The following is a 57,671-nucleotide window of genomic DNA, read 5'->3' as shown; positions in this document are numbered from 1 at the left end:
ATCAGGAACATACACCGACCAACCACAATCCGTTATTTTCAAATATAAAAAAATAACAACGCCTGTTGAAGTCGCAAAAGATGTAACTGTAACGTATAAAGACACTAAAGGAAATCAACTTGCTGATCCAGTTATTTTAAAAGGTGACATCGGATCAACTTTCGAAACAGAAGCAAAATCTTTTAAAGGCTATAAATTAACTAAAACACCAAGTAACCACATTGGCTCATTTACGAGTGATAGTCAAGAAGTTGATTATGTATATAGTAAAGATAGCTCGATTATCACACCGCCAGTTGACCCAGTTGACCCAGATAAACCAATTGTAATTAATCCTGTAAAACCAGTCAATCCAGCCACACCAACTGTACCAAACAAAAACATTCCAAAAAAGAAAATCACTAAAACTGTAAACCAAACAGATAAAACAACTACAGCTTCCGAGTTACCAAAAACAGGTGACAGCGAAAATAATTTACCATTAATTATCGGTGTTAGTTTGTTAATCAGCGGAGTTTATATCTTCACTACAAGAAGAAAACGAGTGAAATAAGTTTTACTTAGCCTTAATCATGATTATGATTAAGGCTTTTGTAATTAAATAGTTTTGTTTTAAGCAATTCTTAGTAAGTATTGATAATAACTTTTTTGAAAGTGAGAGGAGGCAATGATTTTCCTCTTACTTAATCTTAAATTTTCTAGTTTACATAATATATATTATAGGAAGTAATACATATTATTGCAAACAACCAATAAACACTTATCCCAAGCATTCATTGGCTATTTATCAGCAATAACTCTTCAATTTCTTATAACTATCAATTACAAACAGCTCTTTATCATACACATTATCCAATAATTCTTTCGTTTGTTTTCCAGAACGCTTATTATACTTTAAAGCATACAGCAAAAATGATAAATTTAATTTTTCGTCACAGCCTTCAGTTACATCTGGTCGCGCATTCGTCATGTATTTAAATCTTCTTTTAACTATATTTGCTACACACAGAAACAATGGAATTTTTATCCAAATGACTAAATCTGCATGTTCGAGTCTTTTCTCCAAATTAAAGAAATAATCACCATCTATAATATACTTTTTTTCAGAACGCAGAATTCCGTTCACTTTATCCTCGAAATCCGCTTTTTCAACTGCATTCCAATTCTCCAGCCAAAAAAGCTTATCTAAATGACAGACTTCAAAATCATAACATTTTCCAAGTTTTGCAGCAAAAGTTGACTTACCAGCGCCGTTAGGACCAATTATTAATACTTTTTTCTTGTTAGATAATACAGATTGCAATTCATTTTGTTTATTCATTTACGCGCTCCTTATCTAAGTATGGCTAATCTAACGCATTTAAAGTTCGGTTTCAAGAGAATCATCCGCTACATACTCCAAAATATCACCTGGTTGGCAGTTTAAGACTCTACATATTTCATTTAGAGTAGAAAAACGAATGGCGCTTACTTTACCAGTTTTTATTTTGGATAAGTTTACATTTGCTACACCAACTTCTTGGGATAACTGGTTTAAAGACATTTTACGGTCGGCCATTACTCGATCTAGCCTCAATACAATTGCCATTGTTTTTTCGCTCCAATCATAAAGTTTCGTCGGATTCTTTTTGCAAAGATGCTCCATAACGAAATATTTCAGTTAAACAATAAAAAATAATTGCAAAGAAAAATGACATATTCAAACCAAAAGTAATGCTATAACCCGGTATGAGTACTGTATGTAAAACAGAATACATAATTTGCGGTGCTAGCGAATAGACAAGCAATATCCCTGCAATTCTCCGCAATCTGTTAACAGTAAGATCGCTAAAAGGCATAAACTCAGCAGCTAAATCTTTAAAAATCATACTTGCGGTCCATAGTAGCAATGCTATTAAAACACTAGAAAAAGCAGCTATAACTACTAAAATCCATTCCTCAATTTGATTATATTGTTGATTTTCCACACCAGAAAAAAATTCTGTTTGAAAATAAAATACAGTATCTGATTCTAATTTATTCATCATAATATTTTTACTACTAAAAAACTTCATTAAAACAACTATTATAGCCATTATTACCGAACTGATCGATAAAATTTTAAGTGCAATATGTAGAAAATAACTTACTTTTTGTAATCGTTTTAATTTCATAATAATCGCTCCCTTTTTTCTAGATTATACCTAAAAGAAAGATAAAATGTCAATAATTTTTAACGATAATCATTAAATAATTAACTTTTAGCATAAAAAAGACTGAGCCGGATTACTCAGTCTCTTTATTATTTTATTCACTTTCTATAGAAGTAGATTGTTGTAAGGTAAAATGTGATGGTTTTAGTTTAATAAATAGTAATCCCATGCCTGCCAAACAAATGACGCTCGCTACGATAAATGGCATTTTCATACCAAGCGCTTCGCTGAGTAACCCAGAACAAAGTGGCGCAAACGCAGCGCCTAACCAACGCACAAAATTATATGCTCCACTAGTCACACTTCTTGCATACGGTGAATGTTCCATAACAGTGGTTGTAAATAGTGCGTTATTGATTCCTAAAATCAAGCCAGAAATAACAATCAAACCTATATCTACAGCTATATTATCAATAAATCCAAGTAATGCTAAGATAACAGCACATGCCAGTAAAGATCCTTTTAAGATTTGTTTGCTATTAAAACGAAACTCCAACGCATGTGAAATTTTTGCCGAACCCAACGCCAAACATAATCCCCAAGCAAAAAATACAAAACCAATTTGAATTGCTGATAATCCAAGAATAAGTGGCGAATAAGCTAAAATTGTAAAGAAACAATAATAATAAAACATTCCACTAAAAGCGATTTGTAAAAATGGTCGATATTTGAATAAATGGAGCATTTGCTTGATAGCAACCTCATTTTTCTCTGTAGGTGCTGGTGCGACTTTCTTCGGTTCTTTTACTTTAAATAAAATAAGTAAAAATGCGATAAAAATTAGACAAGCTGTCGCAAAAAATGGATAGCGCCAAGAAATATTACCTAGAATACCTCCTAGTAGTGGTCCAAATGCCATCCCAAGGCCCATGGAAGCTTCGTAAATCCCAATTGCATGTCCTGGTGTCTCTGATAAAGCAATAAGCATTGTCATCGCAGTAGCCATGAACATAGAGTTACCAAAACCCCAACCAGCCCGAAAAATAGATAAAGCACCAATTGTATCAGATAAACCACATAATAATGCAAAAATAGTAACAATAAATAGTCCGATAACGATTAACTTTTTATCTCCAAGCTTTCCGGCAACAATACCAATCGGAATCATCATAATCGCCATAGTAAAAATATAAGCGGTGAATAACATTTCTACTTGCGAGTGAGATGCCCCAATACTTTCTGCAATAGAAGGTAAAAGTGGATCAACAACCCCTATTCCCATAAACGCAAGCAAACTAGCTGCTGCTGTTATCCATTTCCCCGTATTCATTTCCTTGTCTGTCATCATAATACAACTACACTTCCCTTTCTAAATAAAACTCAATTATTATATTACGCTTGATAAATACTAATGTCAATATTTACATATATAATTTATTACATATATAACCATTTTACTTATTAGTGTTTATCGCTTACAATAAGATTAAATAGAAATTTAGAGGTGCTATTGTATGATACCAAATGTCTTAGAATATACGTTATTACAAATGATTGCTCGTGAAGCATCTAGTGGTTATGAACTCGCAAACAGGCTTCGAATTATGCAAAATACACATCATAGCCAAATTTATCCTTCTTTATCTAAGTTAGAAAAAGCAGGTTTTTTAGTTGTCCATAAGCATTCCCAAGATAAAAAGCCTGATAAAAAAGTCTATACTATCACACAAACCGGCTTAGACTCCCTGCTTGAATGGTCTGAAACACCACTTAAAATCCCTGTCACACGAGATGAATTTACAACAAAAGTACAGCTTGACTGGCTAAACAATGCCAGAACCAAAGGGCTTATTCAAGAAAGAGAAAGCTATTTAAAAGAGCAATTAGGTTTAATTGAAGAAACACTGGATCATTTCGCTAAATTATTTGACCTAAAAACCAAACAAGACAAGCTAAAAAACATGTCTTATCAAGTCTATGCAAGACGATTAGATTTGATTCAAACCGAATTAAAATGGTGTGAGGAAATGTATAAAATACTATAAAAAACCGGCGAATACTAAGTTCGCCGGTTTTTACTATTTATAACTACTAGTTTCTAAGATTTTATTGGCAAGTGCTACCACTTCTTCTTCTGGCGCCTCGATTCCTTCTAACGGATAACGAATGCCCATTTCTTTCCATTTGTAAACACCCATTGTATGGTATGGAAGCACATCCACTTGTTTTACGTTTGGAAGAGTTTGAATGAATTCGTGGAGCTTTGTTAAATCTTCTGGATCATCTGTCTTGGTTGGAATTAGTACATGTCTAATCCAAATTGGTTGCTCTTTGTCACGTAAATAATGAGCAAAATCGATTATTGGTGCATTAGATTTCGTTGTCAGTTTTAAATGCTTTTCTGGGTTGATTTGCTTAATATCCAGTAAAATTAAATCCGTTACTTCCATCAAACGATCCAATTTCTCAATAAACTCCGGATCACGTGTGAAACAACCACCACAAGAATCAATAGTTGTGTGCACTCCTGCTGCTTTACATAGCGTGAAAAACTCGATTAGGAAATCTACTTGAAGCAACGGTTCACCGCCACTAACTGTCACGCCGCCACCTGATGCATCCCAAAACTCTTTATACTTAATTGCTTCGTCAAATACATCTTGGGCAGAACGTTCTGTGCCAGTACCAATTTTCCAAGTATCGGGATTATGACAAAATTGGCAACGAAGTAAACACCCCTGCATAAAAACAATAAAGCGGATACCTGGACCGTCTACTGTTCCCATTGTTTCTACTGAATGAACTCTTCCTAAAACCTCTGTCATAATTCTCCTCTTCCTTTCCTAAATAACAAGGATTGCTACGGTGAGCAATCCTTGCCAAAGCGTTCTCGCCTAATTATTACATGGATTCGTGCATTGTACGGTGAATAACATCTAATTGTTGTTCACGTGTTAATTTGATGAAGTTAACTGCATATCCAGATACACGGATAGTTAATTGCGGATACTCTTCTGGATGATCCATCGCATCAAGTAATGTATCACGATTGAATACGTTGATGTTTAAGTGATGTCCCATTTTTGTAGAATAACCATCTAGCATTGCAACTAAGTTATTGATTTGAGATTCGTCTTCGCGACCTAAAGCTTTTGGTACGATAGAGAATGTGTTAGAAATACCATCTTGACCATATTCGTAAGGAAGTTTAGCAACAGAAGATAGAGAAGCTAAAGCACCTTTTGTATCACGGCCATGCATTGGGTTCGCACCTGGTGCAAATGGTTCTCCTGCACGACGTCCGTCTGGAGTGTTACCAGTTTTCTTACCATAAACCACGTTAGAAGTGATTGTAAGAACAGAAGTTGTGTGAACTGCATCACGGTAAGTTTTATGTTTTCTAACTTTAGTCATGAATGTTTTTAGAAGTTCTACAGCAATTTCGTCTACACGGTCATCATTATTTCCGTATTTAGGATAGTCGCCTTCGATTTCATAATCAACCACGATGCCATCTTCGTCACGAATTGGACGAACAGTAGCATATTTAATAGCAGATAAGGAGTCAGCTGCAACAGAAAGTCCAGCGATACCAGTTGCCATAGTACGTAATACTTCTGTATCATGTAAAGCCATTTCGATACGTTCGTAAGCGTATTTATCATGCATATAGTGAATAACATTTAATGTATTAAGGTAAAGTTCTGCAATCCATTCCATCATTGCATCATATTTTTCCATTACTTCTTTGTAGTCTAATACGTCGCCTTCAACTGGACGATAAGCAGGTCCAACTTGTGCTTTAGATTTTTCATCGATACCACCATTGATTGCGTAAAGAAGTGTTTTAGCAAGGTTGGCACGAGCACCAAAGAATTGCATTTGTTTACCAACGCGCATTGCAGATACACAACATGCGATTGCATAGTCATCTCCCCATTTAGGGCGCATAACATCGTCATTTTCGTATTGAATAGCAGATGTTTTGATAGACATTTTAGCACAGAATTTCTTGAATCCTGATGGTAAATGAGTGGACCAAAGTACAGTTAAGTTTGGTTCTGGAGCAGGTCCTAAGTTATCTAAAGTGTGTAAGAAACGGAATGAGTTTTTCGTTACAAGTGGAACGCCTTCTTCTGTAATACCACCGATGGATTCAGTAACCCATGTTGGATCTCCAGAGAATAATTCATTGTAATCTGGTGTACGAGCAAATTTTACAAGGCGTAATTTCATGATGAAGTGGTCAACGATTTCTTGCGCTTCTTCTTCAGTAATTAAGCCGTTACGAAGATCACGTTCTACATAAATATCAAGGAATGTAGATGTACGTCCTAAGCTCATTGCAGCACCATTTTGTTCTTTAATTGCTGCTAAGTAACCAAGGTATAACCATTGGAAAGCTTCTTGTGCAGTTTTAGCTGGGCGACCAAGATCGAAACCATGTTTTTCGCCTAGTACTTTTAATTCGCCAAGAGCACGAATTTGTTCGTTAAGTTCTTCACGTTGACGGATAACGTCATCGCTCATTGTACGTAAACCTGTATTGTTTAAATCTTGTTTCTTTTGTTTAATTAAGAAGTCTACTCCGTAAAGTGCTACACGACGGTAGTCACCGATAATACGGCCACGGCCATAAGCATCTGGAAGACCAGTAATTACGCCTGATTTACGAGCTGCGCGCATTTCAGCAGTATAAGCATCAAATACACCTTGGTTATGCGTTTTACGGTATTCAGAAAAAATATGACTAATTTCTTCGTCTACTTTAAAGCCATAAGATTCAGCTGCAACTTCTGCCATACGGATTCCACCGAATGGTTGCAAAGCGCGTTTGAAAGGTACGTCAGTTTGAACACCGACAACTTTTTCTAAGTCTTTGTTTAAGTAACCTGGGTCATGTGAAGTGATGGTTGAAACGATTTTGGTATCCATATCCAGTACGCCACCGTTTTCACGTTCTTTTTTAGTTAAGTCCATTACTTGATCCCAAAGTTTTGTAGTTGCTTCGGTTGGGCCAACTAAGAATGTGTCGTCACCGTCATATAAGCGATAGTTTTTTAAGATAAAGTCACGTACATCTACTTCTTGTTGCCAGTTACCACCTGCGAATTCATACCATTGTTCAGTCATCATATAACCTCCATTTATTGTTCATTCTCGAGCGTGCTTTTTTGAGCAAACTAATTTATAAATAATCTACACTGTTATCATAACATATTCTCTGGAAAATGCTACAGTTTTGTGCAATATTTTTCAAACTTTTTTATGACTTTTTTGTGTCTTTTAAACTTAAAAAGCTTAAAATTACCTTTAAATAGCCATTTCCCTAATTTATTATGATTCTAATTTTGTTTTTATTTTAATTATTAATTTTTGCTGTACCACTCCAACTCCCCTTACCTGTTATGGTACAGTTTAAAGGTGGCTATTTTATATAGAACAGTTAGAAACCGCTTAAAACGTTGTCTAGCAATGTTCCACGGGTAAATATAGCGTTTTCATTGTTTTTCATAAGAACAGCTAAGTCGTTATTGCTACACGACTTAGCTGTTTATTTACCATAAATGTTTATTGGATGTTGTAACTGCGATGGCCCCGCTAGCTATTACTTGATTGACTTGTTCACTAGTTTCAATTAATCCTCCTGCAATTACAGGGATATGAAGTTTTTGAGTCATCTTTTGTACTTGCTCAGGAATAATACCTGGTAAAAGTTCAATACAATCAGGTTGGACTTTTTGTATCAATGCTACACCTTTGTTATAGGCGCTTGAATCAATCATGAAAAGACGTTGTATGGCTAGCATTTTGTGCTGTTTAGCTTTCATAATGGCATTTCCTCTAGTCGAAATAATACCATCAGGACAAATTTCTGTACATAAAAAGTCTATTGCGTAGTCGTCATTTTTCAGTCCATTGACTAAATCGGCATGTAATAAAACTTTTTTCCCGCCGGCTTGTGCGTATTTGACTAATGCTTTTAATTGAGCCACATGTGTTTCCAGCATCACCATATATGTCAAATCAAGCTCTAAAATTTTTTCCATATCTTTTTGATTATGTGCAGCTGGGATGATTGATTGATTGGAAAATGGTAACTCCAAATTATTTCCTCCTCTTTTACATCACACGTTTAAACATTTTTTCTAGTTCATATGTTGAGTATTGGATAATCACCGGACGTCCATGAGGACAAGTGAATGGATCGCTTGCTTCTCTCAGTGTATCGAGTAATGCTTCCATGTCTTGCGTTGTTAAATAGTGATTTGCTTTAATTGATTTTTTACAACTCATCATAATAGCTGTGTCTTCCCTTAATTTATGAATACTTATGCTTGGAGCGGATAACGCTTCATCAATAATTTCCCGAAGCATCTCCTCTTCTTGGTCTTTCGGGAACCAAGTTGGATGCGCACGAATGATAAAACTATTTTGCCCGAAGTTCTCTAGGAAAACGCCGACCTCTTCTAATTTAGCTTTTTGTTCTTCTAAACGAACATACTCATCCGCTGGAAATTCAAGCACAATAGGAACAAGTAATTCTTGCAACTCGCGACTAACTTCTCCAATTTTCTCACGATAAAATTCGTATTTAATCCGTTCCTGTGCTGCATGTTGATCAATGATATATAAGCCATTTTCATTTTGCGCAAAAATATAAGTTGCATGCATTTGACCAATTGGATACATTTTAGGAATACGTTCTTTCGTATGCTCTTCTTGCTCCGCTTGAGATTCTGGTTCATAGGACGGCATTGTTTCCAAAATAAAATCATCTTCTCGTGGAGCATCCTCATCTGAAGGGACATATTCCGGGATAGTTGGTTTTGAAAAAAGAGTTGGTGTTTCTTTTACGGGTTTATTTTCTTCAAAAGACATTTGGATTTGTTCCGATTTTTGGTCTTCTTTTTGTTTTTTAGAAATCTCTCCATCTGGAATTAGTTGCAATTTGTGGAAAGTCTCTTTAATCATTTGACTAATTAGTTGTCCTAATTCTTTTTCTTTACTTAAGCGGACTTCTAATTTAGCAGGATGAACGTTTACATCTACAATAATTGGGTCCATCTCGATTTGGAGAACGATAATCGGGAAACGGCCAATTGGTAAGAGCGTGTGATATCCTTCTTGAATAGCTTTTACTAATGCGAAATTTTTAATAAAACGACCGTTAATGATGGTCGAAATATAATTACGGTTAGAGCGGTTCACTTCTGGTAATACAGCATATCCAGAAATTTTAAAATCAAGTGACTCTGCTTTAACTGGTACTGATTTTTTTGCAATCGAAACACCGTAAATTGCTGCAATTACTTGGCGTAACTCCCCATTCCCATTGGTTTGTAATAAAGGTTTTCCGTTGTGTGAAAAGCGGAAACTGATATCTGGATGCGCCAAAGCTAAGCGATTTAGAATATCGGTTATGTTACCAAGTTCGGTTGGTAAACTTTTTAAATATTTTAGGCGTGCTGGCGTATTAAAGAACAACTGGGATACTTCGATTTGTGTTCCTTTTCTAGCATGCCCGCTTTTTTGTTCGATTATTTTCCCGCCTTCTAAAGAAATGGTCGTTCCTTTTGCTTCGCCAGTGGAAGTTTCCATCTCTAAATGGGACACAGAGGCAATACTTGGAAGTGCCTCACCGCGGAATCCTAGTGTATGCACACGGAATAAATCTGCTTCGTTTTTGATTTTGCTTGTGGCGTGACGTAAAAAAGCTGTTGCGACATCTTCTTCTTCAATGCCACTACCGTTATCAATAATGGTAATTTTATTTAATCCCGCTTCTTCCACTAAAATATCTATGACGGTGCTCCCTGCATCAATTGCATTTTCTACTAATTCTTTAACGACTGAAGCAGGGCGTTCTACTACTTCTCCGGCAGCAATTTTATTGGATAGAGCATCGGTTAATTCGACAATATGTTTAGCCATTTAAAACCCGCCTTTCTTTTTAATGGATTTTACTTTGAAGTTCGTATAATTTATTCATCGCGTCCATTGGTGTCATCTGCATAATGTTCATGGAGGCAATTTCTTTTAGTAGTTTTGTTTCTTTAGAAGATGCTTTCTTTTCTGGCTCCACTGGGAACATCGACAGTTGCACTTCTTCGTGAACTTCTTCTGGCTGCTTCACGCTAGCGATAATGATTTTCTTATCGTCATTTTCCAGTTGTTCTAAAATACGGCTCGCTCGTTCAATAAGTGATTTTGGTAATTCTGCTAGCTCAGCGACATGAATACCATAACTTTTGTCTGCTGGGCCTTCTTTAATTTTATGAAGGAAAACTACTTTGCCATTTTCTTCTACAGCACTAACGTGAATATTTTGTAACCCACTCAGTTCTTTCTCCAAATCAGTTAATTCATGATAATGGGTGGAGAAAAGTGTTTTAGCATGGACATTTTCATGGATATATTCAATGATTGCTTGAGCAAGCGCCATTCCGTCGTAAGTAGCTGTTCCACGACCAATTTCATCAAATAAAATTAAACTATCTTTCGTTGCGTGAACAATGGCATTTCTAGCTTCTAACATTTCTACCATAAATGTACTTTGACCGGCAATTAGATCATCTGCTGCGCCAATTCTCGTGAAAATTTGGTCAAAAATTGGTAATATCGCTTCTTCTGCAGGAACAAAACAACCAACTTGCGCGCAGATTGCTGTTAAGGCTACTTGGCGCATATAAGTGCTTTTACCTGACATATTAGGACCAGTTATAAGTAAAATTTCCCGATTTTCATCTAAATCACAGTCATTTGCTACATAGCTCTGGGCACCCATTACTTTTTCTACAACGGGATGACGACCTTGTTTTACGTGCAGGGAACCGTCTTCGCTTAATGTCGGACGAATGAAATGGTTTTTCTCGCTAATATCCGCAAAACTTTGCAGGCAATCGATTTCACTAACAGATTTGGCTAATTTTTGCAGACGTTCTATGTAGTCTTTTACCATTTCTCGTACTTCAGAAAATAATTGGTACTCTAATTCCATGCTTTTTTCTTCTGCATCTAAAATGAGTTTTTCTTTTTCTTTTAGTTCAGGCGTGATATAACGTTCGGCATTTGTTAGTGTCTGTTTGCGCTCATAGCGGCCTTCTGGGAGCAGATGCGTGTTTGCACGTGTAACTTCAATATAATAGCCGAATACTCGATTAAATCCTACCTTCATCGTTTTAATACCCGTTAGTTCACGTTCTTTACGTTCTAATTCTGCAATCCACGTTTTTCCATTGCGGCTTGCATCGCGGTACGTATCTAACTGGCTATTATAACCATCTTTAATAATCCCGCCTTCCCGAATGGAAATCGGTGCAGAATCCATGATTGCTTCTTCTAATTTTTCGGTTAGTTCTTCACATGGATCTAATTGGTTGGCAAGTTCGGTGAGACTCTCGCTACTCATTGACAACAGTGTCGCGCGAATACGAGGGATCTGATATAACGAATTACGCAATTGAATTAAGTCTCGTGCATTCACATTGCCGTATGCAACTCGACCAGCAAGGCGTTCTAAATCGTAGACGTTTTTCAAGTTTTCTACTAACTCTAGGCGTTCGAAAAAGTGTGCCATTAATTCGCTAACATCATTTTGTCGATCAATGATTTTTTTTCGATCTATTAACGGACGATCAATCCATTGTTTGAGCATTCTTCCGCCCATAGCAGTTTGGGTATTATCTAGAAGCCAAAGTAACGTACCTTGACGACCTTTACCACGAATCGACTCTGCTAATTCTAAATTACGTTTGGAATAGTAGTCCATCTTCATATAATTGCTCGTTTCGTAATGGACAGCTTGTTGTAAATGCCCTAAATCCCGCTTTTGCGTTTCTTTTAAATAATGGAGTAACTTACCAATGGCACGTTTTTCGGATAATGACATGTGGCGGGTTACTAATTTCTCGTTTTCGACAGGAATCGTATCTTCTTCGTGTACAGAAAAAGTTAAACCTAGTTGCTCCTTCATGACATCTGAAAGCACTTCTTTTTCCGAGGAAGAAACAATCAATTCTCTTGTTGAAAGTGTCGTTAGTTCATTAATCAAACGATCTTCGCTAGCTTCAATTACGGTTGATTTTAATTCACCTGTTGATAAATCAGAATAAGCAAAGCCGTACTCTTTGGCTTCATAGCAATAAAGGGAGGCGATATAGTTATTTTCTTTTGCTTTTAAGCCGCGTTCGTCCATAACGGTTCCTGGTGAAATTAACTGCACTACTTCTCGCTTTACCATGCCTTTGGTTGTTTTAGGATCCTCGACTTGCTCACATATCGCAACTTTATAGCCTTTTTCAATTAATGTATCAATATAGCCGCTCGCTGAATGGTATGGAACTCCGCACATTGGGATTTTCTCTTTTGTCCCACCTTCACGACCAGTTAATGTAATTTCTAAAATTTGAGAAGCGTTCAGTGCATCCTCAAAAAACATTTCATAAAAATCTCCTAAACGGAAAAATAAGAAAGCATCTTGATATTTGTCTTTGATTTCCAAGTACTGCTTAATCATTGGTGTATATTCTGTCATTATCTCATCATCCCTTACTTCTTTTTCATCCTCTCATTATAGCATAAAGTTTCATTTCCCTGCGACCGCAAAAGGAAAAAAACTGCCGATGTTTTGGCAGTTTTAAGTGGTTAATTTTCTTTTTCAAGCTCTGTAGTTACTTTTGTTGTGATTTCTGTTGTAATTGATTGTAAAAGATCATTGGCGTCTTCTTGGGCACGTCTAAATTCTGTTACAATCGGAAGTGAATCAATATCTGCGCGAACGTTATCAATTTGATTCTCCGTCTGTTTCATCGCTTCAAGTTTTTGATAATGCTCTAAATTTACTGCTTCTTTTTGAAGTAATTTTATTTTAGAAACCTTCGCTGCTACTTTGGAGTTCGCATTGATTCTTTCCTCGGCAAGGCGGTAAAACGATACTTCTTCCGTTTGTTGAAGCGCATCACGAAGTTCGGTAGCTTTTTTCATGATTTCGTCTTTTGAAACTGTCACAATTTCATCTCCATTCTTAATCAAAGGAAAATGGGTGGTCTTCATTGATGAGAATTCGGTCAATTTTTTGTGCTTTTCCAGTATTTTCGTCAAGTGTGATTAAACAGCCCGACAAGACTGCTCGACCAGTTTTAGGAACTTCGAACCTAGTTGGTAAAGCTGTTTTAAATCGACGGATAACAGCTTCCTTTTCCATACCAAGGATAGCATCGTATGGACCAGTCATACCAGTATCCGTCAGATAGGCTGTTCCTTCTGGAAGAATGCGGTTATCCGAAGTTTGCACATGAGTATGCGTGCCAACAACAGCCGTAACACGACCATCTAAATACCAACCCATTGCTTCTTTTTCACTAGTAGTTTCTGCATGAAAATCCACAAAAATAATATTAGTGCGTTTCTTTGCTTCTTCTATCAAAGTGTCCATTTTGCGGAATGGATCGTCTAAATCTGCTAGAAAAGTCCGACCTTGCATGTTGATAACGGCAATTTCATGCTGATTGCTTTTCACAAAAACCATTCCCGTACCAGGTGTAGTATCATCTGGAAAGTTTGCTGGGCGCACTAAATACTTAGCGTCATCGATAAATTCAAAAATATCACGATTATCCCATGTATGGTTCCCAAGTGTTACAGCATTGGCACCAAGCTCCAGAAAATCTTTATAAATTTTCTCTGTAATCCCACGGCCACTTGCTGCATTTTCACCGTTAATCACCGTGATAGTAGGTTTATATTTTTTCTTTAATTGTGGTAAATATTCTGTTATGGCATCGCGGCCGATAGAACCGACAACATCACCGATAAATAGTATTTTCATTTTGTTTATTCTCCGTTTCTATTACTTCTACGTTCTAATAGTGCAACATCCCGAAAAACGCCATTCATTTCGCCTAATTTTTCGTGGACGCATAAAGTTTGGAATCCATATGTATGATGAAGCGCAATGCTAGCTTTATTTTCTGGAAAAATCAAAGATTGCAATGTCCAAAAACCATTCTGCTCGCTTGTCTGGATAATTTCATGCATAAGTGCTTTTCCAATGCCTTTTCCACGGGCACTTTTTGCTATATAAATACTTAATTCAGCTACTCCTCGATAAGCATGCATGCTAGAAAATGGTAACAGCGCTGCCCAGCCAATCACTTTGCCGTTCATAAGGACAACCAATCGACAAGTGTTTAAGTACTTTTCATCAAACGCTTCTATAGATAGTGTCTTCTCTTGAAAAGTAGCGTTTCCTGTTTCAATGCCCTCTTGATGGACTGCAGCTACTCCCGGATAGTGCTCTTCTATCATAGGCAAAATTTTCCACTCACTCAAAAACTCCGCCTCCCTTTTTCGTTTATCCATTAATTATACCGTTCTTACTCGACCTAGGCAACCGATTAAAAAAAGATACACCGCAAAATAAATTTGCGATGTATCTTTTAATTATTATTTAGCGTATTCAACTGCTCTTGTTTCACGAATGACAGTCACTTTAATGTGACCAGGATAATCTAATTCCTCTTCAATTCGTTTTCTTATGTCGCGAGCAAGGCGGTAAGAAGAAAGATCATCAATTGTATCTGGTTCAACGATGATACGTACTTCACGTCCTGCTTGGATAGCATAAGATTTTTCTACACCATCGTAAGACTCAGAAATTTCTTCTAATTTTTCTAAACGACGGATGTAATTTTCAAGCGTTTCACTACGAGCTCCCGGTCTTGCAGCAGAAAGTGCATCTGCCGCTGCGACCAATACTGCGATAACAGAAGTAGCTTCTGTATCTCCGTGATGGGAAGCAATACTATTGATTACCACATCATTTTCTTTGTATTTGGTAGCAAGTTCCACGCCGATTTCAACATGACTGCCTTCAATTTCATGGTCAATTGCTTTCCCGATGTCATGAAGTAGTCCGGCCCGTTTAGCAAGCGTAACGTCTTCGCCAAGCTCTCCTGCAAGAATTCCTGCAAGTTTTGAAACTTCGAGTGAGTGGTTAAGAACGTTTTGTCCGTAACTAGTACGGTAACGCAAGCGGCCAAGAATTTTTATCAAATCAGGATGGATGGAATGAATTCCAACTTCAAATGTTGCTTGTTCCCCGACTTCGCGAATGTGTTCGTCCACCTCTTTACGGGCTTTGTCCACCATTTCTTCAATTCGAGCTGGATGGATTCTTCCATCTTGAACAAGTTTTTCTAAGGCGATTCTAGCGATTTCACGTCGAATTGGATCAAATCCGGAAAGAATTACTGCTTCCGGTGTATCATCAATTATCAAATCAATCCCCGTTAACGTCTCAAGCGTGCGGATATTACGGCCTTCACGTCCGATAATCCGACCTTTCATCTCATCATTTGGTAAGGTAACAACAGATACCGTTGTTTCTGCCACATGATCAGCTGCACAACGCTGGATAGCTAGTGAGAGAATATTCTTTGCTTTTTTATCCGACTCTTCCTTGGCCCGGTTTTCTGATTCTTTGACCATGATTGCTGTATCATGTGTTAATTCCTCTTCTACCTGGTTAAGGATGATAGATTTCGCTTCCTCTTTGCTGAGCGCAGAAATTCTTTCGAGTTCTGTCTGCTCCGCTTGAATCATCTCAGCTAGTTTGCTTTCTTTCTCTTCAATTTGTTGTTGACGTTTACTGATACTCTCCTCTTTTCTTTCAAGTGTAGCTTCTCGTTTACTTAAAGAAGTATCTTTACGGTCGAGGTTTTCCTCCCTTTGCAATAAGCGATTTTCTGCTTTCTGTGTCTCTGTTCTTCGCCCACGAAGTTCATTTTCGATTTCAGTACGTAACCTATGATTCTCTTCCTTCGCTTCAAGCAATGCTTCTTTTTTTGTAGTTTCTGCTTCTTTCTTCGCATCCTCTACAATTAATTCCGCAGTCCCCCTTGCAGCAGCCAGTTTTTTCTCTGTACTAGATTTAAAAATTAGAGAACCAACAACTAGACCGACGATTAAGAAAAGCAAACTGGAGATGATCGTGATTGCGATTGTCATCCTTACACCTCCTTTGCTATTCAATTTTCGTTATTGTTATGTCGGTGGCCAGAATTCTGGCACATGCGTATTTTTCATCAACAACCGAGTGCTAATCTCCCCATTCAGTTGAAGCCGATTTTCAAAGGAAAAAACTTCCCCCTTGTCTCCCAGCAATATAAAATATACAACTTAATTTTATAGGTCAAAGCATACAATGTCAAGAAAAGGAATGAAATGTACGGTTATTTTCCTTAGTTTTTTTTAAATAGTAAAAAATACGTGACAGGAAGTAAATTCCTATCACGTATTTAGTATTATTTATTCATCATCTAGTAAACTTAATGTTTCTTCGCCTTCATCTAAAGGTTCTTTATTGCTTCCGTCGATTTCGTACTCTTCACGAACACGTTTTGAAATCTCATCACGAATATCTGTATGTTCTTTTAGATATTGTTTTGCGTTTTCACGACCTTGGCCGATACGTTCTTCTTTGTAAGAATACCATGAACCACTCTTATTGATTACATCCACTTCAGCGGCCATATCAACAAGCTCGCCTTCACGTGAAATACCTTCACCGTACATGATATCCACTTCAGCAATACGGAATGGAGGAGCTACTTTGTTTTTTACAACTTTAATTTTTGTTTTGTTACCCATTACATCTGTACCTTGCTTAAGTTGTTCTGCACGTCTTACTTCTAAACGTACAGTCGAATAGAATTTAAGCGCACGACCACCAGGTGTAATCTCTGGGTTACCAAACATAACACCAACTTTTTCACGAATTTGGTTAATGAAAATAGCAATGGTTTTTGATTTATTAATAACACCGGAAAGTTTACGCAATGCTTGGGACATTAAACGTGCTTGTAGCCCAACGTGTGCATCACCCATCTCCCCTTCGATTTCAGCACGTGGTACAAGTGCTGCAACGGAGTCAATTACTAGCATATCTACAGCACCACTTCTAACTAATGCTTCTGCAATTTCTAATGCTTGCTCTCCTGTATCAGGTTGAGATAGTAATAATTCATCAATATTTACACCTAGGTTTTTAGCATAAGCTGGATCTAGTGCGTGTTCTGCATCGATAAATGCAGCTGTTCCGCCTTGTGCTTGTACTTCCGCAATAGCATGAAGTGCAACAGTTGTTTTACCGGAACTCTCTGGCCCGTATACTTCAATAATACGTCCACGTGGATATCCGCCGACTCCTAAAGCAATATCTAATGCTAATGAGCCACTAGAAATAGTAGATATATTTTGGTCTGAATGTTCCCCTAATTTCATAATGGAACCTTTACCGAATTGTTTTTCAATTTGTTTTAAAGCTTGGTCTAATGCCGCTTGACGATCATTCACATTGTTGCCTCCTTCAATAAATATCCTAATAGCTGTTTTTCTACTTCTTCTCTCTCAAAAAACAGTCAGAATGTTTTCCTAAAATTACTATAACGCATTTTAGAGCGAGAAGCAAGCAAAAAGCGAACATTTATTCGTATTTTTTATTTTGTGTAAGCACCGGTTGCTTTCTTCCTCATTATAACGGGATTTTCAGCTTTCGTCTAACACTTTTTTATTGCTCATTTCCGTTTTTTCTGCAGATTTTTTTCCTTTTCTTCTAAAAAAAAAGACTAATTTGCGTCTAAAAATTGTTTAATTAACTGAAATCCTTGTTTTACTGCACGGCGGCGATTATGGTTTCGATCTCTTCCATAGACAAACTGAAAAGCCTCTGTTTCATAACCTTTAACGCTTAGTCCAATCCAAATAGTGCCAGCAGGATGACCTTCTAAACTATCTGGACCTGCAACACCTGTAAAACTGATTCCAATATCCGTCTTACAAAGGCGGCTTACATTTTCAGCCATTTCCTTCGCACATTCCGCACTAACAACGCCTTTTTCTTTTATTACTTGGGGAGATACTTGTAATATAGATTGTTTTGTTTCTTCACTGTATGTCACCATACCACCTTTGAAAATTTTCGAAATGCCAGGAAAGCGGGCAATTTCTGCTTGGAACAAACCAGCAGTGAAACTTTCTGCGGCAGAGATGGTAAGTTCTTTTTCAAGTAACATCGCCGTTACTAATTCAGACAATGACACCTCTCCATATCCATATAAAAAGGTACCTTCTCGGCGCAATATTTCTTCCTCGGTTTCCTTCACAAGTCTGCTTGCTTCTTCTTTTGTTTTAGCTGTCGCTGTGATACGGACCACAACTTCATTATCACCAGCATATGTCGCAATCGTCGGGTTGACTTGCGTGACAATCAAATCATTTAAATCAGCAGCTAATTGTGACTCTCCAATTCCAAAAAAGCGCATAATTTTGGATTCTAAAATGTTTTGATCGCCACTTTCGCTTAAAAGTAATGGGTTAGCATAGCTTGTAAACATTGGTTTCATTTCAGATGGTGGACCTGGTAGCAAAACGTAAGTATGATTGTTTTCTCTTAAGTACATTCCAGCCGCAAAGCCAAAATCATTATTTAATACGATGGAATCTTCAATAATAACCGCTTGTAATTTATTATTTTCGGTCATAGTCCTATTCCTAGAAGTGAAATACTCATTAATTTTATTCATATGGTATTCATCTTCCACTAATTGCTTTTGTAGATGAGCAGCCAAGATTTGTTTTGTAATATCATCCTCAGTCGGTCCAAGTCCGCCGGTAAAGATTAAAATGTCACTTCGGTTTTCAGCGATTTCGATTACTTCTTTTAAACGTGTTGGGTTATCTCCAACTACCGTATGATGATATACATATATTCCGTCAGCAGCTAATTCTTGTGAAATAAACGCAGCATTAGAATTAACAATTTGCCCTAGTAATAGTTCTGTTCCTACTGCAATGATTTCTGCACTTGCCATCTTGCCCCATCTCCAATTCGATTTTTTGTATAGAAAAAAGCACACAATGGTATGCTTTTTTCATTTATTACATAGACCCTTTGAAAACACCACGATTTTTGTAGAAATAATCGATACCTGACCATACTGCAAAGAATGCACATACATACAAGAACACTAAATCCACACGAATACCTGTCCAAGCAAATGGAAAATTATTTAATAACATAAGCGGAATAGCAATCATTTGTGTGAATGTTTTAATTTTACCAAGTTGACCAGCTGCAAGTACTTCTCCGCCTTCAACTAAAAGTAAGCGAAGACCAGTAACAGCTAGTTCACGACTAATAATAAGAATAACTACCCAAGATGGAGCGATATGCATTTCTACAAGAATAATAAATGCAGCTGCTACAAGTAGTTTATCAGCCATCGGATCAGCAAATTTACCGAAGTTAGTAATCAAATTATACTTGCGAGCTAAATGTCCATCAAACCAGTCTGTAAGAGCCGCTACAATGAAAATAATAGTTGCTACTAAACTAGTTACCGGAATAGTGGAATCAAGCCAAGTAACGCTTCCCCAGTCGAATGGCACTACACAAAGAATGACAAAAATTGGTATCATAAAAATTCGGATAACCGTCAATTTATTAGGTAAATTCATCTTTTTCTCTCCTTTTTTACATTTGAAAAGTATGTAATTATAAAAAATGTTGGCGAAATCTAATGAGTAGATTTCGCCATATAAAACAAATTATTCAGCATCTGAGCTAGTATCACTTGCTTCTAAATTAATTGTTAATACTTGTTTAACAAGATCAGGTGCAAGTTCTAGCTGTTTACCATTGATTTTTACAGTTGTAACAGGAGAATTTCCGATAACGATAGAAACCGTCTTGTTATCACCTAAATCAATTTCTGCAGAAGGATTTTGGGTTGATAGTGTTTCGTTTTGGATTGTACTACCATTCGCATCGGAAACGCCTATCCAAGAATCACCAGTGGCGCTAAGTGACAGAGTCATTTTGTCCGTATTTTTCACTGTGTACGTAGTGGCATTACCAGACGTCTCTCCTTTAGTCACTTCAACTTCTTTGGTTGTATCTTCTTTTTTATCCTTTGTTTCTGTAGATTTATCTTTGTTTGTTGTCGTATCTTTTTTCTCAGTGTCTTTACTTGTATCCTTGCTTTTTGTCGAATCTTCTACTTTTACTGTAGGATTATTTGTATCTGTTTTCACTTTTTCCGTGGAATTGTCTTGTTTATTAAGCAAGAAAAACCAAACAATGAAAAGAATAAACACAATAAATAAAGCAATAAGGATTTTTGGTAAGATATCAAAAAAACGATTACGAGTATTCGCTTGATTACCTACAGATTGTGCAGGCATCGGATTTCTTTTACTTTGTACCCGTGTTGGCTCATTATTTACTACTTCTTGTTGCGGTGTTTCCGGAACTTCGCTTTCAAACTCGTCGAAAAGTGTTGCGCTATCTAGCCCAACTGCTTCTGCGTATTGTTTAATAAATGCCCTTGCATAAAATTTGCCAGGCATTACAGCATAATTTCCTTCTTCAATCGCTACCAAATAACGTTTTTGAATTTTCGTTACTTGTTGCAAGTCGTCTAAACTGAGTCCTTTTTCACGTCTAGCTTGTTTCAGTTTATCACCGAGTTCTGTCAAAATTAAACACCTACCATTACTAATTTCAAATTTCCATTTTTTTACTAAAATTACATAAGCCAACCGCCATTTAAGCGCAAAACTTCTCCAGTGATATAGCTTGCTTTTTTACTTGTCAAAAATGCTACAATTTCTGCAATTTCTTCTGGTTGGGCAAAACGATTTAAAGGGATTTCTTGACGAAGAATTTCTTTCTCCTCGTCCGAAAACTGATCCATCATTTTTGTTTCTACAACCCCTGGCGTAACTGCATTAACTGTTATTCCAGAAAGTCCCACCTCTTGACTTAGCGCACGGCAAAAGGCTATTTGCGCACCTTTTACAGTTGAATACGCTACTTCCATTGATGCACCAACTTCTCCCCATATAGAACTAATGAAAATAATTCTTCCTTGGCTACTTTTCATTAATTTGGGCATAAAAGTGCGAATTAATCGCATTGGCATATACATATGCACATTCCATAATTCAGTAATATTTATATCTGTAGTATCCTGGAATAAACCATAATGGGCGTGCCCTGCTGCATGAATAAAGGCATCTAACTGAAAAACTTGCTTCTCCATCTCTGTTAAACTTGTTAAATCATCAAAATCAGCTTGAATCAGTATAACATCTACATCTTCTGCTAGTAATTGTGGCAGTAATTTTTCCACTGCTTGTTTATTTTGATAATAGTGAAGATACAAGTTCCAACCAGCTTTCGCAAGTGACAAACAAATTGCTTGACCTATTTCCCCGCTAGCCCCTGTTACAAAAGCATATTTTATCTCTTTATCCAAAAAAAGGCAACCCTTTCCAGTCTATTTCTTTTATGATAGCATGACTCAGCAATTTATGCTATTTTTTCTACTAAAAAAAGACATAATTTGTTTATTGTTCTGGAAGTAATTGGAAACTTGTTGTTCGCTCTTCTTGATCCAAATTTTTAACAAATGCATTTACTTCTTCTAGGGTAACTTCCTCCATTAAAGGTAAAATATCGAATAAAGAAGCTGATTTCATAACGTATTGGCTAAATTGGTTCGCAATAAACTCCGGAGAATTCAGCGAACGCAAAAATTGACCAATTCGTTTGCGTTTTACTAATGCTAAATCAGATTCATTTAAGCCGTTTTTGGCAGCTTCTTTCATTGCTTCTTTGATTTTTTCGGTTTGTTTATCTGGATCTTTGGCATCTCCACCAACTAATACGAACGAGAAGCTATCTTGTAAGGTGTAATCATAGCCAAATGTGTCGTCAATGATTCCTTCGTTGTATAACTTCAAGTAAGTGTCAGAGGTTGTGCCAAAGAGCACTTCCAAGGCTACATCTCCAATAATTTCTTGTTTTAAAGCAGCTTGGCCTTCTAAAGAGCCAATATCTTCTTTAATCCCTACAAGGTTCTTAGCAATTTGAACAGGGAAATGAATTTTACGCTCTTTCACTGCAACTGTTTTTGGTTCTTCAGGGAAATGACGTTTGATCGGTGCAGCTTCAGCGAATTCTTTTTTCGCTTGATTGGCGCGAATCAGGTCCATCATTTGTTCTGGTTCTAAATTCCCTACAACAAAAAGGACCATGTTGCTAGGGTGATAGAATGTGTTATAGCAAAGATACAGTAAATCTTTGTTAATTTCGGCAATCGATTCAACGGTTCCAGCAATATCGATTTTTACTGGATGATTATGATACATATTTTCGATTACGCCAAAATAAGCGCGAAAATCAGGATCATCATCATACATTCTGATTTCTTGGCCGATAATACCTTTCTCTTTTTCAACAGTTTCTTCTGTGAAATACGGCTCTTGTACAAAGTCAATCAGCGTTTCCAAGTTTTCTTCCACTCGAGAAGTACTCGAGAAAAGATAAGCTGTTTTTGTGAAAGAGGTAAATGCATTCGTAAACGCGCCTTTTTCGCCAAATTTGAAGAATACATCGCCGTCTTCTTTTTCAAACATTTTATGTTCTAAGAAATGGGCAATACCATCTGGTACTTTCGTGAACTCTGTTTCACCAATTGGGACGAAGTTATTATCGATTGCACCGTAATTTGTTGTGAATACAGCATAAGTCTTACTAAAACCTTGTTTTGGAAGAAGATACACTTGTAAGCCATTTGCCATTTTTTCATGAAAGACTGCTTCTTTTACTTGCTCAAATGTGATTTTTTCCATGAAGTTCTTCTCCTCCCTTACTTAAGAAATAAATGGTATCTGGTTTAATTTTATTGATAGCAGCAACTACTTCTTCTTTGGTTGCTTGTTTGATTTTCGCAATCCAATTTTCTAAGTCTAAGTTTGCTTTACGTAGAACATTATTGTAAACCAGTTCTATCAAACCTTGCGCCTGATCATTTGTTTCAAGCAATTGGTTAATGAGCATTTCTTTTGTTTGGTTTAATTCATCTTCTGTAAAATTGCCTTGTTTCATTGCTACTACTTGTTCTTCAATAATTTTTAAGGCTTGTTCGTAATTTACTTCATCAATTCCAGCTGAAATAATCATATAACCTTTGAAAGAATCAATTCGGCTTGAAGCATAATAAGCCAGACTCGCTTTTTCGCGAACGTTGATAAAGATTTTCGAATTAGCAAATCCGCCAAGAAGCCCATTTGCAAGTTGAAGTGCAACGAAATCATCATCTCCAAATAAGGTTTCTGTTTGATAACCAAGTACAAGTTTCCCTTGATTAATCGCTTGTTGCTCATGAATAGTACGCACTACTTTTGGAGCTTCTTTTGTATAAAAAACACCTTTTCGTTCAGCACGTGGCGCAAAAGCCATTTTTTCGATAAGAGGCAATACTTCTTCTTTTGTTACATCTCCACAAATAAATATTTCGATAGCATCTTCTGCAATAAATTGTAAGTAGTATTCATATAAATCTTTCGCTGTGATAGCATCAATGTCTTCTAAAACGCCAGCTGAGCCAAAACGAAACTCATCATCGCGGAACATTTCTTCTACTAGTCGTTTAGAAGCAAAACGAATTTTGTCATCGTAAATACCTTCTAAACTACTTTTCAAGTTCTCTTTTTCGCGAGCAAGTGTTTCATCATTGAAAGCGCCGTTTGTCACATTTGGATGGAATAATGCTTGTTCTATAAAAGCAAAAGCATCTTCCAAAATATGAATTCCGTCCGATACATATTGCCCATCAATCATATCGAAAATAACAGTTAATACGTGTTCATTACCTTTTTTAGCTGTTGTTGTATAAAAATTAGCACCGTAAAGATTCGCTAATTGCTTTCTGAAAGCTGTTTGAGTTGGGTATTTTTCACTATTTGTTTCTAATAATATTGAAAGTAAAGCCCGTTTAGTTACTGTTTCTCTTTCTAATGGAGCGCGAAATTTGAAAACAATTTTATTGGATTTATATTTTTGGGTTGGAACAATTGTTAGTGCAACCGGACCAACTTTTTCTTGAAATATTTTGTCTGTCATTATAATGCTCCTTTCAAGCAATGATCTCACTTTCCTATTGTATCTTAAGTTGTTGCCACGCACAATTTTCTAGCATAAAAAACAGCCAAGAATTTAATCTAGGCTGTTTACTCGTATTATTTACCTTTAATGTAGTTCACACCATCTGCTTTTGGTGCTTCGGATTTACCGATAAAGCCAACAAGCGCTAAGATAGTTAATACATAAGGCGCAATTTGTAAGTAAACGTCTGGAATGTCTTTGAAGAATGGTAGCGATCCGCCGGTAATTGCCAAACATTGCGCAAATCCGAAGAAAATAGCTGCCCCCATTGCTCCAAGTGGGTTCCATTTACCAAAAATCATCGCTGCAAGGGCCATATAACCTTGACCGGAAATAGTTGCGTGTCCGAAATCAAGTGTAAAGGATTGGGCGTAAACCGCGCCACCTAGACCGCCAAGGATACCAGAAATGATAACCCCTTGGTATCTCATCCAGCGAACTTTGATTCCCATCGTATCTGCTGCAAGAGGATGTTCCCCTACAGAACGAAGACGAAGACCAAAACGCGTTTTATAAATAATAAACCAAGATGCGATTGCAAATAGAATCGCCACATAACTCATTACCGGAATGTTTTTGAAGAAAATATCACCAATAACTGGAATATCACTTAAAACAGGAATATCCGGTTTACCAAAGTAGTACTTAATTTGATCTGTTTGGCCTTTATCATAAATTACTTTTACAAGGAATAAAGATAGACCGGTTGCTAAAAAGTTAATCGCTACACCACTGATTACGTGGTCAGCGCGGAAGTTAATAGTTGCAACAGCATGTACAAGAGAGAATAATCCCCCAACGACCATCGCCGCAATAAGTGAAATCCAAGGAGTTAAATTGCCGAAAGTGTCTTGGAAAGTAAGGTTAAAGACGATAGCAGAGAATGCTCCCATAACCATCATACCTTCTAGTCCAATATTAACCACACCGCCTCGTTCTGAATAAACGCCCCCGAGAGCAGTAAAAATTAGTGGGCCTGCCATAAGCAGTGTACTAGAAACAATTGTCGCTAAAATGGCTGTCATTCTGCTTTCGCCCCCTTCTTAAATTTTGCCATCGCCCAGCGGATAATGTAGCTGGATGCCACAAAGAAGATAATCAGAGCGATAATTACGTTGACTAATTCGTTTGGAACGCCTGCAACTGCTGGCATGTTTAGTGCTCCTACTTTTAGAGCGCCGAACAAGATGGCAGAGAAGACAATCCCAATTGGAGAACTTCCTCCGAGTAATGCAACGGCGATACCGTCAAAACCAATCCCTGGAGAAGAAGTTAAAACATAAGCCGTTCCGTATGTTCCAAGACCTTCCATTACGCCACCAAGACCAGCAAGCGCTCCGGCAATAACCATGGAAAAGATAATTGTTTTCTTTACACTCATACCGGCATATTGCGATGCATTTTCGTTAAATCCAACTGCTTCGATTTCGTAACCAAAAGTAGTTTTGTTTAACATTAACCAAATAATAAGTGCAAAACCTAGGGCTATTAAAATCCCCCAATGTAGAGACGAATAATCTGTAAGTGATTGTAATAATTCAGATTGTAAGGAAGCGGACGCATGAATTTCTTGCGTTTTGTCCAAACCATCTGTAAGTAAATTTTGTACGACATAGTTGAAAATATAAAGTGCCGTGTAATTAAGCATGATTGTTACGATAACTTCATTCACACGTAAAGTTGCTTTTAATATACCTGGGATGAATGCCCAAAGTGCACCAAAAACCATACCAGTAATAATCGCAAGTGGTAAATGAATCCATTTAGTTAAACCGTCAAAGTTTACAGCGATGATAATGGAACCTAACCATCCCATCAGCATTTGACCTTCCGCACCAATATTGAAAAGTCCGGCTTTAAATGCAACTGCAACAGATAGACCAACTAAAATGTACGGTGTAGCTTGGCGGATTGTTTCACCAATATAGAAATTTTCTCCGATAACACCTTGAATCAGAGCCGAATAACCAGCAATTGGGTCATATCCAAAAATAAGCATGATAATCGCACCGCAGATAAGTCCAAGGATAACGGCTGTAACTGGGATAACTAATGCTTGTAGTCGTTTAGACATGCTCTTTCTCCCCCATTTCCGCTTCCTGTTTGGATGAACCAGCCATCATCAGACCAAGTTCTTGCTCCGTTGTTTCTTTCGGATCAACAATAGCAACGATTTTCCCTTCGTATATAACCGCAATACGGTCACTTACATTCATGATTTCATCTAATTCGAACGACATAAGTAAAACAGCTTTTCCATTATCTCGTTGTTCAATCAAGCGTCTATGAATGAATTCAATTGCTCCAACATCTAGTCCACGTGTTGGCTGAGCCGCAATTAAGAAATCTGGATTACGGTGTATCTCCCTTGCAATAATTGCTTTTTGTTGGTTACCACCAGAAAGCGATTTTGCTGCTACGTATTCGCTACTTGCACGAACATCGTATTCTTCAATTAACTCACGCGCAAAGTCGTACATTGCTTTATGATTTAAGAAGCCTTTGCTAGAAATAGGTTTTTTATAATATGTTTGTAAAGCAATATTTTCTCCTAGAGACATTTCGAGTACTAAACCATGTTTATGACGGTCTTCTGGAATATGTCCTAAACCAGCTTCCGTAATTTTACGAGGTTTTTTGTTTTCGATATGCTCGCCATTAAGAAGAATACTACCACTAGTTACTTTAGAAAGACCTGCAATCGCTGAAATAAGTTCACTCTGACCATTACCATCGACTCCAGCTATTCCGACGATTTCGCCAGCTCTGACAGTCAAATTAAGTCCACGAACACTTTCAACTCCGCGGCTTTCTTTCACAACTAAATCTTTTACTTCTAAAACATCTTTGCCAGGTTTGGCATCTATTTTCTCTGTTGTAAAGACCACTTCACGACCAACCATTAAATTAGCCAAATCTTGTGGTGTTGTTTCCGGAACATTAACAGTACCCATACCTTTACCACGGCGAATAACAGTTACACGGTCACAAACATCCATGATTTCTTTTAGTTTATGTGTGATTAAAATGATGGATTTGCCTTCTTTAATAAGGGAACGCATAATTTGGATTAATTCTTTGATTTCTTGGGGTGTCAAAACAGCTGTTGGTTCATCAAAAATCAAGATATCTGCACCACGGTAAAGCGTTTTTAGAATTTCCACACGTTGTTGCATACCGATTGAAATATCTCGTACAACTGCATTTGGATCAACGCGTAAGCCGTAACGATCAGAAATTTCTTTAATTTCTTCAATCGCTTTTTTCTTTTCGATAACACCGAGTTTGCTTGGCTCTTTACCAAGGATGATGTTTTCTGCAACCGTGAATTTATCCACTAACATGAAATGTTGATGGACCATTCCGATTCCAAGCTCATTTGCTTTGTTCGGGCTATTGATATTTTCTTTCGTACCACGAACACGAATTTCGCCACCATCTGGTTCATATAAACCAAACAAGACATTCATTAGCGTAGATTTACCTGCGCCATTCTCACCTAACAAAGCATGAATTTCTCCCTGCTTTAACTGTAAGGTAATGTTATCATTTGCTACAAATCCAGAGAATTCCTTCCTGATTCCTAACATTTCAATAACAAAGTCCACTTCTTCACTCCCCTTGTCGTCTGGTTCAAACTGGAAAAACAGCCACACGCGCGATTCTCTCGAAGGACGCCGCCTCTCCCCGTACTTCCTCCCGAAGAAGGTTCCGAGTTTTTTATCCGTTTGTTGTTCAATGACTTTTCAGCTTAAATACTTTGGTATGTTGTAAAATGCGATTTATAATACCATCTATGTACGAAAGTTTACCTTGCATTTTTAAGCTATTAAAAAAGCCATCTCCTTATTTTATTTCTAAATGGCATTCATTGCAATCATAAATTCCAATATACCGATTATTTTCTTTTAGTAAAAGGGTTTACCTATCAAATTAAAACGCTTACAAATTATTTTTTTATGAAAGCCGGTACGTTTGATACCGACTTTCATAAAAGGTTTTACTTCGTTCATATTACTCATTTTTTATAACTATAAAATCAAGGTTTTTCTGGAACTTTAATGTCCCCATCAACGATTTTTTGTTTGTACTCTTCTACTTTAGCAAGAACGTCTTTAGAAATATTATCTTGATGTTCAGAAAGCCCTACAGCATCTTTATCAAGACCGTATTCAATTTTAGTTCCGCCTGGGAAATCTCCAGCTTTAGCACGAGTTGCAAGGTCTTCTACAGCGATATCAACACGTTTGATTTCAGATGTAAGAGTTACATTGTAATCTTTGCCATCGTTTGCTGTAACTTTTCCTTCGTCCCATTGGTCACGGTCAACACCGATTACCCAAACAGCACGGCTAGGATCTTTTTTCTTCAGGTTTTTAGCTTCTGCAAAGACACCGTTACCAGTACCACCAGCAGCATGGAAAATTACGTCAACTCCACTTGAATACATGGAAGAAGCGATTTGTTGTCCTTTGTCTGCTTTAGCGAAATCGTTTGCATATTGTACATCAATTTGTGCGTTAGGATTAACAGCTTTTACACCAGCAGTGAAACCAGCTTCAAAACGGTCGATAACAGTTCCTTTTACTCCACCAACAAATCCAACTTTATTTGTTTTTGTTGTTAAGCCAGCTACTACACCAACTAGATAAGAACCATCGTTATCTTTAAATCCAATACTTACTACATTATCACGGTCATCAATTGTGTCATCAACAATAGCGAATTGATTTTTAGGTTTTTGTTTAGAAACTTCTTCAATTGCATCTTTCAGTTTGTAACCAATTCCATAAATTAAATCATAATCGCTACGAACAGCAGTGTTTAAGTTTGTTTTGTAGTCTGCTTCAGAAGCTGATTGCAAGTAGTTGTAACCATCTGTACCTTTTTCCATGTCGTTAGCTTTACCAAATTTTTGTAAGCCTTCCCATGCTGATTGGTTAAACGAACGGTCATCAACGCCACCAGTATCTGTAACCATTGCTACTGTAAAATCTTTACTGCTCTTATCATCGCTACTTTTTTTATCGTCGCTACTCGAACCACAAGCACCTAGGATAACGCCAGAAGCAATAATCATTGATAGTGCTAAAGCAAATGTACGCTTTTTCACCTTAAAACCCCTCCCGAGAGATATAATGTTAGTCAGAGCTTTCTGTCAAAACAAACATTCAGGCGCGTATTAAAAAATTATGTATGGTCCCTTTTTCGGAAAACGCACAAAAACATTTAACGTCTTCTCTAACTGTTCTTAATATAACATGGAAAATAAAATAAATAAATAACCAACTTCATAAATTTTTAATGCAAATGAATTCAGAAAATTTAATTCTGTCGGAATCATTCGTTTTTTTGTCAATCCTTAGGCACAAGCGCATTAACGTGAAAAAGTAAACAATCAAGTTTAGTTGCAATCCTCTTTTATTCCCTTCATAATAAAATGAATAATGAAAGGCGGGATGGAAATGGCAAAAATAGGTTTTATTGGTTTTGGAAGTATGGCATCGTTAATTGCGACTAAAATAATTGAAACTGAGGTTGCAACTCCCGAAGAACTCATCCTTTATTCCAATTCAAAAAACGAACATTTCAACCAATTTTATAATAAATATCCAACTGCTAAGCTAGCTGATAACGAAGCCGAAATTTTCACAAAAGCAGATCATAGCTTCGTTTGTAAGTTACCTCTCGCAGTTTTACCACTTATGAAAGATTGTGCTGCGGTATTGACACCTGATCGTCATGTGATTTCTATTGCAGCTGGTGTGAGTACTTCAGATATTATTGAAATCACTCCGGGTTTACAGGTAAGTAAATTAATCCCTTCTCTCACAACTGCTGTTAATGTTGGAACTACTTTGATTGCGCACGCTGACACAGTGAATCAAGCTAACACTTCTTGGTTAGAAACGACATTTGAGCATTTTGGACATGTAATGACTATCCGAGAGGAAAATATGGATATCGCTAGCGATTTAACTAGCTCTTCTCCTGGAATAATTGCTGCTATTTTCGAGCAATTTGTAGAAGCTGCTCTTAGAAGATCTTCATTATCTGATGCGGAAGTATTTCAAATGATTAATTTTGCTTTAGCTGGGACTTCTAAATTATTAGTAGAAGAAGATTACACGTTTAGTGGCTTAATTGAACGCGTTGCTACAAAGGGCGGGATCACTGCTGAAGGCATTGAACTCAGTGAGGAGCAGTTACCCCAATTTTTTGACGAACTCCTTGACCGAACTCAAACAAAATATGCTTCTAGTAAAAAAGAAATTCAAGCACAAAAGCAAGATTTACTTTTATAAAAAAGGGTTGCGACTACAAATCGCAACCTTTTTTTATTCATGCTCTGGATTAATTTCCACATTTACTCTTCTTGGTTTACTTCCTTCGTGAGGTCCAACTACACCTCTTTGTTCCATTTCATCAATCAACCTAGCTGCACGATTATAGCCAATACGGAATTTTCTTTGTAACATCGAAACGGAAGCTGTCTGCATTTCTACAACAAGCTCCACTGCTTCGTGATACAATTCATCCGTTACTTCTCCTTCGACTTCTGGAATATCATCAGGAATCATTTCTTCGCTATATTGTGCTTTTTGTTGCGAAATAACGTAATTAACTACATCTTCTACTTCTGCATCCGATAAAAAAGCGCCTTGAATTCGGGTAGGTTTACTAGAGCCAACTGGAAGTAACAGCATATCGCCTCGTCCAAGTAACTTCTCTGCTCCACCCATATCAAGAATCGTTCTTGAATCAATGGAACTTGAAACGGCAAAAGCAATTCGAGACGGGATATTCGCTTTAATTACGCCGGTTATAACATCTACTGATGGACGCTGTGTCGCGATAATTAAATGTATTCCCGCAGCACGTGCCATTTGAGCAAGGCGAGTAATCGCATCTTCTACGTCATTGGAAGCTACCATCATCAAGTCAGCTAACTCATCTACAATTACAACAATAAAAGGCAATTCAGGTTGTTTTTCTTCGTTCAGCTCATTATGTTTTTTTACATAATCATTGTAGCCTTGCATATTACGAGTACCTGTATGCGAAAATAAATCATAGCGCCGTTCCATTTCCGCAACGACTTTTTGCAATGCTTGGGCTGCTTTTTTAGGATTGGTAACAACTGGTGCGAGCAAGTGTGGAATGCCATTATAGACATTTAGCTCAACCATTTTTGGATCAATCATCATCATTTTGACTTCATGTGGTTTGGCACGGAGTAAAATGCTCGTAATAATACCATTAATACACACAGATTTCCCACTACCAGTTGCTCCTGCGACGAGTAAATGAGGCATCTTATCGAGACTTGCCATCATTGCTTCTCCAGAAATATCACGACCAAGTGCTATTTGAAGCTTCTCGTCTGGATTGTTTTTAGGGTTGTTTTCTAACACTTCACGTAAAGAAACCATGGCTACATTTTGGTTCGCTACTTCGATTCCAATAGCAGATTTCCCCGGAATTGGCGCTTCAATTCGAATATCTTTTGCTGCTAGAGCAAGTGCTATATCATCACTGAGTGAAACAATCTTGCTCACTTTAACACCGACAGATGGTTGTACTTCATATTTTGTCACTGCAGGGCCAAGATGAACTTGGGTGATTTTTGCTTTCACTCCGAAGCTTTCAAAGGTATCTTCTAATTTTTTTGCGTTTACTTTAATTTGGTCATATTCTTTACTTTGATCCGTTACTTTAGCCGGTGCTAAAATATCAACGGGGGGCAATTGATAAATCTCATTTTCGAACGATTCTTGCTGAAACATTTCTAAATCTTGCTCTTGTTTGGTTGTTTTTTCTTCGACTGGTGCTTTTTCTTGTTCTACTTTGGAGCTAAAGTTAGAGATGATTGGTGGCGCTTTTTCTTCTTGCGCGGGTTCTACTACATCTAGTACTTCATCGGGCTCAACCTCAACTATTTTCTCTGCTTTCTTTTTATCACGTTTCGCTTTCACTTCTTTGCCTTTTTCGGTCGCAACTTTGCCTTTTGCAAATAAGTAACGAACAAATTCGGCAATTTTAGAGAAAAATTGGCGGATGGAAATACCTGATACAAGGGAAAAACCATAGATAATTAGTAGCGCAGCAATCAAGTTTGTTCCGAGACGATCTAATAAGAAATACGTAACGGAGGTAATTGCAGCCCCAATCATTCCCCCACCAACAAAACCAACTTGATTTGGTCTAAATAAATTTTCTAGAACTAATTTCCATGTACTAGAAACTACGGACGCATTTACCCCTAAGTTATGGATAATAAAATACATATGTATATATGTCAAAAAGCCTAAAACAATAAGATAAATACCGACTAGTCTTTTGCTAAATAAGTGAGGCATTTTTCTTCTAATCACCATGTACCCACCAAGTATCACGCTACCCGCAAGTAATACATAGCTTAAAAGACCAACAAACATTTCAGCCAGAGCAAAAAAACCGCGACCGACAAAGCCTAATTGTAAAAGTCCGATAACTCCTATTGCTATTAAAATAACCCCTGTTATTTCTAAACGAAAAGAGGCTGATTGTTTCTTTTTTGAGCGTGTTGACGATTTTTTACGTCCGCTCGTTTTTTTCTTTTGTGTCGCCATTTCAAGTCCCACCCATTCCTTTTTTGCTTGTTTTATTATAGCACATCTATCCGTTCTGTCGCTCATACTATAGCCCTATTATACAAACAAATGTTTCCTTTCGTCAAAAACCATATATCCCAAGTAGGAGATATATGGTTTCTGTTTTGTTATAGGTGCGGTGTTTTCGTGTTCATCAGCTTTCCACCGCGGACTTCCGACATACTTCCTCCGACAGCTAAGAAGGCATCTGGATCTATTTCATCCAGAATGGCTTTCACTTTTACTTCTTCAAATCTTGAGACGATAACGAAAACTACTTTTCTTACATCACCGGAATACCCGCCAGTTGCATCTAAGTATGTAACACCTTTTCCAAGTTGCTCCATAATTTCTGCTCCAATTTCCTCGTAATAGCGGCTGATAATAAAAGCACTTTTCGACTCGTCTACACCTTGAATAACAATATCAATTACTTTGTACGCTAGAAAATACGTAATTAAGGAATACATCGCTCGATCCCAGTTGAACACAAGTCCAGCAACGATAAAAATAACAATATTAATAAACATAATAATTTGTCCTGTTGAAAATGGCGTCCGACCGTTAATAATGATTGAAATGATTTCTGTTCCATCAAGCGCCCCTCCGTTACGAATAACAAGACCCACCCCAAGACCAAGCGTCATTCCGCCAAAAACAGTCGCAAGTAGTAAATCATCTGTCACTGGATCCATATCGTGTAAAACGAGCGTTACAATCGACATGACTGCAATTCCGTACAATGTAAACAGCGCAAATACTTTTCCGATTTTTCGGTAACCTATGATGAAAAACGGAATATTAAGTACAAAAGTTAAAACCCCTAGTGGCAGCGGCGTTAGTTGCGAAATAATAATCGAAATACCAACGACTCCACCATCTAAAATTCGGTTGTTTACAAGGAAAAGTTCCAGCCCAACCCCCATCAAAATTGCGCCAAAGGTAATCATTAAAAACTTATAAACAAACCACTTCAACCTTTTCCTGCGTTCTTGTTTTACTTTTTTTAAAGCTAGTTCTTCCATAAACGATTCATTTATTTGCACATAGCTCACGCCCAATCCTTACTTCATTCTTTATTTTAGGCAATGAAAACAGGATTTGCTTTCATCAACAAAATTTTCGCTTCATATTTAATAAGTATACCATAGCTGTTTTGTACTTGTACATATAGTTAACTATAAGAAGCATTTTTTTACGGTTCGGTTACTTGCCAGTCTGAATTTGCTATAGTATAGTATTAATGCGCAAACTTGTGGAGAATTTTTCTTACACATGAAATATATTTTGAAGGGTGATAAGATTATGAGTGACTATCAAGTGTTGTTATATTACAAATACACAACGATTGATGATCCAGAAACTTTTGCAAAAGAGCATCTTGCTGCTTGCAAAGAAATGGAATTAAAAGGCCGAATTTTGGTGGCTACTGAGGGGATTAATGGCACCGTTTCGGGTACAGTAGAAGCAACAAACAAATATATGGATTATATGGCAAACGATGCTCGCTTCGCTGATATGGTATTTAAAATTGACGCGGCTGATGCTCATGCTTTTAAGAAAATGCATGTACGGCCTCGTGCTGAAATTGTTAGTTTAAGTTTAGAAGAAGATGTTAATCCTTTAGAAGTTACAGGGACTTATTTAGAGCCTTCTGAGTTTCGTGAAGCATTGTTGGATGAAGATACGGTTATTTTAGACGCTAGAAATGATTATGAATTTGATATCGGTCATTTCCGCGGCGCTGTTCGTCCAGATATTCAAAATTTCCGTGAGTTACCAGGATGGATTGAAGATAATCGCGAGCAACTTGCTGATAAAAAAATCGTCACTTACTGTACTGGTGGTATTCGTTGTGAGAAATTTTCCGGTTGGTTAAAAACAGCGGGTTTTGATGATGTAAGTCAACTTCACGGCGGGATTGCGACTTACGGTAAAAACGAAGAAACCAAAGGGGAACTTTGGGACGGCCAAATGTACGTTTTTGATGAAAGAATCGCGGTTCCGATTAACCAAGTAAACCCTACTATCGTTGGGAAAGATTACTTTGACGGCACGCCTTGCGAACGTTACATCAATTGTGCTAACCCGTATTGCAATAAGCAAATCCTAGCTTCTATCGAAAATGAGAAAAAATATTTGCGTAGTTGTTCGCATGATTGCCGCGTTCATCCCGCAAATCTTTATACGAAAAATTTATCTAAAGAAGAATTCACTGAACGTCTTCAAGCAATCGATGAAACTTTACCAGAAATGGTTCAATAAATAAAAAACCAGCTTTGCTAAATGAATAGCAGCTGGTTTTTATTTTCTATTAGCTAGTTTGACTAAATCGATTTCTCGTAATGCGCCCCATTTAGCAAGTTCACCACTTATGATTAATGGCGTTGTTTTTAATTCTGAGATGTTTTTCGCATTTGCAAGAACAAATAAGCCACGTAGTTGTTCTTTCCATAGCTCCAGTTTTTCAATGGTTTTGGTGACGCCCTCTTTTTTTAGTGAATAAATAATTTGTCCTGCCATACCTACACTATCTGCTCCGAGCGCTAATGCTTTAACGATATCTAACGGGTTCCTAATACCACCTGACGCTAAATAAGCAATCTTTGGCGCATCTTGGTGTTGCATGTCTATTAAAGCCTGTCCGGTGGAAATACCCCAATCAAGTAAGAAATCATATGCTTGATCACGGCGGCGGTCATTTTCAATTTGGGCAAAGTTTGTTCCGCCTTTTCCAGCTAAATCTACGGTTTGAACGCCGATATCAGCTAGCGTTTTTACTGTTTCACGCGTCATTCCAAAGCCAACTTCTTTTACAACTACTGGAACTGGCGAAAGCTTGACGTACTCTTCTATTCTAGTTAGCCAATGACTAAAAGAACGGTCGCCTTCTTGCATAACTAATTCTTGTGCCGGGTTAATATGAATTTGAAGTGCATTTGCCTCTAACATTTCGATCGCCCGAAGTCCCTCTTGAAGGGCTACTTCTGGACTAATATTTGCTAAAATCATCCCATTCGGATTGATTTCTCTGACAATTTTATAGGTATCTATTAGCGAACTATTTTTTAGAGCTGCAGACTGGGAACCAACAGCCATTGGGATAGCTACTTCGCGTGCTATTTCAGCAAGTTCGGCATTAATTTTTTTCGTATGCCGACTTCCACCTGTCATCGCATTAATATACAATGGGAAAGGCACATTGGTCCCCACAATAGTTGTGGTTAAATCGATATCTTTCACATTATAGCGCGGGATAGAAGTTCCAATCAGTTGAATATCTTCTAAACTCGATGGCGCTAACTGCTCATTCTGTTTTACTCCAAGAGCCACGTGTTCGTCTTTTCGACGTTCTCTTAATAAGTCATCGTTCTTCTGCATGTGTTAATCCTCCAAATTTCTTTTCGCCTCAAGCAAAGGTTAAAACAGGTTTAAAAATCGTCTCTTTTTCTTCGGGAGTTGGTTGATACACTTCCCCATCAGAAAATAAAATAAGCCCGTGAAATGTTTGAATATCATCTTCACAGTCCTCGCAGTACTCAACTTCTTCTTCATTCCAAGCTGCTAACAAACAATCTTTTTTTGTTTGATGATTAGGATAATTCCGTAGTAACTCGTCTGCTAACTCTTGATACTTCAGAAAGGCAGCTTCCTTATCTGAAAAAGCAAAGTCGGCTTGAATGGAAGTTTCCCATTCCTCGAAAAACCACCAAGGCTCGTATTCTCCTTTAGTTAGATAGACATTCCATTTTGTCATATCAAAAACTCCCAACAGTAAATATAATACACTTATTATAGCATAAGCTTTCTGGAAATACTGGAATGCAAATTTTTGAAAGTAATGCTAAAAAAAGATACACTAGTAATAAGGAAAAATAAAAGGAGTTGGTTTCGTTATGGCTAGAGATACAGCGATTTTGAGAGTGACTGGATTTGTGCAAGGTGTTGGATTTCGTTACACAACCAAACACGTTGCTTACAAATATGACATTAGTGGAACAGTGAAAAATTTAGATGACGGTTCCGTTGAAATTCATGCAATTGCTGAAGAAGAAAACTTAAATAAATTCATTGATGCTATCAAAAAAGGCCCATCGCCCGGTTGTCGTATCGAACACGTTTATATTTACAAAGGTGCCCCTGTAGAAGAACGAAAAACATTTGATATCGTTTACTAAAATTCCAAAAATAGTAGTTGTGCTATAGCTCTTTTTGCATTATAGTTAATGAGTACTAAAACCTTGAAAGGAGCGACTGCGTGGCATGATTTCCATTTTACAAATTTTACTTGAACCAGAATTCATTTCACTCACAGTAACGTTTTTATTAATGTTGACGATTTTCAGTTATTGGTCGGCCATTACATTATTAAAACCGAAAATGGTGCTACCCGCTGACGCTATCTGCTTAAAGCTAGTAAAAATTTCACTTCGAGCTCAAATTTATATAACTACGCCTAATTTTGTTATTAATTGGCTGGCTATAACCAGGAAATGTAGCGCCATTACTGATGATGAAGACAGTTTTTCATTTTCCAACGTATGAATTGATTATTTTACTATTTAGGAGGAAAATGAAACATTGAAAAAGAAAAATATTATTTTAATTAGCGTTTTACTTGGTGCTTTACTATTACTTACAGGTTGTAGTATGGACCCTTCACAAAATACAGATGGTTTTTTCAGCACTTATTTAATCCAACCATTTACTAGTTTTATTATGTTCGTTGCAAAGTTTGTTGGGGGTAATTACGGAATTGCGATTATTATTACAACGTTACTTATCCGTGCACTAATTATGCCACTAAACTTGCGTACTGCTAAAGCTCAAATGGGAATGCAATCCAAAATGGCCGTTGCCAAACCAGAAATTGATGAAATTCAAGCTCGACTAAAACGTGCAACATCGAAAGAAGAACAAGCCACTATTCAAAAAGAAATGATGGCCGTCTATTCCAAGTATAATATCAATCCAATGCAAATGGGTTGTTTACCATTACTTATTCAAATGCCAATATTGATGGCTTTCTATTATGCTATTCGCGGATCTTCCGAAATTGCTAGCCACACATTCTTATGGTTTAACTTAGGTTCACCGGATATGGTGCTGGCAATTATCGCCGGGCTTGTCTACTTAGCACAATACTTTGTTTCCATGATTGGTTATTCACCAGAACAAAAGAAACAAATGAAAATTATCGGTTTAATGTCTCCTATTATGATTTTATTCGTTTCCTTCACAGCTCCCTCTGCACTAGCGTTATACTGGGCTGTCGGCGGACTCTTCTTAGCAGGTCAAACATTACTAACGAAAAAACTTTACATGAATAAACACCCAGAAATTAAAGTAATGGAGCAAGAAGAAAAAGAATTCGAGCAAATCGTGGAAGAACAAAAGAAAGAAAAATAAAAAAAACCGCAACCTCGTCATAAGGTTGCGGTTTTTTTATTTAGATTTTGGTTCAATGTAAGGAAGTGTAATTTTTATCGTTGTACCTTTATCTGGCTCACTAACCGCATTAATCGTTCCTAAATATCCTTCGACTAATTGTTTAGCAATCGCAAGTCCGAGGCCATTACCACCTTTTTCGCGGCTTCTGGCTTTATCTACACGGTAGAAGCGATTGAATATTTTATCAATCTCTTCTTGTGAGATGCCTTCCCCGTAATCGCGCACATCAATATGGATTTGCTTTTGTTCTTTATAGACATGCATATCCACTTCGGTGCCGTCACCTGAATACTTCACAGCATTATCCATAATAATAATTAAAATCTGCTCTAAATGATTATGTTGAATAAGTGCTCGTAAATCAGTATCATCTTCTTTTAAAGTAAACGTGAAATTTTCATACATCACTTCAAAATTACGTCTTACTTGTTCTACTGTTGCATTTACATCGGTAATTTGTAATTCTTTTGTTTGTGAAATTTGTTCCGCTCTTGATAAATCAAGCATTTCTTGTACTAATTTTTTCATACGTTCTAATTCCGTTAACGAAGCGTTTAATGATTCATCAAGTACAGCCGGATCATCTTTTCCCCAACGAGTGAGTAATTTTAAATGGCCTTCCATAATTTGCACTGGGGTACGTAATTCATGAGAAGCATCCTCTACGAATTGCTTTTGCTGTTCAAAACTAGTTTCAATTCGTGTCATCATATCATTAAAAACAACGGTCAATTCGCCAATTTCATCGCGGGAATTGGTTTTCGTTTCGATTCGTTTTTGGAAACCATTTTTTCGAATATCATTCATTGTTCGAGCTAGACGAGTCAGTGGGTTTAAGAAATTTTGTGCTAGCAAGTAGCCGAGCATTCCACTAATAAAGAGCGCCACTGCCCCAAGTAAAATCATCGTAACGAGAAGCCGGTCCATCATCCGATTATAGGAAGTGAGCGGATTTACCACCTGCGCGTAACCAATCACGGTCGTATTGTCGTCCGCTACAATGGGCATTTGCGCCGTCATCATCTTCTGTCCGTCAATCGTTGGTTTATTCATAATAAACTTGTCCGTACCACTAACAAAATACTGCGAAAAATCAATGCTAGTAATATCTTGACTTCTTGAAAAATAATACTTATTAATAAAATGGCCGTCTTTATCATACAGATTAATTACTTGATCTTGTAATTTTCGATTCACCGTTTTATCGTTATTAAATAAATACTTAATTTCCTCATTATCGGTCAAATCTTGATTCGTTAAAGTGCTCGTTGTTGCTAGAAGCAGTTCTTTTACTTCTGGTTCTTCTTCATTTAACAACATTTGCCCAATTCCTTGGTAAATGGCATAGGAAAATAAGAAAAAAGTTAGAAAAATAGCTGCACTAGCTCCAAAAGTCCATTTGAATTTCAAAGAACGACTTTTTAAGGAAAATGGGCTAGTCGTCATGTACGCATCACATACCCTGTCCCGCGAACTGTTTGGATATAACTTTCTTCGTCAGGATGATCAATTTTATTTCGTAAGTAACGAACGTACACATCCACTACATTTGTTTCTACTTCTGTTTCATAACCCCATACTTTATTGAGTAACACTTCCCGCGTAAGAACGATATTAACATTTTCCATTAACGTAAGTAAAAGTTCATACTCTCGTTTTGTTAAGTCAATGATTTCTTCGTCGCGTTTGACAATGCGATTTTCCTTTTCAACAATTAGATTACGATACTGTAGCGTTGTTTGTTTAGCAGATTGTTCTGCATTTTCCACCCGACGCAATAGCGAGCGAAGGCGCGCAAGTAATTCTTCAATAGCGAAGGGTTTGACGATGTAATCATCTGCTCCGTGATCCAGTCCGGATACACGGTCGATAACAGAGTCACGTGCGGTTATCATAATAATGGGTGTTTGTTTCACTTGGCGTACACGGCGACAAACTTCTACACCGTTTAAATGCGGCAACATTAGATCGAGTAAAATAGCATCCCATTCTTCATTAAGTGCGAGTTCTAGTCCAGCACGTCCATCATTAGCAACCGCTGTTTCATAATTTTCATGTTGTAATTCGAGTTCGATAAAGCGTGCTAAGTTTTTTTCATCTTCTACGATTAATATTCTATTCATTTGGCCTAACCCTCTCTTTCGGTCATTACACTATATTCCTATTACTATTGTAACGAACTTTAGCTCAAAAACAACTAATAACAGCGCATAAATAGATATTTTCACTATTTTTTAGCACTTTACCATGATTTACTAATTCAAATCTCATAAAAAAGGCACCCACTCGTTAAAGTGGATGCCTTATCTTCCATCAATCTTCTACTTGTGGCCATTCTGTATGGAATACGCCAGGTTTGTCGACTCTTTCATACGTATGAGCGCCAAAGTAGTCGCGTTGTGCTTGGATTAGATTTGCAGATAATACTTCTGAACGATAGCTATCGTAGTAGCTAATTGCTGCAGTGAATGTTGGAACTGGAATTCCAGCTTTTACTGCTTCTGCAACAACTGTACGAAGGTCGCCTTGGTAGTTATGTGCAATATCTTTGAAATATGGATCTAATAATAAGTTTTTAAGATTTTTATCTTTATTATAAGCATCAGTAATTTTTTGTAAGAAACGAGCACGGATAATACAACCAGCGCGGAAAATTTTCGCAATTTCGCCGTATTGTAAGTCCCAATCGTTTTCTTCACTAGCTGCTCTCATTTGTGCAAAACCTTGTGCATAAGATGCGATTTTGCTGAAATAAAGCGCACGACGAACAGATTCAACAAATGCTTTTTTGTCGCCTTCAAAACGATAATTAGATGGGCCAGATAAAACAGTACTTGCATAAACGCGTTCATCTTTAAGTGCAGAGATGTAACGAGCAAATACAGATTCTGTAATTAAGGAAAGTGGAACACCTAAGTCGAGTGCGCTTTGGCTAGTCCATTTACCAGTTCCTTTTTGACCTGCTTTATCAAGGATAACATCGACAATAGGTTTGCCAGTTTCTTCGTCTTTTACTTTTAGGATGTTTTTAGTGATCTCGATTAAATAGCTATCAAGTTCCCCGTTGTTCCATTCTTCAAATACGTCAGCAAGTTCATCATGGCTTAATCCACCGATTTCTTTCAAAATAGTGTAAGCTTCTGCGATTAATTGCATATCGCCGTATTCGATACCATTATGCACCATTTTAACGTAATGTCCGGCACCGTCTGGACCAATATAAGTCACACAAGGTTCTCCGTCTGCTACTGCAGCAATTTCACGTAAAATAGGTGCTACAAGGTCATATGCCTTGCGTTGACCACCTGGCATGATAGAAGGACCTTTTAGTGCACCTTCTTCTCCGCCTGATACACCAGTTCCGATGAAGTTAAATCCTTCTTCACTTAGTTCTTTATTACGACGAATCGTATCTTTGAAGAAAGCATTACCGCCATCAATTAAAATATCGCCTTCGTTTAAGAAAGGTTTAACTGCTTCAATCATCATATCTGTAGCATCGCCAGCTTTTACCATAATAAGGATACGGCGAGGCACTTCAAGAGATTCGACAAATTCCTCTAAACTATAAGTTGGTACTAATTTTTTGTCCGCATTTTCTTCCATAACTGCTTTCGTTTTTTCAGTCGAGCGGTTAAAGATAGATACTGTATGACCGCGGCTTTCAATGTTTAGAGCCAAGTTACGACCCATAACGCCCATTCCTATAACGCCAATTTCTTGTTTTGCCATTTTGCACTTCTTCCTTTCCGGTTTATTAAGGCAGAAAAATCTGTCTTACTTCAACATGACACATAAAAGTATCAACATCATTTACTATATCAAAGAATTGCTTCTTGGACAATGAATCAATCCGAATTATTTGACTTTTTTTCACTAATTTAGTTTTCTGAGAAGAATTTTCTCGTTTTTTGCGGATTCTGCTAAGTCAATGACGAGTTGAGTAAGTTTTTCTAACTGCTCAACAGATACTGTTTCTTCTTCTGTGTGCGCATTTTCGTATCCAGCTGATAAGAGCATGGTCGGAATACCTTTTTCATTCAACACATTTGCATCTGTTCCGCCTTCTAAAAATATTTCTCTTGTTTCCAAAGATTGTTTTTTTGCGGCTTTTTGAAAAATATTCATTAGTGGATGCTTAGAGCGAATTCGGTACCCTTCATAAATTAATTTTGTATCATGCGTCAAAAGAGCACCATATTTCTCGCAAGTTTGCGCAAATCGTTCTCTAATGGTCTGGATATGCAAAAGCGCCTTACGAAAACTTGCTGCTGATGTAAAAAGAACTTCTAATTGGGCATCTTGTTGATTTTCATCATTTATTCCACCAGAAAACGACTGAATTTCCCATTTGTTTTCTCGGTCAATTCTGCCTGGCCGCGTGGCATGTAACGCCATTCTCGCTATAGAAATCGGTGACATTTGGGCAGCTTCAGAACTTGCAATAGTAAATTCTAATGCGACTAACGTATTTGCTTGTAATTGATAATTTCCGACTTCACCTGGTGCATCTAAACAGTATCCGTAAGCTGCCGTAATTTTTTCTTCCGGAAATAAACGCATTCCAATCATGCCGAGTTCTTCTTTCGTCGTGAAAATAAATTCAATCTCCCCATGAGCTGTTCGTTCTGCACAAAAATAATCAATAGCCGCTAACATAGCTGCTACTGCTGCTTTATCATCCGCACCTAAAGAAGTGCCTTCCTCTACCGTAAATACATCTTGCTCCATTTGGAAAACTGGCGTTGCCGCATTTGGATGCGTATCCACATGACTACAGAAAAAAATCGTTGGAAATTTCTCTTTAGTAGCGGGGATTCGTGCAATTAAGCCATAATTTTCATCCATACTATATTCGATTTTTAATTTCGTTAGATGTTTTTTTATGTAAGTTAAAATGGCTGTTTCCTTTCCAGAAACAGACGGAATTTGGATTAATTCGGTAAAATATCTTTTTACATTGGACATCATTTTTTTCACCTACGTTCTTCCTATTTTTCCTAAAAAATCCATAAAGGACTTGAAATTTGTTTTAATTATAAGTAAGATGTATATATCTGAAATGCTTTATGAGAGGAGTTTTCTTCCGCATGACTAATAAAAAAGTAGTTCGCGTTGTCGTTATTTTAATGCTAATCGCGATTGTATTATCCAGTGTTTTAACCGGGGTATTAATGTTTTTATAAATATCCGACGTCTGAGCCAATTTGGTTCAGGCTTTTTTATTTTTTCTCAAAAAAAAAGAGCAGCACCCGAAAGTACTACCCAAGACATCTAGGGAGTTTAGGGGTATGGATCTAGATGTACTAAACAATACCCGCTAAACCTAGATTAAAACATTTTTAATACAATGCTGTATTTTCTTTGGAAATCTTTTCGACATTGGCTTTAATTGCTTGTAAGAATTTACCTGCTAGTAAGCCATCTAAAATACGATGATCGATGGATAGACATAGGTTCACCATATCTCGCACGGCAATCATATCGTCAATAATGACAGGACGTTTAACAATCGATTCCACTTGAAGAATAGCGGCCTGAGGGTGGTTAATAATCCCCATTGATTGAACAGAGCCAAATGAACCAGTACTATTTACAGTGAAAGTCCCACCTTCCATATCGGCTTGGCTTAGTTTACCATTACGCGCTTTTCCAGCAAGTTCGCTAATTTCGCGAGCAATGCCTTTAATAGATTTTTCGTCCGCATTTTTAATAACTGGAACGTACAATAAATCACCAGCTGCAATCGCAATCGAAATATTGATATTCGCGTGCTCGATAATTTTATCGCCTGCCCATGTGCTGTTAAGTTGCGGGAATTCTTTCAATGCTTGTGCAACGGCTTTGATGAAAAAGGCGAAATAAGTTAATGAATAACCTTCTTCTTTTTTAAAGCTGTCTTTAACTGCATTACGATAGCGAACAAGACCAGTAGCATCCACTTCCACCATCATCCAAGCATGCGGAATTTCTTGTTTACTCACGCTCATATGTTTAGCAATGGCTTTTCTTACGCCATTGATTGGTATTTCTTTATCACCAGCTGCAGAACGAACAGGAGGAGTTGGCATTGCTGCTTTTTCTTGTGGAGCAGACTTCATTTCCTCGCGTTTCGCTACTGGACCATTTTCAATGACTTGAAGTAAATCTTTTCTTGTAATTCGGCCACCTTTACCAGTGCCTTCTACAGTTGATAAATCAATATTGTTTTCACCTGCAATACGCAGTACAGCTGGAGAAAATCTTCCACTAGCTGGTGCATCTGCTAGTTTCACTTGTTTTGTTTCTTGTTTTTCTGGCGCTTTTGTTTCTGTTTCTTCTACTTCAGCTACAGGTTCCGAACTTCCTGCATCTGCTGTTTCAATTGTACAAATAACTTCGCCTACTTCTAGAGTTTCATCTTCCTCGGCTAAAATTTCTTTGATAGTGCCACTAAAGGATGATGGAATTTCAGCTGTTACTTTATCTGTTAAAACTTCCGCGATAGCATCATATTTTTCGACGGTATCGCCTGGTTTAACTAACCATGAACTAATCGTACCTTCTGTAACACTTTCCCCTAATTTGGGCATGGTGATTTTTTCAACTGCCACAGGTCTTCACTCCTTTATTTTAAAACGGGTCTAAAATTCCGCTAATTCTTTCATTGCATCTGCCACTTTATCTGGATTGATCATAAAGTGTTTTTCCATCGTAGGAGCAAAAGGCATTGCTGGCGTATCTGGTCCTGCGAGTCTTGCAATCGGAGCGTCTAAATCGAATAGACAATGTTCCGAAATAATTGCTGCCACTTCACTAATAATACTTCCTTGCTTATTATCTTCTGTTACAAGAAGTACTTTACCTGTTTTTTTCGTTGCTTCAATAATTGCTTCTTGGTCTAGTGGATAGATTGTCCGTAAATCAAGAATGTGGGCTTCCACACCCTCAGCTGCTAAACGTTCTGCTGCTTGTTGGGCAAATTGAACCGCAAGTCCGTAAGTAATTACTGTAATATCATCACCCTCACGAACGACATTTGCTTCGCCGATTGGTACGATATAATCTGTTTCTGGTACTTCGCCTTTCAGCAAACGATAGGCACGTTTATGCTCAAAGAAAAGTACTGGATCGTTATCACGAATCGCTGCTTTTAAAAGTCCCTTCGCATCATATGGCGAGGATGGAACAACAATTTTCAAACCTGGTTGTCCAAAGAATACTTTTTCAACAGATTGTGAATGGTAAAGTGCTCCGTGTACCCCACCGCCAAAAGGTGCGCGAATAACTATCGGACAAGACCAATCGTTATTAGAACGGTAGCGAATTCTGGAAGCTTCTGAAATAATTTGGTTGACAGCAGGCATAATAAAGTCCGCAAATTGCATTTCTGCAACTGGACGATAGCCATACATCGCCGCTCCAATTCCTACTCCGGCAATAGCCGATTCAGCAAGTGGTGTATCGAGTACTCGGTCTTCACCAAATTCGTCATATAGGCCAGCAGTCGCTTTAAATACGCCACCTTTTTTCCCAACATCTTCTCCTAAAATAAATACTTTATCATCGCGCTCCATTTCTTCTTTAAGCGCCATGGTTATTGCATCAATATATGAAATGACTGGCATTCAAATTCCCTCCTAATCAGCTATTCGCTTCTTCATCATATACATATAGTAAAGATGATTCTGGTTCAGCGTATGCTGCACTTTCCGCGTAATCAGTTGCTTCGTTAACTTCTTTCGCAATACTTTTTTCGATTTCAGCGATTTTTTCTTCTGTTAAGTAACCTTCTTCGAGTAATTCTGCTTGGAAAATTTTCAGTGGATCTTTTCCTTTTGCTTCATCTACTTCTTCTCTGGAACGATAACTACTATCGTCATCATCGGAGGAGTGTGGTGTGAAGCGATAAGAGACTGTCTCAATTAAAGTAGGTCCCTCGCCGTTTCTTGCACGATCTGCTGCACGTTTAAATGCCGCATATACTTCTCCCATATTCGTTCCATCCACACGTTCACCAGGGATGCCGTAACCAATTGCTCGGTCAGATAGTTTTTCTGCGGCATATTGTTTCGATGCTGGAACGGAAATAGCATATTGGTTATTATGAATCACGAAAACAACTGGCAACTTATGTACAGATGCAAAGTTGATTCCTTCGTGGAAATCGCCTTGGTTAGAAGATCCTTCCCCAGTTGATGCATAAATCGCAATTTCGTCACCAGCCATTTTTGCTGCAAGACCAATTCCTGCTGCGTGCGGGAACTGGGTTGTTACGGGTGAACTTTGTGTAACGATTCGGTTTGATTTTTGGCCAAAATGAGCTGGCATTTGACGTCCGCCAGAGTTTGGATCTTCCGCTTTAGCGAACGCGGATAACATAATATCTTTCGCTGTCATCCCGAATGCTAACACCACTGCTAAATCACGGTAATATGGTAATGCATAATCTTTATCTAAATCAAAGGCAAACGCAGCGCCAATTTGTGCCGTTTCTTGTCCTTGTCCAGAAATGGTAAAAGGAATTTTCCCAGAACGGTTCAGCAACCACATACGTTCATCCAGTCTTCTTGCCATTAGCATCGTTTTATACATTTTAATTAATTTATCTTCTGTTAAACCTGCTTCTTTTAAAGTCATTTTTGTTCCTCCTTTAAAGCTGTATTAACCGTGAATTGCATTGCCATCCACAGCAAGGGCAGCTTCTCTAAAACTTTCTGATAAAGTTGGGTGCGGGTGAATGGTGTTACCCACTTCCCACGGCGTTGCATTTAAAACTTGTGCTAAAGCGGCTTCGCTAATCATGTCCGTTACGTGCGGTCCAATCATGCTAACGCCTAGGATATCGTCTGTTTTTTTATCTGCAATAATTTTAATGAAGCCATCTGACTCTCCGTAAACGAGTGCTTTCCCGATACCACGGAAGAAAAATTTGCCTTTTTTCACTTCATAACCACGTTCTTTTGCTTGTTCTTCTGTGATACCGACACTTGCGATTTCTGTAGAAGTATAAATACAGCGAGGAACTAAGTCGTAGTCAAGTTTTTCAGCCACTTTTCCGGCAATATGGTTGGCTGCAATCGTTCCTTCTTCCATCGCAACGTGCGCAAGTTGGATTGTTGGAATGCAATCACCAATCGCGTAGATATGGCTTTCTTTTGTTTGATAAAAATCATTTACTTGGATAAAGCCGTTTTCGGTCGCGATATCCGTGTTTTGCAAACCGATATTTTCTGTATTAGCTGAACGACCGACAGAAACGAGAATTTTGTCTGCTGCGAAAGTTTGCTCTTCGCCTTTAATAATTGCTTTAATTTCCACACCAGTATCCGTTTTTTTATAACTAGCTGCTTGAACTTCAGCAGATGTATGCATGATTAATTTTTTCTTTTTATAAAGTCTTGCTAATTCTTTAGCTACTTCTTTATCTTCTGTTGGCAAAATTCGATCTGCATATTCTAGCACGGTAACTTCTACGCCAAAATCATGCATCATCGAAGCCCATTCCATCCCGATAACTCCACCGCCAACGATAATAATTGATTTTGGTAAAGTTTCTAGGTTTAGCGCACCGTCAGATGATAAAACATTTTCTTCATCAATGCTTAAACCATTTAATGTGCGCGGTTTGGAGCCTGTCGCGATAATTAAATTTTTAGGAATGAGCATTTCATTTTCAGAGCCATCTTCAAATTCGACTGAAACTGTTCCAGCTGTTGGTGAAAAAATAGATGGTCCTAAAATAGTTCCCGTTCCAACAAACAAGTCAATTTTCCCTTGTTTAAATAATTGGTGAATACCTTTTTCTAATTGATCTACGATTGCTTGTTTTCTTTCTTGTGCTTGTAAAAAATTGATTCCGGCAGTTCCTTCTACAGAAATACCAAATTCACTTGCTTTTTTTACTGTTTGCAGAACTTCCGCTGAACGTAATAACGCTTTCGTTGGAATACATCCACGATGAAGACACGTTCCACCAACTTTCCCTTTTTCAACGACGGCTACTTTCTGGCCATTCTTAGCTGCTTGAATTGCTGCGACGTAACCGCCAGTTCCTCCGCCAAGAATAACGACATCATATTCTGTTGCCACATTATCTCCTCCTTTTAGTACTCTTTTTCTTTCTCAAGACCAGCGAGCACACGTTGCACACCGCTATTTAATGCTTCTAATTCGTCTTCTCCGGGTTCTATAATCACACTGGTTATCCAGTTTGTTTGCTCAATAATTTTGTTTGTAAAAAGTTCACTTCTAGCAAGGCCACCAGTTAAAATTATGGCGTCAACTTTACCTTGCAATACAACGGAACATGCGCCAATTTCTTTGCTAACTTGATAAGCCATTGCATCAAAAGCTTCGATAGCTTTCACGTCACCTGCTTGTACTTTAGCTTCCACCTCGAGCATGCTGTTAGTTCCTAAATATGAAATCATCCCACCACGACCAACAATCAGTTCATGCAATTCGCGTTTTGTCCATTTACCGCTAAAACATGCTTCTAGAAAATCATTCATCGGTAAAGAACCAGAACGTTCCGGACTAAAAGGTCCGTCCCCATCTAAGGCATTATTCACATCCACCGCTTTTCCTTGTCGATGAGCGGCAACTGAAATTCCACCGCCAAGATGCGCGATAACAAAATTCATTTTTTCATAATCTTTTCCTAGCTCTTTGGCTATTTTCCGACCTGCTGCTTTATGATTTAATGCATGAAAAATACTTTTTCTAGCAATGAAGGCATTGCCAGATATCCTTGCAATTTCCTGCATTTCATCCACGACAACCGGATCCACAATAAAACTAGGTATTGTCAGTTCATCTGCTAATTTTTTTGCAAGCAGTGCCCCTAAATTTGAGGCATGCTCTCCGTATTTATTTTCTTTTAAATCATCTATCATTTTTTCTGTAACCATATATGTACCGCCGGCAACTGGTCGAAGTAAGCCCCCTCTTCCAACTACCGCTTGTAATTTCTTTACATCATAACCATGTGCATCCATCACTCGACGTAGAACTTGCCACCTAAAATCAAATTGTTCCTGTACGTTATTAAAGTCGGCTAGTTCTTGCATTGTATGTCTGACAGTTTCTTCAAAAAGTACTTTATCGCCTTGGTAAACAGCGAGTTTGGTAGACGTGGAACCAGGATTTATGGTTAAAACATCAAAAGACATTTGCTTTCCTCCAAATTTAATTGTGAAAAATGCGGTAGGTTATCATTTTCCCATGGACTATTGTAACACGTAGGCTGTAATCAAATAAAAGCCTTTGCATTCAGATTGTTAAAGTCCGTCTATTCACATTATTTCATCATTTCTCAACTAGTCTTACAGTTAGTATGAATGAAGCTAATTTGTTTTCCGGTGAATCATTTCTTGAGGAAATGACAATAGGTACTTTTGCCCCGACCACTGCACTACCTACTTTAGCTCCAGCAAAGTAGACTAATGATTTATAAAGTGCATTTCCTGTTTCAATATTAGGAGCAATTAATATGTCTGCTTCTCCCGCTGAACTATCCGTAATTCCTTTATGGAGAGCCGCTTCTTTGGAAATAGCTACATCGAGAGCTAGCGGACCCGAGACGGCTATTGTGTTATCAAAATGCTGCACTACTTCCTGTGCTTCTACTGTGGATGGCATTTTTGCTGTCACTTCTTCCACCGCACTAAGTAACGCAATTTTAGGATTAGCGATGCCGATTTGATGCGCTACGGCTATGGCATTTTCTGTGATAGCAATTTTATCTTTTGTTTTTGGCGCTACGTTCATCGCACAATCAGTTATCAATAATGGTTTGTGATACGTTGGAATATCGAAAATGGCAATTTGACTCAATAATTGATCTGTACGAAGGCCATTTTCTTTTTTTAATACGTGATGCATCAATGTGGCGGTTGGAATGAATCCTTTTACTAAAATATCTGCTTCTTTATTTTTTACCGCTAAAATGGCGCCTTGTGCTGCGGCTTCAGCGGTATCTGTTTGAATCCATGTAACGTTTTCATTCGCGGTTAACGTTTTGTCTTCCTTCTTGCCAAATAAAAGAAATTTACCTAAATTTTGGTTTAATGCAAGACGAATCGTTTCGAGCACAACTTCATCATCTGCTCCTGCTACGGCGAAAACAAATGAACTTGTTTCTATTACATCTGAAAAAAATCTACTTTTTGTCATAAAAATAACTCCTTTATCGCACAAAAAAGCCGCATTTCGAATTAGTAGTTGTTTTTATGACCAGGTAATAATTTTCTACCTTATTCATTTTAAGCAAAAACTATTCGATATGCAAGCAATTTCGTTTTTTTAATACGTTTGTTTTACTTTTTCCGCTTGTTCAATCATTTCTTTTGCATGTTGTTTGGTTAATTCGGTGACTTCTATTCCAGCAATCATTCGACTGATTTCTTCTACTTTCTCTTCCCCTTTAAGCACTGTAACGGAAGTTGTTGTCCGTTTGTTTTGGACTTTTTTCGTAATGTAGTAGTGATGGTTCGCCATTGCTGCAACTTGAGGTAAGTGACTAATGCATAGTACTTGCGAGCCAACTGAAACAGCATAAATTTTTTCTGCAATCGCTTGACCAACGCGACCACTTACACCAGTATCTACTTCATCGAAAATAATCGAGGTGATACCTTGGTGCCTAGAAAAAATGGTTTTTAATGCTAACATCATTCTAGATAACTCTCCACCAGAAGCGATTTTTGCTAATGGTTTTAAAGGTTCACCCGGGTTTGTTGACATATAGAAAACGACGCTATCTTGCCCTGAATCTGTTAGTTCCATTTTGTTTGCTTCGAAGCGTACACTAAAAATGGCTTTCTCCATATATAAGTGATTTAATTCTTGTTTGATTTGTTTTTCTAATGTAACAGCCGCTTTTTTACGGATTTCCGTTAGTGTATTTGCTTGTTTTGTTAGTTCTGCTTTAAGTGTTGCTAATTTGGTCTCTAAATGCCCGACATGTGATTCACTATCTGTCAGTTTTTCCATTTCGCTGCTTATTTCTTGTTCGTATTGAATGATATCTTCAATTGTTTTACCATATTTGCGTTTTAATTGGTTTAAATCATTCAAACGTGATTCAATTTGATTCAGTTCTTCTGGTTGGAATTCGAGCTGATCTAGTGATTGCCTAATTTGGCTCATGCTATCTTCTAACATATAGTAACTAGAAGAAATGGCCTCACTAACCGCTTTATAATCCGTATGAATACTCGCCGCTGCCTCCATTTGACGCATTGCTTCTCCAACAAATTCCAGCCCACCAGGCTCACCTTGAATCGCGGCATAAGCTCCTTGTAAATTTTCGTTAAGTTTTTCAAAATTGGCTAAGATATTTTTTTGTTCTAACAAGCGATCTTCTTCACCAGCTTGCAAATTGGCATTTTCAATTTCCTGTTGTTGAAAACGGAGCATATCCAGACGTTGCGCTAATTCCCGCTCATTTTTCGTCCAATTTTGCCACTCTTTCTCGATTGTTTGATATTCTTTGAAATTAGTTTGGTACTTGGTTAGTGCTGGCTTGATTTTGTCAGAAGCGAAACGATCAAGTAATGACAAATGAAACTCCTCATTCATCAATTCCTGATGTTCATGCTGACTATGGATATCTATTAATTTCGAGCCAATTTGACGCAAGAGAACGGTAGTTACAAGTTTGCCATTAATTCGGCAACTATTTTTCCCCGAGCGAAACAGGCTGCGTTCTAGTACAACCATATCATCCGAAGCATCTATCCCATTTTCAATTAACGCATTTCGGCAAGCAAGGTTATCCTCTGCTAGCGCAAAAAGCCCTTGAAGTTCTAAACGTTCTTCTCCATGACGGATAAAATCAGCTGACCCGCGTCCGCCAACAAGAAGACCAAGCGCATCAATAATAATTGATTTACCAGCGCCGGTCTCCCCCGTAAGTACCGTCATCCCTTCTTGAAAAGTTAAAGAAAGCGATTCGATGATAGCAAAGTTTTTAATTGTCATTTCTTGAAGCAAAATCTTTCACCTCCAACAAATTTTAAAGCATATCTATAAAACGATCTGTTAATGTTTTCGCATTTTCTTCCGAGCGACAAATAATTAAACAAGTGTCATCTCCACAAATAGTTCCGGCTTTTTCCGGCCAGTCCAAGTTATCGATTAATGCACCAACCGAGTTTCCATTTCCTGGCATTACTTTTAAAATAATCATAAATTGCACGTTATCAATGCCAATAAAGCAATCAATCAAAGCGCGTTTTAATTTTTGATGTGGGTTAAAACTATTATCGGCAGGTAGACTGTATTTGTAACCACCTGTTTGTGTTGGAACTTTGACAAGATGAAGTTCTTTAATATCACGGGAAACAGTTGCCTGGGTGACTTTAACATCGCGTTCTAACAGAAGTTCTACTAAATCTTCTTGCGTGTCAATCTCATTGGATGTAATCAATTCTCGAATAATAATATGACGATGACCTTTATTCATTCCTTCTTCACCTCACGATAATTTTCTACTTACATCTTATCCGAAAAAACGCATAAAGTCACGGATTTAGTGCAAATTTATGCAAGAAAAGTTTCTTTAATACTTTATACATAGGTAATACATTGCAAAATGAGCCAAAACAGCATGATAAAAGCAAAAACCGGAAAACATCACTGCTTTCCGGTATACATTATTTATCTAATTTTGTATGCGCTTTTGTGATAAGTTTCGCAATCGCATTTGGTTCCAAATGATTAGTTCCAGTTTCCCCACCAGTCCATTTAAGATGCGCGATAAATTCGATGTTTCCTTCTCCACCTGTAATAGGTGAAAAATCAAGTCCCATCAAATCATAACCATTATCGAGCGCAAATTGAACAATATGTTCAACTACCGATTCATGTACTGCTGGATCACGAATAATCCCTTTTTTACCGACTTGCTCTCGACCTGCTTCAAATTGTGGTTTGATAAGTGTCATCACATCGCCACCGGTTACAAGCACAGTTCTAAGTACTGGTAAAATTAGTTTGAGTGAAATAAAGGATACATCAATCGTTGCAAAATCTGCTAAACCTTCGGAAAAATCAGCTGGCGTTACATGACGGAAATTAGTTCTTTCCATCACAGTGACGCGATCATCGTTGCGCAGTTTCCATGCAAGCTGATTATAGCCAACATCGAGCGCATAAGAGTGTCTTGCCCCATTTTGTAAAGCGCAGTCTGTAAAACCACCAGTTGATGCTCCGATATCCAGCATAAGTTTATCTTTCACTTCGAAATCAAATACTTGCAATGCTTTTTCTAGCTTTAATCCACCGCGACTAACATAAGGCATTTGCTTTCCTTTTACTTGAAGTTCGCTATCAATAGGGATTTTTTCTCCAGGTTTATCTACACGTTCTTCTTTCCGATAAACAATTCCCGCCATAATTGCACGTTTTGCCTTTTCTCTTGTTTCAAATAGTCCTTGTTCTACTAGCAGAATATCTGCGCGTTCTTTTTTTATTGTCATAGTCTCTTCGCCCTTAACTTCCCGCTTTGTGCGAGCATTTCTTTTATTTTTAATACTATTCCAGTTGTTGATATGCCAAATGATTCCAAAATTATGGATACAGAACCATGGCTAATAAATTCGTCTGGTAAACCGATTCGATGCATTACAACATCGCTATAATTACTCGCTTCTATAAATTCTAACACACTCGCACCAAATCCACCTTTTAATAGTGATTCTTCTACTGTTAAAATGGGAATTTTTTGCTTTAAGATTTGGTGTAAAAGTGCTTCGTCTAACGGTTTAATATAGCGCGCATTAATTACTCCAACGTGGTATCCTTCTAACTCTAATTGTTCAGCTGCTTTTAGCGCTAGCCGGATGGTAGGGCCAAAGGTTAAAATAACAGCATCAATCGGCTGAATGATTGTTTCCCACTTTCCGATTGGTATAAGCGTATTAGACTCAGCTACCTGCGCACCAGGAGCTTCGCCGCGTGGATAGCGGATCGCAAAGGGCCCATCATTATACGAAAACGCAGTATCCATTAATTGTCTAGCTTCCACTTCATCTTTCGGCATGCTAATAGTCATGTTTGGAATACTATTTAAAAATGAAATATCAAAGATACCTTGATGTGTTTCGCCATCAGCGCCAACAAGCCCGGCCCGGTCAATCCCAATGACCACATTCAACTTTTGCCGGCAAACATCATGAACTAACTGATCATAGGCTCTTTGTAAAAAAGTGGAATAAATAGTAAGGAACGGTTTCATCCCTTGTGTTGCTAGCCCCGCTGCCATTGTTGTCGCATGCTGTTCCGCAATCCCAACATCAAAAAAGCGTTCTGGGAAAGCTTTCGCAAATTTTTCTAATTTAGAGCCAACAGGCATTGCCGGAGTTATCGCAACAATCCGTTCATCCTTTTCTGCCAAACGTATTAATTCATTGCTAATAACTGAACTCCATGACGCTGCACGCTTAGCCGGCTTAATAAAGCTACCTGTTTCGACTTTATAAGGTCCTGTACCATGCCAGGTGCCACGAGAGTCTAATTCGGCCGGTTGATACCCTTTGCCTTTTTTTGTAACGATATGGAGCAGTACAGGCCCTTTTGTGCGTTTTGCTAATTCCAAGTTAGTAATAACCTCTTCTATATCATGCCCATTAATTGGGCCCAAATACATAAACCCAAGCTCTTCAAAAAAAGTACCATCGACTTTAGCTTTTGTTTGCTTAAATGTATCAGAGGTCCTTAATTTTCCAAGTATGTTGTGGATTGCTCCCACGTTTGGCGCTATCGACATATCATTATCATTTAAAATAACTATCATATCTTTTCCCATATCGCCTATATGATTCAAAGCCTCTAAAGCCATGCCACCTGTTAAGGCGCCATCACCGATTATCGGAATAACATAAAATTCTTCCTTTTTAATATCTCTCGCAATAACCATCCCGGCTGCAGCAGACAAAGAAGTTGAGCTGTGCCCCGTTTCAAATACATCATGAATAGATTCTTTCCGCTTTGGAAATCCATCTAATCCCCCGTGCTCACGTAAAGTACCAAATTGGCTCGCCCTTCCAGTTAGGATTTTGTGCACATATGACTGGTGACCAACATCCCAAATAAATTTATCTTTTGGACTATTAAAAGAATAATGCAACGCAATCGTTAGTTCTACCACACCAAGATTCGGACCAATATGCCCACCTGATTTAGAAGTAGAAGTAATTAAAAAAGCGCGAATATCTGCCGCAAGTGCTTCTAATTCTTGTATATCCAATTGCTTCATAAAGGAAGGATCCTTTATTTTTAAAAGATCCAAATAAAAACAACTCACTTTCCAAAGAGCCACTTGCATGAATGTGTGCAAGGTCTTTTTTCTCAATTAATTGTTCTTATTATAGCAAACAATCACCATTAAACCAAACAAGGTAAAATAATTTTAGGCAAATAAAAAAGCAAATCACCGAAATGATTTGCTTTTTCTTATTCAAAAAATAGAATTACGCTTTTTGAACGTTAGCTGCTTGAGGTCCGCGTTGGCCTTCTTCAACGTCGAAAGTTACTGCTTGACCTTCGTCTAAAGATTTGAATCCGTCGCCTTGGATAGCGCTGAAATGTACGAATACATCGTCACCGTTTTCGCGTTCGATAAAACCAAATCCTTTTTCTGCGTTAAACCATTTTACTGTACCTTGTTCCATGTTCATGTTCCTCCTCGTGTGTTATGCACACTAATTATTTACTATTCTTGCTTAACGGCACGAGATGGAAAGTTGTTCACAATCGTATCTTTCACCCACAAAAATAATCTTACATTAGTATAACACGGTATTTTAGGAAAAGCAAATCAATTTGAATTATATATGTGAAAAAAATTTGAAATTACTAGATAATTATGATTAATTTTCTCTAAGTGCGATTAAATCAGCAAGTTTCAAGAGAATTTCATCATCAAAATCATGCCCTGAAAGCGCTGACTTTGCAATCGCAACATGCTCATTTAATGCCCTTTTGGCACCATCAAGCGTGAGTAATCCGGGATAGGTACTTTTGTTCAGAAAAGCGTCGACCCCTGTCTTTTTACCCATTTTTGTTTCATCACCAATAACATCTAAAATATCGTCACTGATTTGGAATCCAATCCCAATATTTTCCGCAAAAATCCGTAATCTTTTCGTTTGTTCTGGGTCAGCTTCTGCAATTTTCGCAGCAGAAGTTACGGCAAAAATTAATAATTCGCCTGTTTTCCGTGCATGGATGGATGATAGTTCTTCTAATGTCACTTGTTTGTTTTCTGCCTCCATATCTGCAAGTTGACCGCCAACCATTCCTTCTGCACCACTACTAAAACTAATTTGATTAATCAAAGCTATGCGTGTTTCAAAAGATAAATTTTCGTCTTCCGCTAAAATAGAAAAAGCAAGCGTTAGTAAAGCGTCTCCTGCCAAAATCGCAGTTGCATCCCCAAAAACTTTATGATTAGTATATTTGCCGCGACGATAGTCATCGTTATCCATTGCTGGTAAATCATCATGGATCAGGCTATACGTATGAATCATTTCTAATGCCGTTGCTGTTTTCACACCTAAAAGCGGATTTACTTTTAAGGCTTGAAGTGTAGCAAAAACTAGCATGGGACGAATCCGTTTTCCACCTGCTTGAACAGAATATAACATGGACTCTTTTAGTCTAGGTTCGATATTTCGCTCGCTTATTTCTTTAAAAAGCGACTCATCAATCACTTTTTTATATTGTTCTAGAAAAAGGGTTAAATCTTGCAAATTTATTCACCATCCGCTTCAAAAGGAATTTCTTCTCCTGCATCTGTGACTACTTTTGCCATTCGTTTTTCTGCTGATTGTAATTTATCTTGGCACAATTTTGTTAGTTCGATTCCTTTTTGGTACATATCGAGAGAATCTTCAAGTGAGGCACTACCATTTTCGAGTGCTTCTACGATTGTTTCTAATTCTGCAATTGCTTCTTCAAAAGTTTTCTTTTTAGTTGCCACTTATATCTTCCTCCTTCGCGGTAATGAGTGCCTCTATCTGTCCGCCTTGCATTTTCACTTGGATATTATCGCCGACTTCAAGCTCCTGCACTGATTTAACCAGCATATTCTCTTTATACGTTACACCAAATCCTCGTTTCAATAAAGAAAGAGGACTCAGATGTTCTAGCGCATCTATTTGCCGAAAGAAAGATTGTTGTTTGTCTTTCAAAAGTTGTTTCATCGCTTTTTCTAATGCTTGAAGTCGTAGTGCCATCTGTTCTTTTTGTAGTTCAATTTCTTTATTCGGATGGTAATAATGTAGGCGATCATTTAATCGGTCAAAAACTGTTTGCTTAACAAATATTTGTTTAGAAAAAGCATTATTTAATCGTTCGGAAAAATAATCTGTACGTTCCATTTGCTGTTCTAATTGATGTTTCGGACCATTTAAAATCAAGTGTTGTTTAAGTTGCTCTAGTGACCGTTCTTTT

Annotated in this window: 54 protein-coding genes (2 of these 54 cut by a window edge); 8 read left to right on the top strand and 46 right to left on the bottom strand. The window is 37.6% G+C overall.

The genetic code is table 11. From position 1 onward, the window contains the following. Nucleotides 1–553, top strand: partial view of a MucBP domain-containing protein gene (locus tag GL301_RS07175; protein WP_003725358.1) — the 3' portion only. Its footprint begins 770 nt before the window's first position; the window shows 553 of its 1,323 coding nt (coding positions 771–1,323); its start codon lies off the left edge, out of view; the stop codon is at nt 551–553. Nucleotides 554–787: 234 nt separating this feature from the next. On the opposite strand, the gene GL301_RS07170 is transcribed toward GL301_RS07175, so the two are convergent. From GL301_RS07170 to mdrL, 4 genes are all read right to left on the bottom strand, one after another. After that, nucleotides 788–1,321, bottom strand: coding sequence for a P-loop NTPase family protein (locus tag GL301_RS07170; protein ID WP_003725357.1), 534 nt, complete (start codon nt 1,319–1,321; stop codon nt 788–790). Between the two features lie 39 nt (nt 1,322–1,360). Then, nucleotides 1,361–1,588, bottom strand: a complete 228-nt coding sequence (locus GL301_RS07165; protein WP_003725356.1) for a helix-turn-helix domain-containing protein — start codon at nt 1,586–1,588, stop codon at nt 1,361–1,363. Nucleotides 1,589–1,604: 16 nt separating this feature from the next. Continuing rightward, on the bottom strand, nt 1,605–2,153 hold the full coding sequence (locus GL301_RS07160; protein ID WP_010958898.1) for a DUF2975 domain-containing protein: 549 nt from the start codon (nt 2,151–2,153) through the stop codon (nt 1,605–1,607). 133 nt (nt 2,154–2,286) lie between these two features. Next, nucleotides 2,287–3,480: a multidrug efflux MFS transporter MdrL gene (gene mdrL / locus GL301_RS07155; protein ID WP_003740694.1), complete on the bottom strand. Its 1,194-nt coding sequence runs from the start codon at nt 3,478–3,480 to the stop codon at nt 2,287–2,289. A gap of 166 nt (nt 3,481–3,646) precedes the next feature. Here mdrL and GL301_RS07150 point away from each other — a divergent pair, with 166 nt between their 5' ends. Beyond that, entirely contained in the window at nt 3,647–4,177 is a 531-nt protein-coding gene (locus GL301_RS07150) for a helix-turn-helix transcriptional regulator (protein WP_003725353.1), read from the top strand. A gap of 33 nt (nt 4,178–4,210) precedes the next feature. Here GL301_RS07150 and pflA read toward each other — a convergent pair whose 3' ends face one another. The 20 genes from pflA to GL301_RS07050 all read right to left on the bottom strand — a co-directional run bounded on the left by pflA (nt 4,211) and on the right by GL301_RS07050 (nt 29,260). Then, nucleotides 4,211–4,957 carry a pyruvate formate-lyase-activating protein gene (pflA, locus tag GL301_RS07145; protein WP_003721912.1) on the bottom strand — a complete coding sequence of 249 codons (747 nt, stop codon included), beginning with the start codon at nt 4,955–4,957 and terminating at the stop codon, nt 4,211–4,213. 76 nt (nt 4,958–5,033) lie between these two features. Beyond that, the gene (gene pflB / locus GL301_RS07140; protein WP_003725352.1) at nt 5,034–7,265 is read right to left on the bottom strand and encodes a formate C-acetyltransferase; all 2,232 of its coding nucleotides are present in this window, start codon (nt 7,263–7,265) and stop codon (nt 5,034–5,036) included. 425 nt (nt 7,266–7,690) lie between these two features. Further along, nucleotides 7,691–8,239: a glycerol-3-phosphate responsive antiterminator gene (locus tag GL301_RS07135; RefSeq protein WP_003725351.1), complete on the bottom strand. Its 549-nt coding sequence runs from the start codon at nt 8,237–8,239 to the stop codon at nt 7,691–7,693. A 16-nt stretch (nt 8,240–8,255) separates the two neighbouring features. Continuing rightward, nucleotides 8,256–10,067, bottom strand: coding sequence for a DNA mismatch repair endonuclease MutL (gene mutL, locus GL301_RS07130; protein WP_010958897.1), 1,812 nt, complete (start codon nt 10,065–10,067; stop codon nt 8,256–8,258). Nucleotides 10,068–10,086: 19 nt separating this feature from the next. Continuing rightward, nucleotides 10,087–12,669: a DNA mismatch repair protein MutS gene (mutS, locus tag GL301_RS07125; protein ID WP_010958896.1), complete on the bottom strand. Its 2,583-nt coding sequence runs from the start codon at nt 12,667–12,669 to the stop codon at nt 10,087–10,089. A 110-nt stretch (nt 12,670–12,779) separates the two neighbouring features. Further along, nucleotides 12,780–13,142, bottom strand: a complete 363-nt coding sequence (locus tag GL301_RS07120) for a YlbF/YmcA family competence regulator (protein WP_003744056.1) — start codon at nt 13,140–13,142, stop codon at nt 12,780–12,782. A 16-nt stretch (nt 13,143–13,158) separates the two neighbouring features. Continuing rightward, nucleotides 13,159–13,962 (bottom strand): TIGR00282 family metallophosphoesterase, encoded by an 804-nt coding sequence (locus GL301_RS07115; protein WP_003721906.1) that lies wholly within the window; start codon nt 13,960–13,962, stop codon nt 13,159–13,161. A gap of 5 nt (nt 13,963–13,967) precedes the next feature. Then, a complete protein-coding gene (locus GL301_RS07110) occupies nt 13,968–14,465 on the bottom strand; it encodes a GNAT family N-acetyltransferase (protein WP_009918755.1) in 498 nt (165 codons plus the stop codon). A 114-nt stretch (nt 14,466–14,579) separates the two neighbouring features. Further along, nucleotides 14,580–16,142, bottom strand: a complete 1,563-nt coding sequence (rny, locus tag GL301_RS07105) for a ribonuclease Y (RefSeq protein WP_003721904.1) — start codon at nt 16,140–16,142, stop codon at nt 14,580–14,582. A gap of 300 nt (nt 16,143–16,442) precedes the next feature. Continuing rightward, nucleotides 16,443–17,489 carry a recombinase RecA gene (recA, locus tag GL301_RS07100; protein WP_003725961.1) on the bottom strand — a complete coding sequence of 349 codons (1,047 nt, stop codon included), beginning with the start codon at nt 17,487–17,489 and terminating at the stop codon, nt 16,443–16,445. A 272-nt stretch (nt 17,490–17,761) separates the two neighbouring features. Continuing rightward, the gene (locus GL301_RS07095) at nt 17,762–19,006 is read right to left on the bottom strand and encodes a competence/damage-inducible protein A (RefSeq protein WP_003725960.1); all 1,245 of its coding nucleotides are present in this window, start codon (nt 19,004–19,006) and stop codon (nt 17,762–17,764) included. Nucleotides 19,007–19,073: 67 nt separating this feature from the next. After that, entirely contained in the window at nt 19,074–19,652 is a 579-nt protein-coding gene (pgsA, locus tag GL301_RS07090) for a CDP-diacylglycerol--glycerol-3-phosphate 3-phosphatidyltransferase (RefSeq protein ID WP_003723921.1), read from the bottom strand. A gap of 90 nt (nt 19,653–19,742) precedes the next feature. After that, nucleotides 19,743–20,672, bottom strand: a complete 930-nt coding sequence (locus GL301_RS07085; protein WP_003727458.1) for a helix-turn-helix domain-containing protein — start codon at nt 20,670–20,672, stop codon at nt 19,743–19,745. A gap of 50 nt (nt 20,673–20,722) precedes the next feature. After that, nucleotides 20,723–21,454: an elongation factor P 5-aminopentanone reductase gene (gene ymfI / locus GL301_RS07080; RefSeq protein WP_003727459.1), complete on the bottom strand. Its 732-nt coding sequence runs from the start codon at nt 21,452–21,454 to the stop codon at nt 20,723–20,725. A gap of 91 nt (nt 21,455–21,545) precedes the next feature. After that, nucleotides 21,546–22,832: an EF-P 5-aminopentanol modification-associated protein YfmH gene (gene yfmH, locus GL301_RS07075; protein WP_010958895.1), complete on the bottom strand. Its 1,287-nt coding sequence runs from the start codon at nt 22,830–22,832 to the stop codon at nt 21,546–21,548. Beyond that, a complete protein-coding gene (yfmF, locus tag GL301_RS07070; RefSeq protein ID WP_003731442.1) occupies nt 22,813–24,105 on the bottom strand; it encodes an EF-P 5-aminopentanol modification-associated protein YfmF in 1,293 nt (430 codons plus the stop codon). Before yfmF ends, yfmH begins: the two co-directional genes overlap by 20 nt. Before the next feature lie 116 nt (nt 24,106–24,221). Further along, nucleotides 24,222–25,172, bottom strand: a complete 951-nt coding sequence (locus tag GL301_RS07065; RefSeq protein WP_003727462.1) for an ABC transporter permease — start codon at nt 25,170–25,172, stop codon at nt 24,222–24,224. Beyond that, nucleotides 25,169–26,221 (bottom strand): ABC transporter permease, encoded by a 1,053-nt coding sequence (locus tag GL301_RS07060; protein WP_003725954.1) that lies wholly within the window; start codon nt 26,219–26,221, stop codon nt 25,169–25,171. Before GL301_RS07060 ends, GL301_RS07065 begins: the two co-directional genes overlap by 4 nt. Beyond that, nucleotides 26,214–27,755 (bottom strand): ABC transporter ATP-binding protein, encoded by a 1,542-nt coding sequence (locus GL301_RS07055; RefSeq protein WP_003727463.1) that lies wholly within the window; start codon nt 27,753–27,755, stop codon nt 26,214–26,216. Before GL301_RS07055 ends, GL301_RS07060 begins: the two co-directional genes overlap by 8 nt. Nucleotides 27,756–28,186: 431 nt before the next feature. Next, the gene (locus GL301_RS07050) at nt 28,187–29,260 is read right to left on the bottom strand and encodes a BMP family lipoprotein (protein WP_003722514.1); all 1,074 of its coding nucleotides are present in this window, start codon (nt 29,258–29,260) and stop codon (nt 28,187–28,189) included. 352 nt (nt 29,261–29,612) lie between these two features. On the opposite strand from GL301_RS07050, the gene proG reads away from it, so the two are divergent. Then, the gene (proG, locus tag GL301_RS07045; RefSeq protein ID WP_003725950.1) at nt 29,613–30,452 is read left to right on the top strand and encodes a pyrroline-5-carboxylate reductase ProG; all 840 of its coding nucleotides are present in this window, start codon (nt 29,613–29,615) and stop codon (nt 30,450–30,452) included. A 33-nt stretch (nt 30,453–30,485) separates the two neighbouring features. Here proG and GL301_RS07040 read toward each other — a convergent pair whose 3' ends face one another. Further along, nucleotides 30,486–32,759, bottom strand: a complete 2,274-nt coding sequence (locus tag GL301_RS07040) for an FtsK/SpoIIIE family DNA translocase (protein WP_003731441.1) — start codon at nt 32,757–32,759, stop codon at nt 30,486–30,488. Nucleotides 32,760–32,908: 149 nt separating this feature from the next. Next, nucleotides 32,909–33,835 (bottom strand): YitT family protein, encoded by a 927-nt coding sequence (locus GL301_RS07035; RefSeq protein WP_003727465.1) that lies wholly within the window; start codon nt 33,833–33,835, stop codon nt 32,909–32,911. A gap of 250 nt (nt 33,836–34,085) precedes the next feature. Between GL301_RS07035 and trhO the strand changes: the two genes are divergently transcribed. Next, complete coding sequence (trhO, locus tag GL301_RS07030) at nt 34,086–35,045, top strand: oxygen-dependent tRNA uridine(34) hydroxylase TrhO (RefSeq protein WP_003725947.1); 960 nt, start codon at nt 34,086–34,088, stop codon at nt 35,043–35,045. A 39-nt stretch (nt 35,046–35,084) separates the two neighbouring features. Here the strand turns inward: trhO and fni are convergent, their stop codons facing one another. Continuing rightward, nucleotides 35,085–36,161, bottom strand: a complete 1,077-nt coding sequence (gene fni, locus GL301_RS07025) for a type 2 isopentenyl-diphosphate Delta-isomerase (protein WP_003727466.1) — start codon at nt 36,159–36,161, stop codon at nt 35,085–35,087. Between the two features lie 28 nt (nt 36,162–36,189). Beyond that, nucleotides 36,190–36,537: a DUF1033 family protein gene (locus GL301_RS07020; RefSeq protein WP_003726835.1), complete on the bottom strand. Its 348-nt coding sequence runs from the start codon at nt 36,535–36,537 to the stop codon at nt 36,190–36,192. Between the two features lie 139 nt (nt 36,538–36,676). Here GL301_RS07020 and GL301_RS07015 point away from each other — a divergent pair, with 139 nt between their 5' ends. From GL301_RS07015 to GL301_RS07005, 3 genes are all read left to right on the top strand, one after another. Further along, the gene (locus GL301_RS07015) at nt 36,677–36,958 is read left to right on the top strand and encodes an acylphosphatase (RefSeq protein ID WP_003722507.1); all 282 of its coding nucleotides are present in this window, start codon (nt 36,677–36,679) and stop codon (nt 36,956–36,958) included. 85 nt (nt 36,959–37,043) lie between these two features. Next, nucleotides 37,044–37,325 (top strand): hypothetical protein, encoded by a 282-nt coding sequence (locus GL301_RS07010; RefSeq protein WP_003726837.1) that lies wholly within the window; start codon nt 37,044–37,046, stop codon nt 37,323–37,325. A 36-nt stretch (nt 37,326–37,361) separates the two neighbouring features. Beyond that, the gene (locus tag GL301_RS07005) at nt 37,362–38,189 is read left to right on the top strand and encodes a membrane protein insertase YidC (protein ID WP_003722505.1); all 828 of its coding nucleotides are present in this window, start codon (nt 37,362–37,364) and stop codon (nt 38,187–38,189) included. Between the two features lie 36 nt (nt 38,190–38,225). On the opposite strand, the gene GL301_RS07000 is transcribed toward GL301_RS07005, so the two are convergent. The 4 genes from GL301_RS07000 to GL301_RS06985 form a co-directional block, all read right to left on the bottom strand. Then, nucleotides 38,226–39,677 carry a HAMP domain-containing sensor histidine kinase gene (locus GL301_RS07000; RefSeq protein WP_003727467.1) on the bottom strand — a complete coding sequence of 484 codons (1,452 nt, stop codon included), beginning with the start codon at nt 39,675–39,677 and terminating at the stop codon, nt 38,226–38,228. Next, entirely contained in the window at nt 39,674–40,354 is a 681-nt protein-coding gene (locus GL301_RS06995) for a response regulator transcription factor (RefSeq protein WP_003719652.1), read from the bottom strand. Before GL301_RS06995 ends, GL301_RS07000 begins: the two co-directional genes overlap by 4 nt. Before the next feature lie 190 nt (nt 40,355–40,544). Continuing rightward, nucleotides 40,545–41,963, bottom strand: coding sequence for an NADP-dependent phosphogluconate dehydrogenase (gene gndA / locus GL301_RS06990; protein ID WP_003727468.1), 1,419 nt, complete (start codon nt 41,961–41,963; stop codon nt 40,545–40,547). Between the two features lie 144 nt (nt 41,964–42,107). Next, nucleotides 42,108–43,202: a M20/M25/M40 family metallo-hydrolase gene (locus GL301_RS06985; protein ID WP_014929209.1), complete on the bottom strand. Its 1,095-nt coding sequence runs from the start codon at nt 43,200–43,202 to the stop codon at nt 42,108–42,110. 119 nt (nt 43,203–43,321) lie between these two features. On the opposite strand from GL301_RS06985, the gene prli42 reads away from it, so the two are divergent. After that, nucleotides 43,322–43,417 (top strand): stressosome-associated protein Prli42, encoded by a 96-nt coding sequence (gene prli42 / locus GL301_RS06980; RefSeq protein WP_003722501.1) that lies wholly within the window; start codon nt 43,322–43,324, stop codon nt 43,415–43,417. Between the two features lie 156 nt (nt 43,418–43,573). Here the strand turns inward: prli42 and GL301_RS06975 are convergent, their stop codons facing one another. From GL301_RS06975 to xseA, 14 genes are all read right to left on the bottom strand, one after another. Then, complete coding sequence (locus GL301_RS06975; RefSeq protein WP_003727469.1) at nt 43,574–44,824, bottom strand: dihydrolipoamide acetyltransferase family protein; 1,251 nt, start codon at nt 44,822–44,824, stop codon at nt 43,574–43,576. 30 nt (nt 44,825–44,854) lie between these two features. Further along, nucleotides 44,855–45,838, bottom strand: coding sequence for an alpha-ketoacid dehydrogenase subunit beta (locus GL301_RS06970; RefSeq protein WP_003727470.1), 984 nt, complete (start codon nt 45,836–45,838; stop codon nt 44,855–44,857). A gap of 16 nt (nt 45,839–45,854) precedes the next feature. After that, entirely contained in the window at nt 45,855–46,850 is a 996-nt protein-coding gene (locus tag GL301_RS06965; protein ID WP_010958893.1) for a thiamine pyrophosphate-dependent dehydrogenase E1 component subunit alpha, read from the bottom strand. Between the two features lie 24 nt (nt 46,851–46,874). Then, on the bottom strand, nt 46,875–48,302 hold the full coding sequence (gene lpdA, locus GL301_RS06960; RefSeq protein WP_003726257.1) for a dihydrolipoyl dehydrogenase: 1,428 nt from the start codon (nt 48,300–48,302) through the stop codon (nt 46,875–46,877). Nucleotides 48,303–48,316: 14 nt separating this feature from the next. Next, nucleotides 48,317–49,384, bottom strand: coding sequence for a butyrate kinase (gene buk, locus GL301_RS06955; protein ID WP_003727472.1), 1,068 nt, complete (start codon nt 49,382–49,384; stop codon nt 48,317–48,319). A gap of 136 nt (nt 49,385–49,520) precedes the next feature. Then, nucleotides 49,521–50,387 (bottom strand): phosphate acyltransferase, encoded by an 867-nt coding sequence (locus GL301_RS06950; RefSeq protein ID WP_009918029.1) that lies wholly within the window; start codon nt 50,385–50,387, stop codon nt 49,521–49,523. A gap of 129 nt (nt 50,388–50,516) precedes the next feature. Continuing rightward, a complete protein-coding gene (gene recN / locus GL301_RS06945; RefSeq protein WP_003738883.1) occupies nt 50,517–52,208 on the bottom strand; it encodes a DNA repair protein RecN in 1,692 nt (563 codons plus the stop codon). A gap of 22 nt (nt 52,209–52,230) precedes the next feature. Next, nucleotides 52,231–52,680 (bottom strand): transcriptional regulator AhrC/ArgR, encoded by a 450-nt coding sequence (gene ahrC / locus GL301_RS06940; RefSeq protein ID WP_003722493.1) that lies wholly within the window; start codon nt 52,678–52,680, stop codon nt 52,231–52,233. Nucleotides 52,681–52,870: 190 nt separating this feature from the next. Further along, nucleotides 52,871–53,695: a TlyA family RNA methyltransferase gene (locus tag GL301_RS06935; protein WP_003726253.1), complete on the bottom strand. Its 825-nt coding sequence runs from the start codon at nt 53,693–53,695 to the stop codon at nt 52,871–52,873. Further along, nucleotides 53,692–55,521, bottom strand: coding sequence for a 1-deoxy-D-xylulose-5-phosphate synthase (dxs, locus tag GL301_RS06930; RefSeq protein ID WP_010958892.1), 1,830 nt, complete (start codon nt 55,519–55,521; stop codon nt 53,692–53,694). Before dxs ends, GL301_RS06935 begins: the two co-directional genes overlap by 4 nt. A 166-nt stretch (nt 55,522–55,687) precedes the next feature. Then, nucleotides 55,688–55,888 (bottom strand): cold-shock protein, encoded by a 201-nt coding sequence (locus tag GL301_RS06925; protein WP_003719639.1) that lies wholly within the window; start codon nt 55,886–55,888, stop codon nt 55,688–55,690. Between the two features lie 198 nt (nt 55,889–56,086). Continuing rightward, on the bottom strand, nt 56,087–56,968 hold the full coding sequence (locus GL301_RS06920) for a polyprenyl synthetase family protein (RefSeq protein WP_003726251.1): 882 nt from the start codon (nt 56,966–56,968) through the stop codon (nt 56,087–56,089). A 2-nt stretch (nt 56,969–56,970) separates the two neighbouring features. Further along, entirely contained in the window at nt 56,971–57,198 is a 228-nt protein-coding gene (locus GL301_RS06915; protein WP_003722489.1) for an exodeoxyribonuclease VII small subunit, read from the bottom strand. Next, nucleotides 57,188–57,671, bottom strand: the 3' end of a protein-coding gene (gene xseA / locus GL301_RS06910; RefSeq protein WP_003727476.1) for an exodeoxyribonuclease VII large subunit. 869 nt of this gene lie beyond the right edge of the window; the window shows 484 of its 1,353 coding nt (coding positions 870–1,353); its start codon lies off the right edge, out of view; it ends in the stop codon at nt 57,188–57,190. The genes GL301_RS06915 and xseA overlap by 11 nt, the downstream gene beginning before the upstream one ends.

The organism is Listeria sp. LM90SB2, from assembly GCF_028867355.1.
In the GTDB taxonomy this organism is placed as follows: Bacteria; Bacillota; Bacilli; order Lactobacillales; family Listeriaceae; genus Listeria; species Listeria monocytogenes_B.
This window is presented reverse-complemented; position numbering and strand designations above follow the sequence as displayed.

Bases quoted from the DNA above. Each gene is read 5' to 3' on its own strand.
- GL301_RS07170 (WP_003725357.1), bottom strand. From the start codon at position 1,321: ATGAATAAACAAAATGAATTGCAATCTGTATTATCTAACAAGAAAAAA.
- GL301_RS07165 (WP_003725356.1), bottom strand. From the start codon at position 1,588: ATGGCAATTGTATTGAGGCTAGATCGAGTAATGGCCGACCGTAAAATG.
- GL301_RS07160 (WP_010958898.1), bottom strand. From the start codon at position 2,153: ATGAAATTAAAACGATTACAAAAAGTAAGTTATTTTCTACATATTGCA.
- mdrL (WP_003740694.1), bottom strand. From the start codon at position 3,480: ATGATGACAGACAAGGAAATGAATACGGGGAAATGGATAACAGCAGCA.
- GL301_RS07150 (WP_003725353.1), top strand. From the start codon at position 3,647: ATGATACCAAATGTCTTAGAATATACGTTATTACAAATGATTGCTCGT.
- pflA (WP_003721912.1), bottom strand. From the start codon at position 4,957: ATGACAGAGGTTTTAGGAAGAGTTCATTCAGTAGAAACAATGGGAACA.
- pflB (WP_003725352.1), bottom strand. From the start codon at position 7,265: ATGACTGAACAATGGTATGAATTCGCAGGTGGTAACTGGCAACAAGAA.
- mutL (WP_010958897.1), bottom strand. From the start codon at position 10,067: ATGGCTAAACATATTGTCGAATTAACCGATGCTCTATCCAATAAAATT.
- mutS (WP_010958896.1), bottom strand. From the start codon at position 12,669: ATGACAGAATATACACCAATGATTAAGCAGTACTTGGAAATCAAAGAC.
- GL301_RS07115 (WP_003721906.1), bottom strand. From the start codon at position 13,962: ATGAAAATACTATTTATCGGTGATGTTGTCGGTTCTATCGGCCGCGAT.
- rny (WP_003721904.1), bottom strand. From the start codon at position 16,142: ATGACAATCGCAATCACGATCATCTCCAGTTTGCTTTTCTTAATCGTC.
- GL301_RS07095 (WP_003725960.1), bottom strand. From the start codon at position 19,006: ATGGCAAGTGCAGAAATCATTGCAGTAGGAACAGAACTATTACTAGGG.
- pgsA (WP_003723921.1), bottom strand. From the start codon at position 19,652: ATGAATTTACCTAATAAATTGACGGTTATCCGAATTTTTATGATACCA.
- yfmH (WP_010958895.1), bottom strand. From the start codon at position 22,832: ATGGAAAAAATCACATTTGAGCAAGTAAAAGAAGCAGTCTTTCATGAA.
- yfmF (WP_003731442.1), bottom strand. From the start codon at position 24,105: ATGACAGACAAAATATTTCAAGAAAAAGTTGGTCCGGTTGCACTAACA.
- GL301_RS07065 (WP_003727462.1), bottom strand. From the start codon at position 25,172: ATGACAGCCATTTTAGCGACAATTGTTTCTAGTACACTGCTTATGGCA.
- GL301_RS07060 (WP_003725954.1), bottom strand. From the start codon at position 26,221: ATGTCTAAACGACTACAAGCATTAGTTATCCCAGTTACAGCCGTTATC.
- proG (WP_003725950.1), top strand. From the start codon at position 29,613: ATGGCAAAAATAGGTTTTATTGGTTTTGGAAGTATGGCATCGTTAATT.
- GL301_RS07040 (WP_003731441.1), bottom strand. From the start codon at position 32,759: ATGGCGACACAAAAGAAAAAAACGAGCGGACGTAAAAAATCGTCAACA.
- trhO (WP_003725947.1), top strand. From the start codon at position 34,086: ATGAGTGACTATCAAGTGTTGTTATATTACAAATACACAACGATTGAT.
- fni (WP_003727466.1), bottom strand. From the start codon at position 36,161: ATGCAGAAGAACGATGACTTATTAAGAGAACGTCGAAAAGACGAACAC.
- GL301_RS07020 (WP_003726835.1), bottom strand. From the start codon at position 36,537: ATGACAAAATGGAATGTCTATCTAACTAAAGGAGAATACGAGCCTTGG.
- GL301_RS07015 (WP_003722507.1), top strand. From the start codon at position 36,677: ATGGCTAGAGATACAGCGATTTTGAGAGTGACTGGATTTGTGCAAGGT.
- GL301_RS07010 (WP_003726837.1), top strand. From the start codon at position 37,044: ATGATTTCCATTTTACAAATTTTACTTGAACCAGAATTCATTTCACTC.
- GL301_RS07000 (WP_003727467.1), bottom strand. From the start codon at position 39,677: ATGACGACTAGCCCATTTTCCTTAAAAAGTCGTTCTTTGAAATTCAAA.
- GL301_RS06995 (WP_003719652.1), bottom strand. From the start codon at position 40,354: ATGAATAGAATATTAATCGTAGAAGATGAAAAAAACTTAGCACGCTTT.
- gndA (WP_003727468.1), bottom strand. From the start codon at position 41,963: ATGGCAAAACAAGAAATTGGCGTTATAGGAATGGGCGTTATGGGTCGT.
- GL301_RS06985 (WP_014929209.1), bottom strand. From the start codon at position 43,202: ATGATGTCCAATGTAAAAAGATATTTTACCGAATTAATCCAAATTCCG.
- prli42 (WP_003722501.1), top strand. From the start codon at position 43,322: ATGACTAATAAAAAAGTAGTTCGCGTTGTCGTTATTTTAATGCTAATC.
- GL301_RS06970 (WP_003727470.1), bottom strand. From the start codon at position 45,838: ATGCCAGTCATTTCATATATTGATGCAATAACCATGGCGCTTAAAGAA.
- GL301_RS06965 (WP_010958893.1), bottom strand. From the start codon at position 46,850: ATGACTTTAAAAGAAGCAGGTTTAACAGAAGATAAATTAATTAAAATG.
- buk (WP_003727472.1), bottom strand. From the start codon at position 49,384: ATGTCTTTTGATGTTTTAACCATAAATCCTGGTTCCACGTCTACCAAA.
- GL301_RS06950 (WP_009918029.1), bottom strand. From the start codon at position 50,387: ATGACAAAAAGTAGATTTTTTTCAGATGTAATAGAAACAAGTTCATTT.
- ahrC (WP_003722493.1), bottom strand. From the start codon at position 52,680: ATGAATAAAGGTCATCGTCATATTATTATTCGAGAATTGATTACATCC.
- GL301_RS06935 (WP_003726253.1), bottom strand. From the start codon at position 53,695: ATGACAATAAAAAAAGAACGCGCAGATATTCTGCTAGTAGAACAAGGA.
- GL301_RS06925 (WP_003719639.1), bottom strand. From the start codon at position 55,888: ATGGAACAAGGTACAGTAAAATGGTTTAACGCAGAAAAAGGATTTGGT.